Raw genomic sequence first — 56,201 nt, 5'->3', positions numbered from 1 at the left:
CGATCAGTGCGGCCAGGGCCTGGGGGCCCAGCGCGACAGCGCCGAGGAGCTTCAGGAACAGCTCGTCGCGGAAGCCGCCGACGCGCACCCAGGGGGTGGTCGCCCACGAGCGCAGCTCGGCCTCGCCCGCTTCGGTGAGCGTGTAGAGGTTCTTGTCGGGCCGGTCGGTCTGCGTGACCTGCGAGCGCGAGACATAGCCGTCACGGACCAGCCGTTCGAGGATCTGGTAGAGGTGACCGATGTTCAGGCCGCCCCACTGCGGGCCGACGGCCTCCTCGAACCGGGCCTTGAGTTCGTATCCGTGATTCGGTCGCCGGGTCAGCAGCGCGAGCACGGCGTGATGGAGCGGCATACACGTCCCTTCTACATTGTGACAACATACCCCTGCATTGTCGCAATGCAGGGGCGGGGATGTACGGCGTGATGAGGGCGAGGCTGCATACATGGCTGTGAGCGTGGCGTTGCGCGGGGTGAGCCGCCGGTATCCCGGCCTGACCGCCCTGGACGGGATCGACCTGGAGGTCGCCGCCGGCGAGGTGGTGATGCTGACCGGGCCGTCCGGCGCCGGCAAGTCCACCGTCCTGCATGTGACGGGCGGCATGGACCAGCCCGACGAGGGACACGTCGAGATCGACGGCACCCGACTGAAACCCCGGGACCTGGACCGTCACCGGCGGCGTGTCGGCTTCGTCTTCCAGCGCTTCCACCTGCTGCCCGCGCTGACCGCGCTGGACAATGTGCTCGCCCCCGTCCTGCCGCGCAGAGTGGACTTCGACCGGCGTGCGCGCGGCATGGAGCTGCTGGAGGCTGTGGGCCTGAACCGGCGGGCCGACGCCCTCCCCTCGCAGTTGTCGGGCGGCCAGCAGCAACGCGTCGCCGTGGCACGGGCGTTGATCAACCGGCCGGGACTGTTACTGGCCGACGAGCCCACGGGCAACCTGGACAGCGTGATCGGGCGGGAGATCATCGACCTGCTGATGTCGCTGCGCGAGCGCTACGGGATGACGATGCTGATCGCCACCCACGACGCCGAGGTCGCCGCGGGCGGCGACCGGGTCGTGCGGTTGCAGGACGGCAGGATCACCTCGGACCAGCGGATCACGCCGTCCGGCGACGTGCTGCACCGGCTGGGGGGCCTGCGCCCGTGATGACGATGATCCTCGACCAGCTGCGGCGGCGGCGCGGGCGCGCACTGGCCCTGGCCGCCGGAATCCTGGTGGCGGCGACCAGTTTCACCCTGCTGACCGCGACGGTGAGCACGAGCCAGGCGACCACCGTGGGCACGGTACGGAAGAACTCACGCTCCGCGTACGACGTCCTGGTACGCCCGCCCGACTCGCAGACGGACGTGGAGCGGCGGAGCGGTCTGGTCACGCCGAACTTCCTGTCCGGCACGTTCGGCGGCATCACCGTCGACCAGTACCGGCGCATCCGCGGCATGGCCGGGATCGACGTGGCCGCCCCGGTCGCCAACATCGGCTATCTCATGGTGGCGAGCACCGTCACGGTGGACGTGTCCCGCTTCCTGGACGGGAAGGCGTCCCGGCAGATCCTGCGCATCCGCCCCACGCTCACCTCCGGACTGGGCAGCTACCGCACCTCGGACGAGTACGTCTACCTCACCCGCTCCCCCCTGACGTCGGCGTCGGAGTCGGACGGCCTCTTCGAGTCCGACACCCTGGAGACGGGTGCGGCCGAAAAGAGCACCCAGCGGTACCGGATCAAGGGGAAGTACGACGTCTGCTACTACTTCAACTGGGACAAGACCGAGCAGACCGAGTTCAACCTCGATCTGCCGTTGAAGCCGAACATCATCGCCGAGGACCTCAGGGACAAGTCACCCTTCGACCCGGACCTGAGTTCGCGGATGAACTGCCAGTCCGGCCGGGACAAGGCCACGATCGACGTTCCGGTCAGTTACCCCGTACTGCTGTCCGCCATCGACCCGGCGGCCGAGGACCGGCTGGTGGGCCTCGGCGGCACCATCGCCTCGGGCCGGATGCTCACCGAGCAGGACAAGCCGTGGACGGTGTCGGGCGCCAAGAGCGTCCACGGCCGGCACGACACCTACATCCCCGCGCTGCTCAGCGACGCCCCGCTGACCACCGGCACGCTCGACGCCACGGTCGAGCGGCTCGACGTCGGCGACCCGGCCGAGCTGCCCTCGAAACTGGGCAACCCGGCAGCCGGCCGCTTCGTCCGGAACCTGCACGGCACCCCGGTGGGCACGACCCGCGTCGATCTGAGCAAGGGCTACCGGAAGGCACTGACCGAGGACTCGTTCGACACCGGCAGCTACTGGACGGTCGGCCCGGTCACCTACCGCCGGACCCCCGACGGCGACCTCGCCGCGCAGCCGCAGCCCCCGCAGAAGCCCAGCCTGTGGATCACCAACTCGAACCAGCAGCCGTTCCCCAACGTCCCCGAGGAGAACCACCAGGGCACCCAGTACCGGAAGGTGACCAGTCACGCCGCCACGGACTGCATCGGCCTGGGAAGGTGCGACGGCGTAGACTCCGGACGCCTGCCCAATCCCTTCGTCCGCCTGGTCGGCCGCTACGACACCGGCAGACTGCCCGGCTTCTCACCCCTGTCCGACACCCCGCTGGAGACCTACCAGATCCCGCAGGTCACCGGTGCGGACAGCGCGACCCGGGCGAAGCTGCACGGCAAGCCGTTGCAGCCCGACCGCAACCTGGGCGGCTACGTCAGCCCGCCGCCCACCATGCTGACGACGATGGACTCCATCACCGCGCTCACCAGGAGCCGTCGGGTCCCGAGCCTCCAGGACAAGGCGCCGGTCAGCGCGATCAGGATCCGGGTGGCCGGAGTGACCGGCGTCGACACCGCCTCCCGGGCGCGGGTGAACGCGGTGGCCGGAAAGATACGGGCCACCTACCCCCGGCTCCAGGTCGACGTCACCGTCGGCAGCTCGCCCGCACCGCAGACGGTGGCACTGGCCGACTCGGCACAGGTGACGGAGCGTTGGGTCGCCAAGGGCGTGGCACTGCGCATCCTCCGGGCGGTGGACACCAAGAGCGCGGTGCTCTTCGTGCTGGTCCTCGTCGTGTGCGCGCTCTTCCTCGGCCAGGCCGCGCTGGCCTCGGTGCGCTCGCGTCGCACCGAGATCGGCACGCTGCGCTGCCTCGGCTGGAGTCGTGGCGAAGTGCTCCGCCTGGTCCTCGCCGAACTGGCGCTGATCGGCCTCGCCGCCGGGGCCGTGGGCACGGTGCTCGCGTACGTGCTGGGCCGGGTGCTCGGCCAGCCCGAAGCCGGCGCCAAGTCGCTCCTCGTGCTCCCGGTGGCGCTTCTCCTGGCCACGGCGGCGGGGCTGATCCCCGCCTGGCTCGCCACCCGGCTGGGACCGATGGAAGCCGTCCGGCCCCCGGTGACGGCGGCCCGCCGCCCGCACCCGGTGCGTTCGGTGGCCGGACTGGCCATGCTCAACCTGCTGCGGGTGCGGGGCCGCACACTGCTGGGCGCGGCGGGGCTGGCGCTGGGAGTGGCCGCCTTCACGGTGCTGCTCGCCCTGACGCTGGCCTTCCGGGGCGAGGTGGCCGGGTCGCTGCTCGGCAGTGCCGTGGTGGCGCAGGCGCGCGAGGCCGACTACCTCAGCGTCGCCCTCTCCCTGCTGCTGGGCGCCGCCGGCGCCATCGACGTCCTGGTCATCTCGCAGCGCGAACGGGCCGCCGATCTCGCGGTGCTGCGGGCGACCGGCTGGACCAACCGCGAGCTGGCGAAGCTGACCCTCTACGAGGGAATCGGGCTGGCTCTGCTGGGCGGCCTGTCAGGTGCCGTGATCGGTCTGGCCGGGGTCCTGACCCTCGGCCGGGGCGTGCTGCACGGACACCTGTTCCCGGTCGCCGGCGCCGCGCTGCTGGCCACGCTCGCGGCGACCGCCCTGGTGGTGGCGGCTCTGACGGTGCCGATCCGGGGGCTGTCCCGGATCGCCCCCGCCCACCTGCTCGCCGCCGACTGAGCCGAGCCGGCGGCTTCGCACAGCGGAAGACCCCGGCCGTCTCATGAGCCGGGGTCTTCCGCGATCCGTTGCCGATGGGTCAGATCCCCTTCGCGGCGGGCTCCAGGATCGCCACGCACTCCATGTGATGCGTCATCGGGAAGAGGTCGAACACCCGAAGCGTCCGCACCCGGTACCCCCCGTCCCGGAAGTACCCCAGGTCCCGCGCCAGCGCCGCCGGGTCGCAGGCGACGTACGCGATGCGCCGGGCGCCCAGGGACGACAGGTGCTGCACGGTCTTGCGGCCCGCCCCCGCGCGCGGCGGGTCGAGCACGATGAGGTCGACCTCGGTGATGCCGGTGCGCGGCAGAACGCTCTCGACCTTGCCCTGCTCGATGCGGACCCGGTCGAAGGCGGCGAGGTTGTGCCGGGCGTCCTCGACCGCGCGCTTGCCGGACTCGATGCCGAGGACGGCGCCCTTGTCGCCGAGACGGTCGGCCAGCGCCCCCGCGAACAGTCCGACACCGCAGTACAAGTCGAGCGCCATCTCGCCCTTGCGCGGCAGCAGACCCTGCATGACCGCCTTGACCAGGGTGTCGGCGGCCTGCGGGTGGACCTGCCAGAAGCCGCCGCTGCCCACCCGGTGGGTGCGGCCGTCGGCGCGCTCGCGCACGAACGCACGGCCGTGGACGCGGTGGATGCCGCCGTCCTTCTCCTCGACCCGCATCACGGAGACGGGCTTGTCGAGTTCGACCAGGGGAAGGCGGGCGCCGGGGCGGGGCTCCAGGATGACCATGCGGTCCTGGGAGCCGGTGGCCGCGATCGCCTCCACGGACGCCATCCCGGACCAGTCGCGCTCCTCGATGCCGAGTTCGCTGACGCCCGGCGCGGCGATCATGCAGTGCTCGATCGGCTCGACCTCGTGCGAACGGTGGCGGCGCAGACCGGCGTTGCCGTCGGCGTCCACCGCGTACTGCACGCGGGTGCGCCAGGCGGGCACCTCGCCGGCCGGCAGCTTGTCGCCCTCGGCCGGCATCACCGTGCCGTCCCAGCCGGCCTCCTCGGGCGTGAGACCGGCGAGCCGCTTGAGCTGCTCGGCGACGACCTCGCCCTTGAGACGCCGCTGGGCCCCCGGCTTCGCGTGCTGCCAGTCGCAGCCGCCGCAGCGGCCGGGCCCGGCGTAGGGGCAGGGCGCCTCGATGCGGTCCTTGGACGCCTCCAGGACCGTCACCGCGTCCGCGCGCAGGAACCGCGCGCCCTCCTCGCCCTCGGTGACCCGGGCCACGACCCGCTCGCCGGGCAGCGTGTGCCGGACGAACAGCACCTGGCCGTCGTCCGTGCGGGCGATGCAGTGCCCGCCGTGGGCGACGGGGCCGACCTCGACCTCGAACTCCAGCCCCACCAGCGATTTCTTCGGTTCTGCCTGCATGGCGGGGTGACTCCACAACGTCAAGGGAAGAGGCGGGACGACGACCCGCCAGGACAACAGCCCACCAGTCTACTTCGGCGCCGACGGCTCCTTCGCCCGCTCGGCCGGACCACGGCGCACCGCACCCGGCGCGTTCCACTCCTGCCGCCGCTTGGCCCGGAGCTTCGCCGCCTCCGAGGACTGGAGCTGGTACGGCACCGAGGTCACCATGACCCCCGGCGTGAACAGCAGACGGCCCTTGAGCCGGAGCGCGCTCTGGTTGTGCAGCAGGTGCTCGTACCAGTGGCCGACCACGTACTCGGGGATGATCACGGCCACCGCGTCCCGCGGCGACTCCTTCCGCAGCCCCTTCACGTACTCGATGATCGGCCGGGTGATCTCGCGGTACGGCGAGTCCAGCACCTTCAGCGGTACGTCGATCCCGCGCCGCTCCCACTCGGCGCGCAGCGCCTTGGTCTCGGCCGGGTCCACGTTGACGCTCAGGGCCTCCAGGGAGTCCGAGCGCATCAGCTTGGCGTACGCCAGTGCCCGCAGCGCCGGGCGGTGGATCTTGGAGATCAGGACGACGGAGTGGACGCGGGACGGCCGCAGGCTGTCGTCGCTCGGGCCCTCGGGCGCCGCGATCTCCTCGGCCACCCGGTCGTAGTGCTTCCGGATCGCCGTCATCGTCGCGTAGAAGATGCACATGCCGAGCAGGGCCACCCAGGCGCCGTGGGTGAACTTGGTGACCAGCACGACGACCAGGACGAGTCCGGTGAAGAAGGCGCCGAAGGCGTTGATCGCGCGGGAGCGGATCATGTGGCTGCGCTTGGCGGCGTCCTTCTCGGTGGCCAGGTGGCGGTTCCAGTGCCGGACCATGCCGGTCTGGCTGAGCGTGAACGACACGAACACGCCGACGATGTAGAGCTGGATCAGCCGGGTCGAGTCGGCGCCGTAGATCCACACCAGGAGTCCGGCCGCGCCCGCCAGCAGCACGATGCCGTTGGAGAAGGCGAGGCGGTCGCCGCGGGTGTGGAGCTGGCGCGGGAGGTAGCGGTCCTGGGCGAGGATCGAGCCCAGCAGCGGGAAGCCGTTGTACGCGGTGTTCGCGGCGAGGAACAGCACCAGCGCGGTGGCCGCGGCGAGCACGATGAACAGGAAGCTGCCCTTGCCGAAGACGGCCTCGGCGACCTGGGAGATCACCGGGTTCTGGACGTAGTCGGAGCCGACGGCGACGCCGTTGTGGATCAGGTCGACGGCCGGGTTCTCGGCCATGCGGACCTTGGTGGCCATGGCCAGCGCGATGATCCCGCAGAACATGGTGACCGCCAGCAGGCCCATCGCCGCGAGCGTGGTCGCCGCGTTCTTCGACTTGGGCTTGCGGAAGGCGGGCACGCCGTTGGAGATCGCCTCGACGCCGGTGAGCGCGGCACAGCCGGAGGAGAACGCCCGCAGCATCAGGAAGACCAGGGCGAAACCGGCCAGACCCTGGTGTTCGGCCTTGATGTGGTAGTCCGCCGTCGGCGCCCGCATGGTGTCGTCGAGCACCAGGCCGCGGAACGAACCCCACGCGATCATGACGAAGACGCCCGCGACGAAGACGTAGGTCGGGATCGCGAAGAGCGAGCCGGACTCCTTGACCCCGCGCAGGTTCATCAGGGTCAGCAGGACGATCACGCCGATCGCGCAGAACACCTTGTGCTCGACCACGAAGGGGATCGCCGAGCCGAGGTTCTCGATGCCGGAGGCGATGGAGACGGCGACCGTGAGGACGTAGTCCACGAGCAGGGCGCTGGCGACCGTGAGCCCGGCCTTGGGACCGAGGTTGGTGTTGGCCACCTCGTAGTCGCCGCCGCCGCTCGGGTACGCGTGCACGTTCTGCCGGTAGGAGGCGACCACCGTGAACATCAGCACGACGACCGCGACGGCGATCCAGGGGCTGAAGTGGTACGCCGACACGCCCGCGATGGACAGGACCAGCAGCACCTCACCGGGCGCGTACGCCACGGAGGACAGCGGGTCGGAGGCGAACACGGGAAGGGCGATGCGCTTCGGCAGGAGCGTTTCCCCGAGCCGATCACTGCGCAGTGCGCGCCCGATCAGGATCCGTTTGGGCACGTCGGTCAGTTTGGACACAACAGAGAAGCGTAAGCGTTCGAACGGGCGGGCAACCACCCGGCACCCCGCATCTGCTCTCCGGGTGAAATCGGCGGCCGCCCGGCTACGGATTCCGTGGGGCACCGGATGCGCATGCCTATATGACAAGACCCCGCCCCCTTACCGCCTCCGGAGGTTCCGTGCACACGACCGCAGAGCTGATCGGCGCCGCAGCCACCCTCGTCGGCCTCGGATTCCTGACTCTCGCGAGCGTCCGCAGCATCAGCCGCCGGTGATCGGAACGAAGTCACGGGCAACCGTGCACAGGGGTGCCGTCGTCCTACCGCGCGTGTGTAGCTTGGGCGTCGGTCTGAGACCCTGATGTGGCTGAGCAGTAACTATTGACACCGGAAGGACGGTCGTGCACATCGTCATCATGGGCTGCGGGAGAGTGGGTTCCGCTCTCGCCCAGACCCTGGAGCAACAGGGGCACACGGTCGCCGTGATCGACCAGGACCCCACCGCCTTCCGACGACTGGGCTCCGGTTTCGGCGGTCGTCGTGTCACCGGAGTCGGCTTCGACCAGGACACCCTGCGTGAGGCGGGCATCGAGGAGGCCGGCGCCTTCGCCGCGGTCTCCAGCGGCGACAACTCCAACATCATCGCCGCGCGTGTGGCCCGCGAGATGTTCGGCATCGAGAACGTCGCGGCCCGCATCTACGACCCCCGGCGTGCCGAGGTCTACCAGCGCCTCGGCATCCCGACGGTGGCCACGGTCCGCTGGACGGCGGACCAGATGCTGCGCCGGCTGCTGCCCTCGGGGGCGGAGCCGTTGTGGCGCGATCCCACCGGTGGCGTCCAGTTGGCCGAGGTGCACGCCTCGTCCGCCTGGGTCGGCCACAAGATCAGCAGGATGCAGGAGGAGACGGGCGTCCGGGTGGCGTTCCTGACCCGCCTCGGCGAGGCGATCCTGCCCACCTCGCAGACGGTGCTGCAGGAGGGTGACCTGGTGCACGTGATGATGCGCACCGACGAGGTCGACAAGGTCGAGGCGTCCTTCGCCAAGGGTCCCGAAGAGGAGGGCGGTCACTGATGAGGGTCGCCATTGCCGGTGCCGGTGCGGTCGGCCGCTCGATCGCGGGCGAACTGCTGGAGAACGGCCACGAGGTCCTTCTCGTCGACAAGGCGCCGACCGCCATCTCGGTCGAGCGCGTCCCGCAGGCGGAGTGGCTGCTCGCCGACGCCTGCGAGATCACCTCCCTGGACGAGGCCGCGCTCCAGCGCTGCAACGTCGTGATCGCCGCGACCGGCGACGACAAGGTCAACCTGGTCGTCTCCCTGCTGGCGAAGACGGAGTACGGCGTCCCGCGGGTCGTCGCCCGGGTGAACAACCCGAAGAACGAGTGGCTGTTCAACGAGTCCTGGGGCGTGGACGTCGCCGTCTCCACCCCGCGCCTGATGTCCGCCCTGGTCGAGGAGGCGGTCAGCGTCGGCGACCTGGTCCGCCTGCTCCGCTTCAGCCACGGCGACGCGAACCTCGTGGAGCTGACCCTGCCCGAGGAGTCGGCGCTGGCCGGCACCACGGTGGGCGACGTGGAGTGGCCCGAGGACACCTCCCTGGTCACCATCATCCGCGGCACCCGGGTCCTCACCCCGTCCCAGGAGGACTCCCTGGAGGCGGGCGACGAGCTCCTCTTCGTGGCCGCCCAGGCCCGCGAGGAACAGCTCGAGGACCTGCTGTCGGTACGCCGGGAGGAAGCCTCCTAGCCGGTCGTCGTGGAGCGGTCTAGGCCTCGCGCCGGTGCCGTCCGCCCGCGGCCTCGGTGTCCCCGTGCTCCGCGGCCTGCGCCGCCCTGCGCTCCTCTTCGGCCTTCTCCTCGGCCTCCATCTCCGCGAACACGTCGATCGGAGCGGGCGCCTTGGCGAGGAAGACCCAGGTCAGCCATACGGCCAGCAGGAACGGCGGGATCTTCAGGGCGACCAGGACCCAGCCGAGCTGCGCGGTGTCGGCCCACCAGTACAGCGGGAAGAGGATCGCGCACTTGGCGAGCAGGATGCCGCCCCAGGCGTAACTGGCCTTGGCGTACGCCTTCTTGCGGCCGGGGTTGCGGGTCCGCCAGGAGAGGTTCTCCTTGAAGACCGGGCCGAGGATGAGCCCCATCAGCGGCACGCCCGCGAGCGTGGTGACGACGTACGCAAGGCCCAGGCCCAGGGTGTAGAGCATGCCGGGCAGGTAGAAGTTCTTGGCGTTGCCCGTCATCATCGCGAAGACGACACCGAAGGCGACGCCGAAGACCCCGCTGAAGGCGTGCTTGACGGTGTCCCGCATGACCAGGCGGACCACGACCAGCAGCAGCGACACCGCGAGCGCGGCGATCGCCGACAGGTGCAGGTCCTTGTTGATCGTGAAGATCGTGACGAAGAGCAGGCCCGGCAGTACCGTCTCGACCATGCCCCGGACGCCGCCGAACGCCTCGAACAGGGCGGCCTCGGTCACCGCCCGTGCGTCGTCGGCCTGAGTGTCTTCGGTCGGCTTGTCGAGAGACGTCACCGGCTACTCCCGTCCGAGGGGTCGGAGTTCGTATTTGGGATTGAACAGCACCCGGCGGCCCCGGCTCATCGAGATCCGCCCGGAGGCGATCAGCTTGCGCCCCGGTTCTATCCCGACGATGGAGCGCCGGCCGAGCCACACCACGTCGAGGGCGGCGGAGCCGTCGAACAGCTCGGCCTCCAGGGCCGGGACGCCCGCACGCGGACGCAGGGTGACCGTGCGCAAGGTACCAGTAACGGTCACGATCTGACGGTCGTGGCAGTCACCGATCCGGGTGCAGCCTGCGGTCGCGGTGTCCTCCCGCAGCTCCTCGGACTCCAGGTCCTCCTGCGACGAGGACAGCCGGTCGAGCATGCGCCGGAACCGGCCCACCGGCTTCTCGGAACGGGGAACAGCACTCATATCCGAAAGCGTACCGGGGTGCGCCGACAGCGTTGTACCCGCAGCACTAGCGTTCGAACCGGTATCCCCGGCCCGGTTCCGTGACGAAGTGCTTGGGATGCGAGGGGTCCGCCTCCAGCTTCCGCCGGAGCTGGGCCATGTAGACCCGCAGGTAGTTCGTCTCCGTCCCGTACGACGGCCCCCAGACCTCCTGGAGGAGCTGCCGCTGGCCGACGAGCCGGCCGCTGTTGCGGACCAGCACCTCCAGCAGGTGCCACTCGGTGGGGGTGAGACGAACGTCCCTGTCGTGCCTGCGGACCTTCTTCGCGGCCAGGTCGACGGTGAACTCGCCGGTCTCCACCAGGACGTCCTCCTCGTCGCCTCCCGCGGGCTCGGCGCGCCGCACGGCGGCCCGCAGCCGGGCGAGCAGCTCGTCGATGCCGAAGGGCTTGGTGACGTAGTCGTCGGCGCCCGCGTCCAGCGCCTCGACCTTCTCGTCGGAGGAGTGACGGGCGGACAGCACGAGGATCGGCACCCTGGTCCAGCCGCGCAGCTCCCTGATCACCTCGACGCCGTCCATGTCGGGCAGGCCGAGGTCGAGGACGACCACGTCGGGGTGGCGGGAGGCGGCGAGCTCGAGTGCGGTGGCGCCGTCGTGCGCCGCGTCGACCTCGTACTCGCGCGCCTTGAGGTTGATCACGAGGGCGCGCACGATCTGCGGCTCGTCGTCGACGACCAACACCCTGGTCATGTGGCCTGCCTCTCGGGTTCTGCCGCTGCGGCGGGGTCGGCGGGGAGCTCCGCACGCGTGTGTGCCGCTCGGAGCGTCAGCACCATGGTGAGGCCGCCCCCGGGCGTGTCCTCCGCGTTGAGGGTGCCGTTCATGGCCTCCGCGAAACCCCGGGCCACGGCGAGCCCGAGTCCGACACCGGCGCCGCGCGGGGCGTCGCCGTAGCGCTGGAAGGGCGCGAAGATGCGCTCCTTGGCCTCGTCGGGGACGCCGGGGCCGCGGTCGACGACCCGTACCTCGACGCGGTCGGCGATGGCACTGGCGGAGACCCGGACGGGGGCGCCGGGCGGGCTGTACTTGACGGCGTTCTCGACCAGGTTGGCCACCGACCGCTCCAGCAGTCCCGGGTCGACGGCGACCATCGGCAGGGTCTCCGGGACGTCCAGGTCCACGCTGCCGTCGGGCACCCCGCCGAGCGCCATCGGCACCACCTCGTCGAGGTCGATCTCCCGGATGATCGCGGTGACCGTGCCGGTCTGGAGGCGGGACATGTCGAGCAGGTTGCCCACCAGGTGGTCCAGCCGGTCGGCGCCCTCCTCGATGCCCTCCAGGAGCTCCGCCCGGTCCTCTTCCGACCACGCCACGTCGTCGGACCTGAGCGAGGAGACGGCCGCCTTGATCCCGGCGAGCGGGGTCCGCAGGTCGTGCGAGACGGCCGCCAGGAGCGCCGTACGGATGCGGTTGCCCTCGGCCAGGGTGCGGGCCCGGTCGGCCTCCTCCTGGAGCCTGCTGCGGTCCAGGACGACGGCGGCCTGGGCGGCGAAGGCGGCGAGCACCCGGCGGTCCTCGGCGGGCAGCACCCGGCCAGTGAGCGCAAGCGCCATGTGGTCCCCCACCGGCATGTCGACGTCGGCGTCCTCCGGCCGCTCCACGGGCGGCCCGAGTCCCGCACGGCCGGCGCAGGTCCACGGCTCGGCTCCGCCCGCCCGTTCCAGCAGGGCCGCCGACTCCATGCCGAAGGTCTCGCGCACCCGCTCCAGGAGCTCCTCCAGGCCGGTCTCGCCGCGCAGCACGTTGCCGGCGAGGAAGGACAGGATCTCCGCCTCGGCGCGCAGCCGGGCGGCCTGATGGGTCCGCCTGGCGGCCAGGTCGACGACGGAGGCGACCGAGATGCCGACGCCCACGAAGATCACGATGGCGACGATGTTCTTCGGGTCGGCGATGGTCCAGCGGTGCAGGGGCGGTGCGTAGAAGTAGTTCAGCAGCAGCGAGCCGGCCGCCGCCGAGGCGAGCGCGGGGAAGAGGCCGCCGAGCAAGGCCGCGGCGACCACGACCGCCAGGAACAGCAGCATGTCGTTGGCGAGGCCGAGGTCGACGGTGGTGAGGAGTGCCGTCAGGAGCACCGGGCCGGCCAGTCCCACCAGCCAGCCCCACAGGATCCGGGTCCGCCCCAGCCGCGCGCCGCGGGCGACGGGCAGTCCGCGCCCCTTGGCGACCTCCTCGTGGGTGACGATGTGCACATCCAGGTCGGGTCCGGACTCGCGGGCCACGGTCGCGCCCACGCCGGGTCCGAAGACGTACTGCCAGGTCTTGCGGCGGGAGGAGCCGAGGACGATCTGGGTGGCGTTGACACCGCGCGCGAAGTCGAGCAACGCGGCCGGTATGTCGTCGCCGACCACATGGTGAAAGGTTCCGCCAAGATCCTCGACGAGGGTCCTCTGCACGGTGAGTTCCTTGGGCGAGGCGGAGGTCAGGCCGTCGCTGCGGGCTATGTAGACGGCGAGCACCTCGCCGCCGGCCCCCTTCTCGGCGAGGCGCGCGGCCCGCCTGATCAGCGTCCGGCCCTCCGGGCCGCCGGTCAGCCCGACGACGATCCGCTCCCTGGACCCCCAGATCGTCGAGACCTGGTGCTCACTGCGGTACTGCTTGAGGTACTCGTCGACCCGGTCGGCCACCCACAGCAGCGCGAGCTCCCGCAGGGCGGTGAGGTTGCCGGGCCGGAAGTAGTTGGAGAGGGCCGCGTCGACCTTGTCGGGCTGGTGGATGTTGCCGTGCGCCATCCGCCTTCTGAGCGCCTGGGGCGACATGTCGACAAGCTCGATCTGGTCGGCCCGCCGTACGACCTCGTCGGGCACGGTCTCGCGCTGCCGCACCCCGGTGATCGACTCGACCACGTCACCGAGCGACTCCAGGTCCTGGATGTTCACCGTCGAGACCACGTCGATCCCGGCCGCGAGCAGTTCCTCCACGTCCTGCCAGCGCTTGGCGTTGCGCGAGCCGGGGGTGTTGGTGTGGGCGAGTTCGTCCACCAGGGCCACGGCGGGGGCGCGGCGCAGGACGGCGTCCACGTCCATCTCGGTGACGACACCGGCCTCCCGGCGCGTCACCTGCTCCAGCCCGTGCAGCATCGCCTCGGTCCGCGGCCGCCCGTGATGCTCCACGAAGCCCACGACACAGTCGGTGCCCCGCTCGCTCCTGCGGTGCGCCTCGGCCAGCATCGCGTACGTCTTCCCGACGCCCGGCGCCGCACCGAGAAAGATCCGAAGCCTGCCGCGTCCCATGTCCCCATCGTCTTCCGGTCACCACCACCTGCCCAGCGACGACCTTACGACCGCCGACACCACGGGGGCCTCCGGAAGGGACTCCACGAGCGGTCTTTGACGTAACCCTGACGGGGGGGCGGCGGGGATCTCGGGGCACCGGACGCATCAAGCGCCAGTGAAGGCAGCAGCCTGTCCTTCCGCCGTGAGGGCACGACGGAGCCCACAAGGAGCCGCTGGACACGTCGGGCCCATGGCGACGCTGCCCCCCGGCGAAGGGCTCGACAGCCCTGCGCCCTCATGGAGGTACGACGGGGATCTCGGGGAGACGCCAGGCCCTCGCCGCCCATGGCGTCCCCAGCCCGGCAACGGGCTCGACTGTCCCGCCCATTGCCGTGCGGCCGCCGGGGCCTCGGCAAGGCGCCAGGCGCACCAGCCTGAGGTGACGTCGGCCGCCCAGCAACAGGCTGCACAGCCCGCCCGTTCTCGTGGGACACGACGGGGATCTCGTGACAGACCCTGGGCGGTTCGGGGCTCATGGCGACGCCGCCGCCTGGCAACGGGCTCGACAGCCCTCCCCGCTGGCGTGAGGGCACCGCGCAGCCTCGGCGGGGGCGCCCGGGGCCTTGAGTCCTGCGGCAGCACCCCTACAACGGACTCGAACAGCCCCACCCGCCCTCGTGAGGGCGCCGCGAGGTCTTAGCAAGATTCCGGCGTCTTGAGCCCCGCGGCGGCGTCCCTGCGACGGGCTCCACGGCCCCACTCGCATGACGGAACCCCGGGCCGCGACTCGCTTCCCCACCCTCGGGAAGCCCCCCGCCTCGCGCGTCGCGAGACGGCCCGTGACGGCTGCTGGCCAGCCTCGATGTCCCGTCCGGAAAAAGTCGCGCCCCCCGGCCCCACGGCCACGGTCGGCGAGCACCGCTGCCGCAGCCATGCGGCGGCCCGCCGCCCCGAACGCACCGGAGCACCTTCCGCAGTCCAGTCGGACCGTAGGACGCGAAGCGAGGACCGACAGCCCCCGGTTCCCTACACGTCCCGCCGGGCGCCCCGTCCCCGGCGCCACGGCCACGACCGGCGCCCACAGCCAGGCGGCAACCCGTACCCGGTAAGCGGCCCCCCACGCACCGGAACCGCTCCGCAGCCCTCCCGGCCCGCAACCGCCACCCTCGCGCCCACAGAAGCCGGCCCCTCGGGCAAGGCGTCTCACGCCCCCACGATCTCCCCGTCCCCCAACTCCAGGACCCGGTCCGCCAGGTCCAGCAGGGTCGCGTCGTGCGTGGCGACCAGCGCCGTGACGTTCTCGCTGTGTACGACGGCCCTCAGCAGCTCCATGACCGCGTGGCCCGTCTCCGCGTCCAGTTGGCCGGTCGGCTCGTCGGCGACGAGGAGGGCGGGGTTGTTGGCCAGCGCTCGGGCGATGGCGACCCGCTGCTGCTGGCCCCCGGAGAGCTCGCCGGGCCGCTGCTCGGCGTGGTCCGCGAGTCCGACCAGGGCCAGCAGCAGCTCGACGCGCTCCTCACGCGCGCGTGCGTCCATCCGGCGCAGCCGCATCGGCACGCCCACGTTCTCGGCCGCGGTGAGGATCGGGATGAGCCCGAAGGACTGGAACACGAAGCCGATACGGTCCCGGCGCAGGGCCAGCAGCCCGTCCTCGTCCAGCCCCGCGATGTCGACCCCGTCGAGCTCGACCCGTCCCCGGTCGGGCCGGTCGAGCCCGCCGACGATGTTGAGGAGCGTGGTCTTCCCGGAGCCCGAACGCCCCTTGAGGGCGACGAGTTCACCGCGCGGCACCTCGAAGGAGACCCCGCGCAGCGCGTGCACCGCCGCGGCCCCTTCACCGAACGACCTGTGGATGTCCTCGACCCGCACCATGGTCTCGGTGACCACCTGAGTCATGCGTCCTCCCCCATGAAACCGCGAGACCCGCGGACCCGCGAAACCGGGCGCCAGTATCACCGTCCGGCGCCCGGCCTTCAACAGCTTCAGCTCGGGTTGTCCCCGTGCGTGAGGGTCTCCCAGGCCACGAAGAGGTTGTTGCTGCCCGCCGGCCGGTTCCGCTCGGTCAGCGTCTGGGTGTTGGTCATGGCCACGCCGAGCCTGTTGTGCAGCGCGTTGTACCCGACCTCGGTGACCGGCCCGAGCCCCAGCTTCAGCGACCCGCCGCACAGCCAGCTCGGCACGGCCGTCCCCAGTTCGTACTTGGACTGGAACCCCAGCGCCTGCCGCAGCCGCTCGCCCACGTCGGTGCCGTACAGGTCCTCCCCCTGGATCCGGCTCGTCTCGGCGACGTGCGAGATCGCGGAGATGCCGTACCCGGTGTGCGTGAAGTCCCGGCAGGTCTCCTGGGTGAGCCCGGTGACGAAGGTGGACTGCCCCTGCCAGTAACCCACGATCTTGTCCCGGGTGTTGAGGTTCTGGCTCGGCACGGTCTTCGGCAGCTCGCCGTCGGAGGCGAGGTACACGTAGGCCGCGGTACGGGTGCGGAACTTCGCCATGGCCTTGTCGTACGACGTCCTGTCCTCCAGGAAGACGGAGATGCCGACGGCCGCCTCCATCATCGACAGCTCCCAGTTGCCGTTGGAGTTCGAGCCGTTGATGACCTCGGGCAGGTAGACGTTCCGGAGCATGGTCGCGAAGCGTCCGGAGTTGGCCCAGCCCCCGCTGTACGTGTACTTGATGATCTCGGCGGCCCTGGGCCAGGAGGAGCCCGCCCAGCCGGTCTGGAGGGGCGCGTTGCTGTTGGTGTGGTCCGTGATCACGGCTGACCAGGCGTCCATGAGCTGGATGGACTTCTTGGCGTACCGCTCGTCGCGGGTGATGTACCAGGCGAGCGCGTCGGTGTAGGCGGCGATCGCGTCCTCGCGCTCGTCGGTGCAGCCGTAGTTGGGGTTCGAGTACGAGCCGCACTCGACGACCGCGCGCGGCTTGGGCGTGCGGTTCAGGTCGGCGTACTTGCTCGCCAGCATGGCGTCGAAGGCGCCCTTCCAGGGCTGGGCACCCGCGTTGACCTTGCTGCGGGCGAAGTCCAACTGCCCCTGGGAGACGGTGACTCCGGGGTGGGCGAAGGTGGCGGGCGCCGCGTCGGCGGGCACGGCGAGAGCACCGGCGGCGAGGGCCGCGACGGCGGCCAGGAGAGCGGTTCTGCGCATACGTGGGGGGCCTTCCGTTCTCGTATATGAACGCGAAGCGCCTTTATGAACAGACGCGTTGAGCCGAGAAGGTAGGTACAGACCAATCCCGCGTCAAGGCCCCGCGCACGAAAACGCCCCCGTGCATGCGGAAGGGCCGCACCCCGTGACGGGGTACGGCCCTCGATGTCGTACGCCTAGCGGACCTCGGTGATCTCAGGGCCACGCTGGAGCTGGCCCATGCCGCCGGAGAAGCGGGAGCCCTCTTCCTGCTGCTGGACGCCCTCGGGGACCATCTGGGCGTCGTTCGGCAGCTTGAGGACGATCGGGTCGCGGGGCGCCATCGGGCCCTCGCCTCGGACCACGACCGTGTCCCGGAAGATCTGCTCCAGGAGCCCGGCCGCCTGCGGCTGCACCGCGCCCTGACCCGAGATCACACCGCGCAGGAACCAGCGCGGGCCGTCCACACCCACGAACCGCACGACCTGGAAGCCGCCTGTGCCGTCCGGCAGCTGCACCGGCACCTGGGCACGCAGCTCCCAGCCCAGCGGACCCTCGACCTCGTCGACGATGCCGCCCTGCTGGGTGATGCCGGAGCCGATCTCCTCGCGCACCTCGCCCCAGATGCCCTCGCGCTTGGGCGCGGCGAAAGCCTGGAGCTGGATGGCGCTGTCGCGCAGCACGACGGTGGCCGCGACGATAGCGTCGCCCGCGACCTCGACCCGCAGCTCCATGCCGTCCACGCCGGGCACGAAGAGACCGCCCAGGTCCACCCGGCCCTCGGCGGGGTCGCGCACCTCGCTGCTGTCCCAGGGCCCGTCGGGCCGCGGCTCCGGCTCCAGCCGCACGCGCTCGCGCTCCACGTCGTCCGCCTCAGTGTCGACGCTGTCGACGACCTGCTCGGCCTCGCCGGCCGCGTCCTCGGCGGCACCCTTCTTCTTGCGACGTCCGAACACGTCACTGTCCTTCCCGGTCGGATACGACCGAAGCGTATCGATTCCCACCCGTATGACCGCCCGCGGCGGCCGCATCGCCTGTATCGCCCCCGTCGCCCACGGCGGCGTGACCGCCGGTGGACCCGAAGCCCCCCTCGGCCCGCGCCGACTCGGGAAGCTCCGCCACCTCCTGGAAGCGGACCCTCTCGACCTGCTGGACGACGAGTTGGGCGATCCGGTCGAAACGCTCGAACCGCACCGACTCGTGCGGGTCGAGATTCACCACGATCACCTTGATCTCCCCACGGTACCCGGCATCAACCGTCCCCGGGGCATTCACGAGAGCGACACCGCAGCGGGCGGCGAGACCGGATCGTGGGTGCACGAAGGCCGCGTACCCCTCCGGCAGCGCCACAGACACCCCCGTGGGCAGCACGGCCCGCTCGCCGGGCTTGAGTTCACGGCTCTCGGTGGTCCGCAGATCGGCCCCCGCGTCACCGGGGTGCGCGTACGACGGAAGCGGTACGTCGGGGTCGACGCGCCGGATCAGCACGTTCAGGGGATCACGGCTCACGGGTTCACCTCGAAGGCACGGGCACGCCGGACCTGGTCCGGGTCGTCCATGGCGGCCCGGATCTCCTCCGGGCGGCCGTTGTCGATGAAGTGGTCGACCTTGACCTCGACGAACAGGGCGTCGGCACGGACCGCCACGGGCCCCTCGGGACCGCCGATCCGGCCGGTCGCGGTCGAGTAGATCTTCCGCCCGGCCACCGCGGTCACCTCGGCCTCCAGGTACAGCACCGTGCCGACCGGCACCGGCCGTACGAAGTCGGTCTCCAGGCGTCCGGTCACGGCGATCGTGCGCAGCAGCCAGTTGAGCGAGCCCAAGGTCTCGTCGAGGGCGGTGGCGAGCACACCGCCGTGCGCGAGGCCGGGAGCACCCTGATGGGCGGGGCGCACGGTGAACTCGGCGGTGACCGAGACCCCCTCGCCGGCCCGCGCCTCCAGGTGCAGCCCGTGCGACTGCTCGCCGCCACAGCCGAAACACTGGCCGTAGTGCGCACCGAGCAGCTCACCGGGCGCGGGGGCTTCCGGGTGTCGCACAGGTCGCGACGCGTCGGCGGGAGGCTGGAGAGCCGGGGAAGTACCACTCACAGGCGCAGACCTTACCCGCGCGTCGGAGGTATCAGGACACCGTGCCAAGCTTGGTTCCATGCAGCCCTCCGCCGTCCCGTACGACGAACGCCTCACCGCCCCCCGCTCCTGGTGGCTGATCTCCTTCCTGGTCGGGGTCTCCTTCGCGTTGATCCTGCTCCCCTTCGGGACGCTTCCGCTGCTCGGCGGCCTGGTCGGCGGCACCGCCGCGGCGGCGGTCGTCGCCAGTTCCTACGGCTCGCTGCGCATCCGCGTCGTGGGTGACTCGCTGATCGCGGGCGAGGCGAAGATCCCGGTGTCGGCGCTGGGCGAGGCGGAGATCCTCGACCCGGAGGAGGCGCGCGCCTGGCGGACCTACAAGGCCGACACCCGCGCCTTCCTGCTGCTGCGGGCCTACATCCCGAGGGCGCTGAAGGTGGAGGTCACCGACCCGGACGACCCGACGCCCTACCTGTACCTGTCGACGCGCGAGCCGGAGCGGCTGGCCGAGGCGCTGAGGACGGCTCGCACGGCCGCCGCCTAGAACGTTCGTGCACGGCTTCACCCGACCTCGGGGACGGTGGGGCCCCGAGTTCTCACGGAAGTCTTACTTCTCCAGCTCCAGCGGGTTCTTCGGGACCTCCAGGGCCGGCAGCGGCGGCAGGTCGCTCCAGGGCACCTGGACCTTGCGCAGGTCCTTGCGGATCCGCCCGGCGAGCTTTCTGGTGTCCCGGCGGTTCATGACCGCCCCCACGGCCGCGCCGACCAGGAACGGCATGAGGTTGGGCAGGTCGCGGATCATCCGCTTCATGATCTGCTGCCGCAACTGCTGCTTCATCTGGCTGTTGAGGGCGCCGCTCACCGTCGCCGGCTTCTTCACGTCGATCCCGCGCTCGCCCGACCAGGAGTTCAGGTACGCGGTGCTGCGCTCCTTGAGGTTGCCGGGCGGCCGTACGCCGTAGACCTCGTGGAGTTCGGCGATCAGCTTCAGCTCGATGGCGGCCACGCCGGTGATCTCGGCGGCCAGTTCCGTCGGCATCGCGGGCGGCACGGGGAGCATCGCCGCGGCGCCGACCCCCGCTCCGACCGTCGCCGTGGCGCTCGCGGCGCCCGTGACGAGCTTGTCCGCGAGCTCCTCGGGCCCCAGACCGGGGAACTGACGCCGGAGGGTCGCGAGGTCGCGTACGGGGATACGCGGGGCGTTCTCGATGATCCGGTCGGCGAGGTACGCCAGGCCCGCCCTGGCCCGGCTGCCGCCCTTGCGGGCCCCTTCCCGGGCCCTGTCCCGGATCGCCGCCACCCGTCGCCTGGCGACGGGCGCGGGCGACCTGGTCGATCCGGTCGTCGCCGGGAGGTCAGCCCGGTCGGCGACCGGTTCGAGCGAGGCTCCCGGATCGGCGGAGCCCCGCTCGTCGTCACGCGCGCGGTGGGGGCCGCCGGACGGCCCCTGGTCCGCTCCCCTGCGGAGAGAGCGGCGCTTCCAGGGAGGGGTCGAGCCAGTCATGCCCGACCCGCCCTCAGTCGCAGTCGCGGCAGATCGGCTGGCCGTTCTTCTCGCGGGCCAGCTGGCTGCGGTGGTGCACCAGGAAGCAGCTCATGCAGGTGAACTCGTCCTGCTGCTTGGGCAGCACCCGGACGGCCAGCTCTTCGTTCGAGAGGTCCGCTCCGGGCAGTTCCAGGCCTTCGGCGGCCTCGAACTCGTCGACGTCCACTGCGGAGGTCGACTTGTCGTTCCTACGCGCCTTGAGCTCTTCAAGGCTGTCCGAGTCGACGTCGTCGTCGGTCTTGCGTGGGGTGTCGTAATCCGTTGCCATGTCGCTCTCCCCCTCTGGGTGTCTGCGGTGTCTCCAGCGCACGTAACGCGTGAGAGGCCGGACTTGTGCCCGACCCGAGGCGGAGATTTTGCCTCACATCAAGGTCTGTTACTCAATCGACACCCAACCGGACTCCTCTTGAGTGATCGGGTTGGATGGCGATCGGGACCGTACACGGTCCGAATCCCGCACTTCAAAGGCGTCTCACCGTGTACTTCCCGTGATCAGGACCCCTGAAAACCCGGATTTTCCCGGCTTTCCGACAGGGTGCATGATCACGGAGAGTGGATGGCTGGAAATTCTCCCTTGTGATCGATCACACAGGGGGCAGTCCTCCAAGTGCCCAGAAAATTCCGCGCAAAGCGAACATCCCTGTATGTCGGTCGCGGTGCGGGGGCCATGATCTCAGACCGGAAGGGTGACTCGCATCACGAGCCCACCCCCTTCGCGCGGCTGGGCGGTGATGTGCCCGCCGTGCGCCCGCGCCACGGACCGCACGATGGACAGTCCGAGGCCGACGCCCTTGTCGCTGCCGGTGCGGTCGGCGCCGCGCAGCCGCTTGAAGGGCTCGAAGAGGTTGTCGACCTCGTACGCCGGCACGACGGGGCCGGTGTTGGTCACCGTGAGCACGGCCTGGCCGTGCTGGACCTCCGTGGTCACCTCGACCCAGCCGTCCTCGGGGACGTTGTAGCGCACGGCGTTCTGCACCAGGTTCAGGGCGATGCGCTCCAGCAGGACGCCGTTGCCCTGGACGACCGCCGTCTTCTGCTCGCCGCGGATCGCCACGCCCTTGGCCGCCGCCTCGCCGTGCACCTGGTCGACCGCCTGCCCGGCCACCTCGGCGAGGTCCACGGGCTTGCGCTCGACGATCTGGTTGTCGCTGCGCGCGAGCAGCAGCAGGCCCTCCACGAGCTGCTCACTGCGCTCGTTGGTGGCCAGCAGGGTCTTGCCGAGCTGCTGGAGCTCCACCGGGGCGCCCGGATCGGACAGGTGCACCTCCAGGAGCGTGCGGTTGATCGCGAGCGGTGTCCGCAGCTCGTGCGAGGCGTTGCCGACGAAGCGCTGCTGGGCCGTGAAGGCCCGCTCCAGGCGCTCCAGCATGTCGTCGAAGGTGTCGGCCAGCTCCTTGAGCTCGTCGTCCGGGCCGTCCAGCTCGATACGGCGGGAGAGGTCCGAGCCGGCCACCGCGCGCGCGGTGCGCAGGATCCGCCCGAGCGGGGACAGGACACGTCCCGCCATGGCGTAGCCGAACGCGAAGGCGATGATCGCGAGGCCGAGCAGGGCCAGCAGCGAGCGGCTGAGGAGGTCGTCGAGGGCGTGCTGGCGCTGGTCGTTGACGCAGGCGTTGATGGCCCTGTTCATGACCTCGGAGGTACCGCTCGAGGGCAGGTTGCTGCAGATGTCACTGGTGACACTGCCCGTGGTGATCTCGAAGGGCAGCTTGCTGCCGACATTCAGCGCCTGCGCGGCCACCAGGTAGATGATCGACAGCAGCAGGATGCCCGCGATCAGGAACATGCCGCCGTACAGCAGCGTGAGCCTTATGCGGATGGTCGGGCGCAACCAGGGCAGCGGCGGGGCCGGCCTCCTGGGGTCCCAGGTGGGCTTCGGGGGCGCCTGGGGAGGCGCGGGAGTGGAGGCCACGGGTATCAGATCCGGTAGCCCGAGCCGGGGACGGTGACGATCACCGCGGGTTCGCCCAGCTTGCGGCGCAGCGTCATGACGGTCACCCGCACGACGTTGGTGAAGGGGTCGGTGTTCTCGTCCCAGGCCTTCTCCAGGAGCTGCTCGGCGGAGACGACGGCGCCCTCGGAGCGCATCAGCACCTCCAGGACGGCGAACTCCTTGGGCGCCAGCTGGACCTCCTTGCCGTCGCGGAACACCTCGCGGCGGTTGGGGTCGAGCTTGATCCCGGCGCGCTCCAGGACCGGCGGCAGCGGCACGCTGGTGCGCCGGCCGAGGGCACGCACGCGTGCCGTCAGCTCGCTGAACGCGAACGGCTTGGGCAGATAGTCGTCGGCACCGATCTCGAGCCCTTCGACGCGGTCGCTGACGTCACCGGAGGCCGTGAGCATCAGCACGCGTGTGGGCATGCCGAGTTCGACGATCTTGCGGCAGACGTCGTCGCCGTGGACCAGGGGGAGGTCGCGGTCGAGGACGACCACGTCGTAGTCGTTGACGCCGATGCGTTCCAGGGCGGCCGCACCGTCGTACACGACGTCGACGGCCATGGCCTCCCGGCGCAGTCCGGTGGCCACCGCATCGGCGAGCAGTTGCTCGTCCTCGACGACGAGTACGCGCACGTCGCTTGTCCTTCCTGTGTCCACCCGCGTAGCGCGCTCCGGGCACGCGCGGGCAGGGATCCGGGTGAGTGTTGCCTCCATCCTGCCCTTTTCGGCCATAAGTCGGCTGTAAGACGGGTGAGGGGCGACTGAAAGACAGGTGCGGGAACGGGAATGCGGGATTTTCTCGCGCGGTTGAGGTTTCCGTCGAAACGAGCGGGGGGAGGACGGCTTTACACCCCGCGATCACGCTATGCATGTGCCGTACCACCATGCGGCATTGTGCGATCCGCTTCCGCAGAGCGGGCGTGGTGTCCGGCACCGTCGCCGCCCGGCCTGGGCAGCGCTGGGCACCTGCAAAGAGACGTGATCGCCCCTCCCGACGGCACACCCCCGTGCCACCGACCCACGACCCAGGACGAGGGGGCGCAGGATGGACGCATTCACCGCAGGACTTCTGCAGCGCATAAGGGCGACCGAGACCGACCTGACGCGGGCTCGTGACGAGGGCGACGACTTCCTCGTCGAGGTGGAACAGGGCGAGCTCGACGACCTGCGCCGCCTCGCCGCCGAGCACGGTGTGGAGGTCGGCGCCTAGCGTCTGATCGGCTTCACGGCACGACAGCTTCACGCACGACAGCGGGCCCCCGGCGAATCCAGCGCCGGGGGCCCGCCGCGTGGGCGCACGGGTCCGTTCACCTCGTGTTCGCCCGGAGTCGGCCCGTCAGTCGTGCCAGGCGCCGAAGTCCTCCAGGAGCTGCTGGAGGGGCTCGAAGACTCCCGGGGTACCGGCGACGGTCAGGGCCGGGTTGGGGCGCTCTCCGGGGCGGCCACCGGTCAGCACGCCCGCTTCCCGGGCGATGAGGTCGCCCGCCCCGTAGTCCCAGGCGTTCAGGCCCCGCTCGTAGTAGCCGTCCAGGCGGCCCGCGGCCAGGTCGCAGAGGTCGATGGCCGCCGAGCCGCCGCGGCGGATGTCGCGCAGCAGGGGGATCAGCTTCCTGGCCACCTCGGCCTGGTGGGCGCGGACCTCGGTGACGTAGTTGAAGCCCGTCGACACCAGGGCCTGCTCCAGGGGCGGCGCCGGGCGGCAGGCCAGCCGGCGCTCGCCCTCCCACGCGCCCGTGGCCCAGGCGCCCTCGCCGCGGACCGCGTGGTAGGTCTCGCCGCGCATCGGCGCCGCGACGACCCCGACGACCGTCTCACCGTCCTGCTCGGCGGCGATGGAGACGGACCAAGTCGGCAGTCCGTACAGGTAGTTGACCGTGCCGTCGAGGGGGTCGATGACCCAGCGGACGCCGCTGGTGCCCTCGGTGGAGGCGCCCTCCTCGCCGAGGAAGCCGTCGTCCGGGCGGTGCTCGGAGATCAGGTTCGTGATCAGCTTCTCGGCCGCGATGTCCATCTCGGTCACCACGTCGATGGGACTGGACTTGGTCCTGGCGACCTCGAGGTCGGCCGGGCGGCCGTCGCGCAGCAGGGCGCCGGCGCGACCGGCGGCCTCCCGGGCGAGTCGCAGCAGTTCCGCGTGCAGGGGGTCGGTCACGGGGCTCCTCACGCGTACGGGCTGTCGGCGCCCGCGGCGGCGGGCTTGGCGGCGCGGGCCGGGCAGCAGCCGGCCGGGCAGACGTTGTGGGAGGCCCCGAGCGCGCCGAGGGCGCAGGGCGTGACCTGCTGTCCCCGCTCGACCGCGGCCCGCTCCAGGACCAGGTCGCGGACGGCGGCGGCGAAGCGCGGGTCGTCCCCGACGGTCGCCGAGCGGCGCATCGGCAGGCCGAGCTCCTCGGCCTTGGCCTTGGCCTCGGTGTCGAGGTCGTAGAGGACCTCCATGTGGTCGGACACGAAGCCGATGGGCGCGATCACCACGGCCGGGACGCCGGACGCGTGGCGCTCCTCCAGGTGGTCGCAGATGTCGGGCTCCAGCCACGGGATGTGCGGGGCACCGGACCGTGACTGGTAGACGAGCTGCCAGGGGTGGTCGACGCCGGTGCGCTCACGGACGGCGTCCGCGATCAGCCGGGCGACCTCCAGGTGCTCCGCGACGTACGCGCCGCCCTCGCCGTGGCCCTCGACCGGCCCCGAGGTGTCCGCGGACGCGTTCGGGATCGAGTGGGTCGAGAAGGCGATGTGGGCACCGTCACGCACCTCCTCGGGGAGCTCGGCGAGGGACTGGACGACCCCGTCGATCATGGGCTCCACGAAGCCGGGGTGGTTGAAGTAGTGCCGCAGCTTGTCGATCCTCGGCAGCTCCAGGCCCTCGGCCTCCAGGGCGGCCAGTGAGTCGGCGAGGTTCTCGCGGTACTGGCGGCAGCCCGAGTAGGAGGCGTACGCGCTGGTGGCCAGGACCAGGATGCGGCGGCGGCCGTCGGCGACCATCTCGCGCAGGGTGGCGGTGAGGTAGGGCGCCCAGTTGCGGTTGCCCCAGTAGACCGGCAGGTCCAGGCCGTGGTCCGCGAAGTCCTTGCGCAGGGCATCCAGCAGGGCGCGGTTCTGGTCGTTGATGGGGCTGACCCCGCCGAACAGGAAGTAGTGCTGCCCGACCTCCTTCAGGCGTTCCTTGGGGATGCCGCGCCCGCGCGTCACGTTCTCCAGGAACGGGACCACGTCGTCCGGGCCCTCGGGGCCTCCGAACGAGAGCAGGAGCAGGGCGTCGTAGGGGGTGGCGTCGAGCGCGTCTCGCATGGGTCGATCCTGTCATCCGGTACTGACAGCCACGAAACGGCGGGGTGGCCGGCCGGGTTCCGGGCGCCCGGGCGGGTGCGTCGGCGCCCCTCACCCGTAAGCTGTATGAGGCGCATTCGCGCCTTACCTGCACGAGCCGCTGCTCGTCGGCCGACCGGAGACCCCTGTGCCCAGCCCCTACCGCGCTCTGTTCGCCGCCCCCGGCTCCAAGGGCTTCGCCGCCGCGGGCTTCGTCGGCCGGATGCCGCTGTCGATGATGGGCATCGGCGTGGTCACGATGATCTCCCAGCTCACCGGCCGGTACGGGCTCGCGGGCTCGCTGTCGGCGACCATCGCGCTGGCCGCCGCGGCGATCGGCCCGCAGGTCTCCCGGCTGGTGGACCTGCACGGCCAGCGGCGGGTACTGCGTCCGGCGACGCTCGTGGCGCTGGTGGCGTCCGCCGGGATGCTGCTGGCCGCGCACTTCGGCTGGCCGGACTGGGTGCTGTTCGTGTGCGCCGTGGGCATCGGCTCGGTGCCGAGCCTCGGCGCGATGATCCGCGCGCGGTGGGCGGCCCTGTACCGGGGCACCCCGCAGCTGCACACCGCGTACTCCTTCGAGTCGGTGGTCGACGAGGTCTGCTTCATCTTCGGGCCGATCATCTCCATCGGGCTGTCCACGGCCTGGTTCCCGGAGGCGGGTCCGCTGCTCGCCGCCTGCTTCCTCGCGGTGGGCGTGTTCTGGCTGACCGCGCAGCGGGCCACCGAGCCGGCCCCGCACCCGCGCGAGCACGACGGCGGCCGTACGGCCCTGCGCTCGCCGGGCCTCCAGGTCCTCGTGGCCACCTTCGTGGCGACCGGGGCCATCTTCGGGGCGGTGGACGTGGTCACCGTGGCCTTCGCCGACGAGCAGGGCCACAAGGCGGCCGCGAGCGTCGTGCTCGCCCTCTACGCCGCGGGGTCGTGCGTGGCGGGCCTCGTGTTCGGGCTGCTGCACTTCGCGGGACGTCCCGAACCTCGCTGGCTGCTGGGCATATGCGCGATGGCCGTGAGTATGATCCCCCTCCTACTGGTCGGGAACTTGCCGTTTCTGGCCGTGGCGCTGTTCGTTGCGGGCCTGTCCATCGCTCCCACGATGATCACGACGATGTCCCTGATCGAGCAGCACGTACCACGCGCGCAACTGACCGAGGGCATGACCTGGATCAGTACCGGGCTCGCGGTCGGGGTCGCGCTCGGCTCCTCCGTGGCCGGCTGGGTGATCGACGCGGCCGGGGCACGTGCCGGGTACGGGGTTCCGGCGGTGTCCGGGGCCGTCGCGGTCGCGGTCGGTTTCCTGGGGTACCGCCGGCTCAAGAGGCCGGCTCCACGTCGGGGAGGCAGCGTTGAGCACGGCAGCGAGCGCGAAGAACGGCACGTGGCGTAACTGGGGCGGCAATGTCACCGCGCGTCCCGCGCGGGAGGTCACGCCCGCCTCGGTCGACGAGCTGGCCGCTGCCGTGCGGAAGGCCGCCGAGGACGGCCTCCGGGTGAAGGCGGTCGGCACCGGGCACTCCTTCACGTCGATCGCCGCGACCGACGGCGTGTTGATCCGCCCTCAACTGTTGACCGGCATCCGCAACATCGACCGGGACGCCATGACGGTCACGGTGGAGGCCGGTACCCCGCTCAAGAGGCTCAACGTGGCTCTCGCGCGCGAGGGCCTGTCGCTCACCAACATGGGCGACATCATGGAGCAGACGGTCTCGGGAGCCACCAGCACCGGGACCCACGGCACGGGCCGCGACTCGGGTTCGATAGCCGCCCAGATCAGGGGCCTGGAGCTGGTCACCGCCGACGGCTCGGTGCTCTCCTGCTCCGAGAAGGAGAACCCCGAGGTCTTCGCGGCCGCCCGGATCGGCCTGGGCGCCCTCGGCATCGTCACCGCGATCACGTTCGCCGTCGAGCCGCTCTTCCTGCTCACGGCGCGTGAGGAGCCCATGAGCTTCGACAAGGTCACCAGCACGTTCGACGAACTCTGGGCCGAGAACGAACACTTCGAGTTCTACTGGTTCCCGCACACCGGTTCCACCAACACCAAGCGCAACAACCGCAGCGCGGGCCCGGAGAAGCCGGTGCCGCAGCTCCAGGGCTGGTTCGAGGACGAGTTCCTCTCCAACGGCGTCTTCCAGGTGGCCCAGTGGGTCGGCCGCGCGGCACCGGGCACGATCCCCTCGATCGCGCGGATCTCCAGCAAGGCGCTGTCGGCGCGGACGTACACCGACATCCCGTACAAGGTCTTCACATCGCCGCGCCGGGTGCGTTTCGTGGAGATGGAGTACGCCGTGCCGCGCGAGGCCGTGGTCGAGACACTGCGCGAACTGAAGACGGTGGTCGACCGCTCCGGGCTGCGGGTCAGCTTCCCGGTCGAGGTGCGCACCGCGCCCGCCGACGACATCACGCTGTCCACCGCGTCGGGCCGCGACAGCGCGTACATCGCCGTCCACATGGTCAAGGGGACGCCGTACCAGGCGTACTTCACGGCCGCTGAGCGGATCTTCACGGCGCACGAGGGGCGCCCGCACTGGGGCAAGGTGCACACGCGCGACGCCGAGTACTTCGCCGGTGTCTACCCTCGCTTCGGCGAGTTCACCGCGCTCCGGGACCGGCTCGATCCCGACCGGCGGTTCCAGAACGACTATGTGCGCAGGGTGTTGGGGGCATAAGCGGACGGTGGCCGGACATAAGTCCTAAGCCAATAGTTCCGTTTCTGGTGATTCCGTGAACTACACCACGTTCAAGATCGCGGAATCCGCTCAACGAAGGGCCGGGCAGCGTTTCTTGAACGAAGTTGAGTGGCGCGCCAATCCACGCACGTGGCCCAAATGGAGTACTGTTGCGAGCCCTGGGTCCGGTCTCCCGCCAGGGCGTCCGTGGCCTTCAAGGGCGGCCGGGAGGGGGCTAGTTGCACAGGGTGACGGAGTTGGTCACTTAGCGTTGCGAATAGGTAACCGTGCCATAACGGCGATCCAGGGCCCGTGCCCGACACGCCGGGCAACTCGGCAAGGTTGTGGCAGGCTGCACCCGGGCAGGCCACACTCGACTAGCGGAAGCAGCGACGCACGTGACGTCGGCAGGCACCACCCGGGAGGTCCCCATGCCCGAACTGCGTGTCGTGGCCGTCTCCAATGACGGCACACGGCTGGTGCTGAAGGCTGCCGACTCAACGGAGTACACGCTTCCGATCGACGAGCGGCTGCGCGCAGCGGTGCGCGGCGACCGTCCGCGCCTCGGTCAGATCGAGATCGAGGTCGAAAGCCATCTCCGTCCCCGCGACATCCAGGCGCGTATACGCGCCGGTGCCACCGCGGAAGAGGTAGCCCAGCTCGCAGGCATCCCCGTCGACCGTGTACGGCGTTTCGAGGGCCCCGTGCTCGCCGAGCGCGCCTTCATGGCCGAACGGGCCCGCAAGACCCCGGTCCGCCGGCCCGGCGAGAACGCCGGACCGCAGCTCGGCGAGGCCGTGCAGGAGCGGCTGTTGCTGCGCGGCGCCGAGAAGGACACCGTCCAGTGGGACTCGTGGCGTCGTGACGACGGCACCTGGGAGGTCCTGCTGGTCTACTGCGTCGCGGGTGAACCGCACTCGGCGAGCTGGACCTACGACCCGCCCCGGCGGCTCGTCCAGGCCGTCGACGAGGAGGCCCGCTCGCTGATCGGTGAGTCCGAGGACCTCGGCGCGCCGGAGCCCAGCTTCCCGTTCGTGCCGCGTATCGCGCGGCTGCCGCGCGACCGTCCGCTGGACCGCGCCCTCGACCGGCCGAGCCTGCCCCCGGCCGAGCCGGCCGAGGAGGTCGTCGGTGAACGGGACTCGCTGACCAGCCTGTTGGAGGCGGTGCCGAGCTTCCGGGGCGACATGGTCGTACCGGAGCGGCCCGCCGAGACGGCGAGCATCGAGGAACCGCCCGCCCTGGAGGAGGAGCCCGAGGTGGAGGAGCCGCCGGCTCCCGCGGCCTCGGCCGGTTCCGCCTACGCGGACGTCCTCATGCCGCGTTCGGTGGCCAGCCACCGCGACCGCCTCATCGGCGCGACCGACCGTCAGGCCGAGGCCGACGGTGTCCGCCCGGGCCGCAGAGCGGCGGTCCCGAGCTGGGACGAGATCGTGTTCGGCACCCGCCGCAAGAAGCAGGAGTAGCCGGTCCTACGGCTGTGAGGGCCCGCCTCTTACCGAGGCGGGCCCTTCCGCTGTCCGCCTACTGGGGATCGGGGCCCACCGCGACCGGCCGATCCGGGTCCGAGGACCACTCCGACCACGAACCGACGTACAGCGCAGCCGGGATGCCCGCGACCGCCAGGGCCAGGACCTCGTGGGCGCCGGAGACCCCGGAACCGCAGTAGACGCCGACCTCGGTGCCGTCGGTGGCGCCGAGCGCCTTGAAGCGGGCGTTCAGTTCCTCCGCGGGCAGGAAGCGGCCGTCCGGGCCGACGTTGTCCGTGGTGGGAGCGGACCGGGCGCCCGGGATGTGGCCGCCGACGCGGTCGATCGGCTCCACCTCGCCGCGGTACCGCTCCCCCGCGCGCGCGTCCAGCAGCACTCCCGAGCGGGCCAGCGCCGCGGCCGCGTCGGCATCGAGCAGGCCGGCCGCCGCGGGCACCGGCACGAAGTCGCCCTCGGCGAGGGCGGGACCCGGCACCGAGGACTGGAGCGGCCCCTGCCAGGACGGCAACCCGCCGTCGAGGACTCGCACGTCCGGGTGACCCGTCCAGCGCAGCAGCCACCACGCGCGGGCGGCCGCCCAGCCCTGTCCGCCGTCGTACACGACCACCGGCTTGTTCGAGGAGACACCCGCCCTTCGCATCGCGGCGCCGAACTCCGCGAGGTCGGGCAGCGGATGCCGCCCACCGCCGCCGGCCGGCCCGGCCAACTCCCGGTCCAGGTCGACGTATGCGGCGCCCGGGATGTGCCCGGCCGCGTACTCGGCCCGGCCGTCGAAGGGCGGTTCGCCGGCCGCCTTGGCCACGCTCAACTGCCAGCGGACGTCGAGCAGGACGGGCGGGTGGGGGCCCGCGAGGTCGCTCGCGAGTTCGGATGCGGAGATGATGGCGTTCATGGCCACCATCCTCGCGCACGGGGTGGCCGCGTCGTCCAGGTCCGGCTACTCTGCTCCGCCGGACAGGCCCGGTCACCATGCGTACGGGAACGGGCACATGCTGTACCGCCGATCGACATCCGTCGGCCTCGCGCGGCAATGGTCAGACAGCCGTGCGACCGGCACCCCGACACGGGAGGCCGCCCGGCGCGCCCGGAGCGCGCGGGACCGCGGGTGGTGCGAGCATCGGCACGGAGGTCCGGACCACGGACACGACACGGCCACCGCGAGGGGCCGAGGAGAGAGTGACGATGACCGAGGCAAGGGGGTCGGCCGCCCCGCCCGCTCGGCACACGCCCGGTACGCCCTGCTGGGTGAGTCTGATGGTGCACGGCATGGCCGCGACCCAGGAGTTCTACGGATCGCTGTTCGGCTGGGAGTTTGTGCCGGGGCCGCAGCAGCTCGGGCCGTACGTCCGGGCCCTGCTGGGCGGCCAGGAGGTCGCCGGGATCGGCCAACTGCCGCCCGACCGCCAGCTCCCGATCGCCTGGACGCCCTACTTCGCCTCCGACGACATCGACCTGACGGCCGAGTCGGTGCGGCTGTGCGGTGGCACGGTGGGCGTGGGCCCGCTGGACGCCGGGGACGCCGGACGGCTCGTGATCGGCTCCGATCCGTCCGGTGCCGTCTTCGGGGTGTGGCAGGCGGCGGCCCACCTGGGCACGTCCGTCGCCGGGGTGCCGGGCACACCGGCGTGGCACGAGCTGCTCACCTTCGAGACGGTGAGCGTCATGAAGTTCTACGAGACGGTGTTCGGCTGCGAGGGGGAGCCGGTGGTGTCCGCCGACTTCGACTACGTCACCCTCCACAGCGGCGGTCGCCCCGTGGCCGGTCTGCACGGCGTCGGCCACGCCCTTCCCCGCGACCGGGGGCCGCACTGGATGACGTACTTCGAGGTGGCCGACGCGACCGCCGCCACGCGTCTCCTCGTCGAGCTGGGCGGTCATGTGCTGCGCCCGCCGCACGACAGCCCGCACGGCAGGGTGGCCACGGTGGCGGATCCGGAGGGGGCGCGTTTCTCGCTGATCGAGAACCCGCGCTGAGGCCCTGACGGCCTCGGGTCAGAAGCCCGTCCCGGCCGACGGGACCGGCAGCACGTCCGGGGAGAGCGCGGCCGCGCGTGCGGTGCCGGCGGTCATACGGCGGCGGTGGTGCCGGCGGCACAGGACCTCGTAGCCGATGTCGTCGGCCTGGTTGACGTCGCCGACGACCACCTGGGCACCCTCGACGACCATCTCACCGTTCACCGTACGGGCGTTGTGCGTGGCCCGGGCCCCGCACCAGCACAGCGCCTCGACCTGGAGGACCTCCACCCGGTCGGCCAGTTCCACCAGGCGCTGGGAGCCGGGGAACAGCTTGGAACGGAAGTCCGTGGTGATGCCGAAGGCGTAGACGTCGAGGTCCAGGTCGTCCACGATCCGGGCGAGCTGGTCGATCTGCTCCGGCACCAGGAACTGCGCCTCGTCCGCGATCACGTAGTCCGCGCGGCCGCCGCGGGAGAGGTGGTCGACGAGGTAGGCGTACAGGTCCTGGCCGTCCTCGACCTCGACCGCGTCGGTGACCAGGCCGAGCCGCGAGGACAGCTTGCCCTCGCCGGCCCGGTCGTCCCGGGTGAAGATCATGCCGGTCAGGCCGCGCGCCGAACGGTTGTGCTCGATCTGGAGAGCCAGCGTGGACTTCCCGCAGTCCATGGTTCCGGAGAAGAACACCAGCTCGGGCATGGGTGGTCGAGCACCTTTCGGTTCTGTGCGGGGCGGGGCGGCCGGGTCGGCCTCAGGAGCGTACTTCGAGCAGCGGTACCAGTTGCTCGGCGGGGGTCATCGAACCGTGGTTGCCGACCATCGCCGACTCCTTCGGTTCCCGCTCGGAGGCGATGAGGAGGACGTCGTCGCGGGCGGCGGCGACCACGTCGCCGATCCGGTCGTACACCCGCTCGTCGACGTGGTCCGGCGGCCCGAACCAGCCCGCCGCGATGGCCTCGTCCCGGGAGGCGACCCAGAACTGCTCGCCTAGGACCTCGCGCCAGCAGGTCAGCACGTCGCCCGCGGCACCGGGCACGGCGTAGACGTGGCGGGCCCGGCCCTCGCCGCCCAGCAGGGCGACCCCGGCGCGCAGTTCCCAGTCCTCGTCGAAGTCGATGCGGTGCTGCTCGTCGAAGGGGATGTCGACCATGCCGTGGTCGGCCGTGACGTACAGCGCGCTGCGGGGCGGCAGTTGCTCGGCGAGGCGCTGCACCAGGCGGTCGACGTACATGAGCTGGCCGCGCCAGGTGTCGGAGTCGACGCCGAAGCGGTGGCCGGCGCCGTCGACCTCCGAGTAGTACGTGTAGACCAACGAGCGGTCACCGCAGGCGAGTTCCGCGGCCGCCAGGTCCATGCGCTCCTCGCCGGACAGCCGTCCGTGGAACGTTCCTCCGCTGAGCGCGACCTTGGTCAGCGGGGTGTTCTGGAAGGTCGGCGAGGAGACCTGGGCGGCGTGCACCCCGGCCTGGTCGGCGAGTTGGAAGACGGTGGGGTACGGCTGCCAGGCCTGCGGCTTGGTCCACGGCTGCCAGCGGAGCTGGTTCATCAGCTCGCCGGTGTCCGGGTTGCGCACGGTGTAGCCCGGCAGGCCGTGGGCGCCGGGCGGCCGGCCGGTACCGACCGAGGCGAGGGAGGTCGCGGTGGTCGCCGGGTAGCCGGTGGTCAGCGGACGGCCGGTGCCGCCGCGCGAGCTGGCCAGCAGGGACGTCATGAAGGGCGCCTCGTCCGGGTGCGCCCTGAGCTGCTCCCAGCCGAGGCCGTCGATCAGGAATACGCAGTTCCGGTCGGCGGGGGTGAGCTCGCGGATCGCGGCGGTGGTGCCCGGTACGGCCATGCCGGCGGCGAGCGTGGGCAGCAGGTCGGCGAGGGAGCCGGTGCCGTACTCGGGGACGGGCGCGGTGTCGAGGGCGAGGGGTTCGGGGTGGTCCCAGGCGTGCTGCACCATCAGCGGGTGACGTCCGCGGTCGCCTCGGAGATGGCCTGGGCGAAGGCGAGCGCCTGGCGCACGGTGTCCGGGCCGTCCCCCGCCTCGCTGACCCGCAGGCTGAGGTCGTCGGCCGTGGAGCTTCCGGTGTAGCCGTGGTCCGCCTCGCAGTTGGGGTCGCCGCAGGCGGCGGGCTCCAGGTCGATGCGGGAGACCGCGCCCCAGCCGATGGTCAGCACGACCTCGCGGGGCAGGGTGCCGGGCTGGTACTGCTCCGGGTTGGCGACGACCCGGCTGACCACGACCGACGAGATCCGGCCGAGCTTCACGGACTCCGTGGAGGTGGTGGCGTACGGCGTCGGGGACGTGGTGTCCGCGTTCTGCTCGTCGGTGTGGCTCACGATGAAGCGGTTGCCGGTGAGGACGAGCACGGTCACGTGCCGCCGCACCTCGTTCTGGTCGAACGTCGTCTCCTGGTGGACCAGGTACGACCGGATGGGCTCGCCGCCCACGGCGGCCTCCACCGCCTCGGCCACGAGGGCCGGGTAGTAGCCGCTGCGTTCGATCGCCGCACGCAGCCCCTGGGTCGTCGTACTGGTCTTGGCCATGACGTCCATCCTACGGGGGCGCGCTGACTGCGAGGCACCGATCGCCCCCGCTCAGTACGCGGGGAGCGTCCGCGGGCCGAGGTCGTCGCGGGCGGGCGGCGGCGCGAGCCGTACGGACGCGCCGAGGACGCTCAGGCCGCGCGGGGCGACCACGACCGGCTCCAGGGTGACCGCGACGACCTCGGGGCGGTCGTCGACCAGCCGGGACACCCGCAGCAGGAGCTCCTCCAGCGCGGGTGTGTCGACCGGGGTGGAACCACGCCAGCCGAAGAGCAGCGGAGCCGTCCGGATGGAGCGGACCAGGCTCGTGGCCTCCCGGTCGGTGACCGGAATCAGCCGGTGCGCGGTGTCGTCGAGCAACTGCGAGGCGGCCCCGGCCAGCCCGAAGGAGAGCACGGCGCCGGCGGCGGGGTCGATGACGGCCCGGATCACGGTGTCCACCCCGCGCGGAGCCATCCCCTGCACCACGGGCCGCAGTTCGTCGGGCGTGCCGAAGAGCTCGGTCAGCTCGGCGTACGCCCGCCGCAGCTGCTCCTCGTCCGCGAGGTCGAGGCGGACGCCGCCGAGGTCGGCGCGGTGGCGCAGGTGCGGGGCGGTGGCCTTGAGGGCGACCGGGTAACCCAGGGCGGCCGCGGCGCCGACGGCGGCGTCGGGACTCGCGGCGGGCAGCGCGCGGTGGACCTGGATGCCGTATCTGGCGAGCAGCTCGCAGGTCTCCTCGGTGCCGAGGGTGAGTCCCTGGCCGCGGGTGAGCAGGCCGTCGATCAGGGCTGCTGCGCCCTTCTCGTCGATGTTCTCGTACTCGGGCACCTTGCCGGGCTCGGCGGCCTCCCGGCGCCACCGGGCGTACTGCACGACGTCGGCCAGTGCCCGCACCGCGCGCTCGGCGGCGGGGTAGGCGGGGATGAGGCGGTCGCTGTTCCCGGCGGCGGGCGGTTCCGCGGGGGCCTGGCCGGCGCGCAGCCGGTCCAGGGCGCGGAACGGGTGGTCGGCACGGATCTTCGGCGGTCCGGCGGCGGCCTGGGGCGCGGTGCTGGTCGCGGCCGACAGGGCCTCCGCGAGGCCGCCGAGCTCGACGTGGACCACGAGGACCGGCTTGCCGGGGACCTGTTCCGCGGCGGACCTGAGCGCCTCGGCGAGGGCGGCGTCGCCGGCGGATCCCCCGCCGACCGCGGGGATGGCCGTCACGATCACCGCGTCGTACGCGTCGTCGGCCAGGGCGCGCGCGAGGGCCGCGTGGAAGTCCTCCGGCGCGGCGGCGGTGGTCAGGTCCAGCGGGGGTGAGGGCGTCAGCCCCTCGGCCACGCAGGCGTCGTAGGTGAGCAGGCCGAGCGACTCGGAGTTGCCGAGGATGGCCACCCTGGGTCCGGTGGGCAGCGGCTGGCGGGCCAGCAGGAGGCCGGTGTCCACGAGTTCGGTGATGGTGTCCACGCGGATCACCCCGGCCTGGCGGAGCAGCGCGGACACGGTGGCGTGCGGCAGGCGCGTGGCGCGGACGGCGTGGCCCTGCGGGGCGGTGCCCGAGCCCTGCACGACGACCAGGGGCTTCGCCGCCGCCGTACGCCGGGCGAGGCGGGTGAACTTGCGGGGGTTGCCGATGGACTCCAGGTACATGAGGACGACGTCGGTGTCGGGGTCGTCGTACCAGTACTGGAGGACGTCGTTGCCGGAGACGTCCGCGCGGTTGCCGGCGGAGACGAAGGTGGAGACGCCGGTCACGCCGGTGACGCCGCCGCCGCGCCGGTGCAGCCGGGAGAGCAGGGCGATGCCGATGGCGCCGGACTGGGCGAACAGGCCGATCCGGCCGGGGCGGGGGGTCTCGGGGGCCAGTGAGGCGTTGAGCCGGACGCCGGGCGAGGTGTTGATGACGCCGAAGGCGTTCGGGCCGATGATCCGCATGCCGTACGCGCGTGCGTGCCGTACGAGTTCACGCTGGCGCTCGCGTCCTTCGGGGCCGCTCTCGGCGTACCCGGCCGAGAGCACGACGAGTCCCTGCACGCCGTGGGCCCCGCAGTCGGCGACGACCTCGGGGACCTGCTCGGCGGGGACGGCGACGACCGCGAGGTCGACGGGGCCGTCGACGTCCCGCACCGAGCGGTGCGCGGGGATGCCGTCGACCTCCTTCGTCTCCTCGGGGAAGGCCTTGTTCACGGCGTACAGGCGGCCGGTGAAGCCGTAGTCCCGGATGTTGCCGAGCACGCTGCGGCCCACGCCGCCGGGGGCGCGTCCGACGCCTATGACGGCGACGGAGCCGGGGGTGAGCAGGCGCTGCACGGACCGCGACTCGGCACGCTGTTCGCGCGCGTACTGCACGGCGAGCGAGCGGTCGGTGGGCTCCAGGTCGAACTCCAGGCGGACGACGCCGTCCTCGAAGCTGCGCTTCTGGGTGTACCCGGCGTCGGTGAACACCTTGATCATCTTGACGTTGGCGGGCAGCACCTCGGCGGCGAAGCGCCGGATGCCGCGCTCGCGGGCGACGGCCCCGATGTGTTCGAGGAGGGCGGAGGCCACCCCGCGCCCCTGGTGGGCGTCCTGCACGAGGAAGGCGACCTCGGCCTCGTCGGCGGGGGCGGACGCGGGCATGCCGTCGGCGCCGATGCGGTCGTAGCGTACGGTGGCGATGAACTCGCCGCCGATCGTGGCGGCGAGTCCCACCCGGTCCACAAAGTCGTGGTGCGTGAAGCGGTGGACGTCCTTGGCGGACAGGCGTGGGTAGGGCGCGAAGAAGCGGTAGTACTTCGACTCGTCCGAGACCTGCTCGTAGAAGCTGACCAGGCGATCGGCGTCGTCGACGGTGATGGGCCTGATGCGCGCGGTGCCGCCGTCGCGCAGCACCACGTCGGCCTCCCAGTGGGCGGGGTACTCGTGCCGGTCCGACGCGCTCTGCATGGGCCCCAGAGTACGGCTCGCGTACGACAACGGCGCGAGGCAGTCTGTGGAGAACGCGCGAGAACGCACAAGGACGGAAGTCGGGCCGAGGCCGCGGTCCGACGTCTCACCGCCGGGAGGACTCCAGGCCCTCCCGGGAGACGCTTCACGTGTGGGAAACTGGTCTAGACAACCCTGAACACCGAAGGGCAGCATCACATGGCTGAGCGCCGCGTCAACGTCGGCTGGGCCGAGGGCCTCCACGCCCGCCCCGCTTCCATCTTCGTCCGGGCCGCCACGGCCGCAGGTATCCCGGTGACGATCGCCAAGGCCGACGGCAACCCCGTCAACGCGGCCTCCATGCTGGCCGTGCTCGGCCTGGGCGCCCAGGGCGGCGAGGAGGTCGTCCTCGCCTCCGACGCCGAGGGCGCGGACGCGGCTCTCGACCGGCTCGCGAAGCTGGTCGCCGAGGGGCTCGAGGAACTTCCCGAGACCGTCTGAGCACGGGTGTCCTGAAAAGCAGGCAGGGGCTCGTCCGAATTATCGGGCGGGCCCTTCGCTTTATCCTTTTGCGGGCAGCGGAAATAGCCCCCGCGAATTACTCCCTCTTTGTATACGGCGTCCGTGTTAATGCCGCACACCCGTCACGTTTACGGGATGTTGCGAACTCCTCACACGGTCCGCGCGGTCCTGCCCGGAGGCGAACCGCAGCCGGTGCGCCGCGCCCGAGCGCTCGGTGTGCAGTGCCGTGATCGCACGCGCCCGTTCGCCGTCCCCGCGGGCCACCGCGTCCACGATCGCGCCGTGCTCCGCCCAGGACTCCACGGGGTCGGCCGGCGCGTCCACGACGTACATCCAGGCGATCTTGTGCCGCAACTGGGTCAGCAGCGAGGTCAGCGCCGGGCTGCCGGTGGCCTGCGCGAGCGTCTCGTGGAACCAGCCCCCCAAGGAGCGCAGATCGTCGCTGTTGCCCCGCCTGGCCCGCTCCTGGCCCAGCCTGACCAGGCCGCGCAGCACCTTCAGATGGGCCTCGGTGCGCCGCTGGGCGGCCCGGGAGGCGCCCAGCGGTTCGAGGAGCATGCGCATCTCCAGGAGGTCGGCGCCCTCCTGCTCGGTGGGTTCGGCGACGCACGCGCCCGCGTGCCGCCGTGTCACCACGAAGCCCTCGGCCTCCAGGGTGCGCAGGGCCTCACGGACGGGGACCCGTGAGACGCCGTAGCGGCGGGCGAGCAGTTCCTCGGTGAGCCGGCTCCCGCGCGCGTGGACACCGGCGACGATGTCGTCCCGGATCGCCGTGCATACCGAGTGCGCCGGAATACGCATGTCCGACCTCCGTCTTAATCCCCGCGAAACGTCGCCGATTGACGTGTGTTCAGTGACTCTATTGCAATGAGCGGGAATTTCCGACGGCGGACCGGAATCCAGGGATATTTTTTGGACAACGGGGTGCCGGAAACGACGAAACCCCGGCTCCGGGAGCCGGGGTTTCGCGGAGGTCGCGGGGCGATCGTCAGACGTTGACGCCGTGCGAGCGCAGGTAGGCGACGGGGTCGATGTCCGAGCCGTACTCGGGGCTGGTGCGCGCCTCGAAGTGCAGGTGCGGGCCGGTGACGTTGCCGGTCGCACCGGAGAGGCCGATCTGCTGGCCGGGGGTGACGGACTGGCCGACCGAGACGCCGATGGACGACAGGTGACCGTACTGGGTGTACGTGCCGTCGGCCATCCTGATCACGACGTTGTTTCCGTACGACCCGCCCCACCCGGCCTCGACGACGGTGCCGCGGCCGACCGCGTGCACGGAGGTGCCGCTGGCGGCGTGGAAGTCGACACCGGTGTGGCTGCCGGAGGACCAGATGGAGCCGCCGCTCTTGTAGCCGGTGGAGACGTAGGAGCCGGAGATCGGGGCGACGAAGGCGTTGAGGCGCTTGCGCTCGGCCTCGCGGGCGGCGCGCTCCTTGGCCTCGCGGATCTCCTTGGCGCGCGCCTCGGCCTTGCGCTTGGCCTCCGCCGCCGCCTTCTTCTGCGCGGCGGCCTGCGCCTGGGCCTCGGCCTGGGCGTCGAGCTGGGCGGCGAGGGAGTCGCCGACGGAGACGACGGGCATGAGGCCGGTCTGCTCGACGGAGTTCTCGGCGGCGAGCGCCGGGGCGGCGATGGTGCCGATGACGCCGGTGGTGGCGAGGGCGGCGACGCCCGCGGCGCGGGCGGTGGTGCGCTTCATGCGGCTGGGACGGCGGTGCTTCCCGGTGGCGCAGGTGAACGCCATGTGGTGGCTGGTCCTTTCCTTCCTTCTCGCCTACCGGGTTAGCTGACGGGTTCGGAGCAGGAAGGTCTCCTACGGACCCCCTCGCGGTTGCGCGGGCGTCCGATTCACCCCAGGGACGTGGTGTGGGTCCCCGGCTCCCCTGGCTCGCGCCGTACGGGGACTCGGCGATGACTGTCCGGTGCCGCGGGCGCGGCGCAGTGCCTGACGGACAGCCCGGAAGACGCTAAGCGGGGCGGCTTTCAAGACCCAAACGGATCAGGGTGTTTGTAGCGCATCCCACAGGGCAGACAGGCAACCTCCCACCCAATTCGGACATCAAAGGGCCCTGGTGACGCGGTCGTCACCAGGGCCCCTCCACGCGCGTGCCGTTGCCCGACTACTCGGCGCTGACGACCTTGACCTCGCCGATACCGAGGGCCTCGACGGGCTCCTTGATGGCCGCCGCGTCGCCGACCAGGACCGTCACCAGCCGGTCCACCGGGAAGGCGTTCACGACGGCCGCGGTGGCCTCCACGGTGCCGGTCGCGGCGAGCTGCTGGTACAGGGTCGCCTGGTAGTCGTCGGGCAGGTGCTGCTCGACCTGGTCGGCCAGCGTGCTCGCGACGGCCGCTGCCGTCTCGTACTTGAGCGGCGCCACACCGACGAGGTTCTGCACGGCGACGTCGCGCTCGGCGTCGGTGAGGCCGCCCTCGGCGAGCGTGCGCAGCACCTTCCACAGGTCGTCCAGCGCGGGACCGGTGTTCGGGGTGTCGACGGAGCCGCTGATGGCGAGCATCGCGGCGCCCGAGCCGTCCGGCGCGGACCTGAGGACCTGGCCGAACGACCGTACGCCGTAGGTGTAGCCCTTCTCCTCGCGCAGGACGCGGTCCAGGCGGGAGGTGAGGGTGCCGCCGAGGCAGTACGTGCCGAGCACCTGCGCGGGCCACACTCGTGCGTGCCGGTCGGCGCCGATACGGCCGATCAGGAGCTGGGTCTGGACGGCTCCGGGGCGGTCCACGATGACCACCCGGCCGGTGTCGTCGGCGGTCACCGGCGGCACCGGGCGCGGCTGGGCCGGGGAACCGGTCCAGGCACCGAGCGTGTCGGCGAGCAGCGCGTCCAGGTCGATGCCGGTGAGGTCGCCGACGACCACGGCGGTCGCGGTGGCGGGCCGCACGTGCTTCTCGTAGAAGGCGCGTACGGCCGCGGAGTCGATGTTCTCGACGGTCTCCTCGGTGCCCTGGCGCGGGCGCGACATGCGCGAGTCCGCCGGGAACAGCTCCTTGGAGAGCTCCTTGGCGGCGCGGCGGGACGGGTTGGCCAGCTCGTGCGGGATCTCGTCGAGGCGGTTGCGGACGAGCCGCTCGACCTCGCCGTCCGCGAACGCGGGCGCCCTGAGCGCGTCGGCCAGCAGACCGAGCGCCTTGGCGAGGCGGGAGGCCGGCACTTCGAGGCTGAGGCGGACGCCCGGGTGGTCGGCGTGCGCGTCGAGGGTGGCTCCGCAGCGCTCCAGCTCGGCGGCGAACTCTTCGGCCGAGTGCTTGTCGGTGCCCTCGGAGAAGGCGCGCGCCATGATTGTGGCGACGCCGTCCAGTCCTGCCGGTTCGGCGTCCAGGGGTGCGTCCAGGAGCACCTCCACGGCGACGACCTGCTGGCCGGGGCGGTGGCAGCGCAGCAGGGTCAGGCCGTTGTCGAGCGTCCCGCGCTCGGGGGCGGGGAAGGCCCACACCTTGGGCTCGCCCGCCTGCGGCTGCGGGTGGAACTCCATCGCGGCGAGCTCGCTCACTTGGCCGCCTCCTCGTTGTCGTCGCTGGCTTCTACGGTTGCCGCGGCCTCGGGGTCCTCGGCGGCGTCCTCGGCGCTGTCGGCGATCTCGGCCGGGGTGAGCGGCTCGTAGACCAGCACCGCGCGGTTGTCGGGGCGCAGCCTGGCCTTGGCGACCGCCTGGACCTCCTCGGCGCTCACGTCCAGGACGCGCTGCACGGCGGTCAGGGCGAGCTGCGGGTCGCCGAACAGGACGGCGTAGCGGCACAGTTCGTCGGCGCGGCCCGCGACGGTGCCGAGCCGGTCCAGCCACTCGCGCTCCAACTGGGCCTGGGCGCGCTCCATTTCCTCGGCCGTGGGCCCCTCCGCGGCGAACCGCGCGAGCTCCTCGTCGATGGCGGCCTCGATGACCGGCACCTCGACGTCGCCGGAGGTCTTCACGTCGAGCCAGCCCAGGGAGGGCGCACCGGCCAGGCGCAGCAGTCCGAAGCCGGCCGCGACGGCCGTGCGGTCACGCCGTACGAGCCGGTTGTAGAGGCGGGAGGACTCACCGCCGCCGAGGACGGTGAGGGCGAGGTCGGCCGCGTCCGCCTCGCGGGTGCCGTCGTGGGGCAGCCGGTAGGCGGCCATCAACGCGCGCGCGGGGACCTCCTCCTCGACGACCTCGCGCAACTGCTCGCCGATGATCTCGGGCAGCGAGCCGTCGCGGGGCGCGGGCTTGCCGTCGTGCGAGGGGATGGAGCCGAAGTACTTCTCGACCCACGCGAGCGTCTGCTCGGGGTCGATGTCGCCGACGACCGACAGGACGGCGTTGTTGGGCGCGTAGTAGGTGCGGAAGAACGCGCGCGCGTCCTCCAGGGTGGCCGCGTCCAGATCGGCCATGGAACCGATCGGGGTGTGGTGGTAGGGGTGGCCCTCCGGGTAGGCGAGCGCGGTCAGCTTCTCGAACGCGGTGCCGTAGGGGACGTTGTCGTAGCGCTGCCTGCGCTCGTTCTTGACGACGTCGCGCTGGTTCTCCATCGACTCCTCGTCGAGGGCGGCCAGCAGCGAGCCCATGCGGTCGGCCTCCAGCCACAGCGCGAGTTCGAGCTGGTGGGTCGGCATGGTCTCGAAGTAGTTGGTGCGCTCGAAGCTGGTGGTGCCGTTCAGCGAGCCGCCCGCGCCCTGGACGAGTTCGAAGTGACCGTTGCCGTGCACCTGCTTCGAGCCCTGGAACATCAAGTGCTCGAAAAGGTGAGCCAGGCCGGTACGCCCCTTGACCTCGTGGCGCGAGCCGACGTCGTACCAGAGGCACACCGCCGCGACCGGGGTCAGGTGGTCCTCGGAGAGCACCACGCGCAGCCCGTTGGCCAGGCGGTGCTCGGTCGCTGTCAGGCCCCCGGTGCCTGCCTGGTCTGTGGCCGTGTGACCCATGGGCATGTACGTCCCTTCGATCGCCGTCGCGGTCGTGGAAACCGCGGTTTGTGGAGCTGTTTTCCTGCCGGTCCTGCCACTGTATGCAAGCGTGCCGACCCTCGGTGAAGTTCCCGGGGCGCGTACGCCCACAGCGGATCGCGTAGCCTGCGGGCAACCGTGAGGGAGGCGCTGCGCGGCCCCCGGGCCCGGGCGGCACCGCCGGGCCCTGCCCGGACTGTCAGTGCCGCGGTCCACAATGGTCCGCGTCAGATCCCGTTCACGCTTCAGCAAGAGTGAGCCAAAGGGCCGACGTGAGCGACCCGTAGGCGAGCGACCAGAAAAGAGGAGCCGGCAGCGATGGCCCGCCGCAGCACGAAGACCCCGCCGCCCGACGACTCGTACGAGGAGCGGATCCTCGACATCGACGTCGTGGACGAGATGAAGGGCTCGTACCTCGAGTACGCGTACTCGGTCATCTACTCCCGCGCGCTCCCCGACGCCCGCGACGGCCTCAAGCCGGTGCACCGGCGCATCGTCTACCAGATGAACGAGATGGGCCTGCGCCCCGACCGCGGCTATGTGAAGTGCGCCCGTGTGGTCGGCGAGGTCATGGGCAAGCTGCACCCGCACGGCGACGCGTCGATCTACGACGCCCTCGTGCGCATGGCCCAGCCCTTCTCGATGAGCGTGCCGCTGATCGACGGCCACGGGAACTTCGGCTCGCTGGGCAACGACGACCCGCCGGCCGCCATGCGGTACACCGAGTGCCGCGCGGCCGAGGCCGCGAGCCTGATGACGGAGTCCATCGACGAGGACACGGTCGACTTCGCCCCCAACTACGACGGCCAGGAGCAGGAGCCGGGCGCCCTGCCGGCCGCCTTCCCCAACCTCCTGGTGAACGGCGCCTCGGGCATCGCGGTCGGCATGGCCACCAACATGCCGCCGCACAACCTCACCGAGGTCATCGCGGCCGCCCGCCACCTGATCCGCTACCCGAACGCGGATCTGGACGCCCTGATGAAGCACATCCCGGGCCCCGACCTGCCCACCGGCGGCCGGATCGTCGGTCTCACGGGCATCCGGGACGCCTACGAGACGGGCCGCGGCACCTTCAAGATCCGTGCCACGGTCTCGGTGGAGACGGTGACCGCCCGCCGCAAGGGCCTGGTCGTCACCGAGCTGCCCTTCACGGTCGGCCCGGAGAAGGTGATCGCCAAGATCAAGGACCTGGTCGGTGCGAAGAAGCTCCAGGGCATCGCCGACGTCAAGGACCTCACCGACCGCGCCCACGGCCTGCGCCTGGTCATCGAGATCAAGAACGGCTTCGTGCCGGAGGCGGTCCTGGAGCAGCTCTACAAGCTGACGCCGATGGAGGAGTCCTTCGGCGTCAACAACGTGGCGCTGGTCGACGGGCAGCCCCTCACGCTCGGCCTCAAGGAGCTCCTGGAGGTCTACCTCGACCACCGCTTCGAAGTGGTGCGCCGGCGCAGCGAGTTCCGGCGCACCAAGCGGCGCGACCGGCTGCACCTGGTCGAGGGCCTGCTCACCGCCCTGGTCGACATCGACGAGGTCATCCGCATCATCCGCTCCAGCGACAACTCGGCGCAGGCGAAGGAGCGCCTGATCGAGCGCTTCTCGCTGAGCGAGATCCAGACGCAGTACATCCTGGACACGCCCCTGCGGCGCCTGACCCGGTTCGACCGCATCGAGCTGGAGTCCGAGAAGGACCGGCTCAACGCGGAGATCGCGGAGCTGACCCGGATCCTGGAGTCGGACGCGGAGCTGCGCAAGCTGGTCTCCGCCGAACTGGCCGCGGTCGCCAAGAAGTACGGCACCGAGCGGCGCACGGTGCTGCTGGAGGCCGGAGCGACGGCCCCGGTGGCCGCCGTGCCGCTCCAGGTGGCGGACGACCCGTGCCGGGTGCTGCTGTCCTCGACGGGGCTGCTGGCCCGTACGGCGAACGGCGATCCGTTCCCGGAGGAGGCCGGCGGCAAGCGCGCCAAGCACGACGTGATCGTCTCGGCGGTGCCGGCCACCGCGCGGGGCGAGGTCGGCGCGGTGACGTCGTCGGGCCGCCTGCTGCGGATCAACGTCATCGACCTGCCGCAGCTCCCGGAGTCGGCCGCGAACCTCTCGGGCGGTGCCCCGCTGGCGGAGTTCGTCTCCCTGGAGGACGGCGAGACGCTGGTCTGCCTCACCACGCTGGACGAGTCCTCGCCCGGCCTGGCGCTCGGCACCGAGCAGGGCGTCGTCAAGCGCGTGGTCCCCGACTACCCGTCCAACAAGGACGAGTTGGAGGTCATCACGCTCAAGGAGGGCGACCGGATCGTCGGCGCGGTGGAACTGCGCACCGGCGAGGAAGACCTGGTCTTCATCACCGACGACGCCCAGCTCCTGCGCTACCAGGCGTCCCAGGTCCGTCCGCAGGGCCGTCCGGCGGGCGGTATGACAGGTATCAAGCTCGCCGAGGGCGCGAAGGTCATCTCGTTCACCGCGGTGGACCCGGCGGCGGACGCGGTCGTCTTCACGGTCGCGGGCTCGCGCGGCACGCTCGACGACTCGGTGCAGACGACGGCCAAGCTGACCCCGTTCGACCAGTACCCGCGCAAGGGCCGCGCCACGGGCGGTGTGCGCTGCCAGCGGTTCCTGAAGGGCGAGGACTGCCTGTCCCTGGCCTGGGCGGGCGCCGTCCCGGCCCGCGCCGCGCAGAAGAACGGCACCCCGGCCGACCTCCCGGAGATCGACCCGCGCCGCGACGGCTCGGGCGTGTCGCTGGCGAAGACGGTCTCGGTGGTGGCGGGCCCGGTCTAGGCCGGTTCCCCCGCTGCCCCCTCTTCCCCGGGTTCCTCCTCGGTGCCCTGCACGTAACGCAGAACGCCCCACATGCCGGCCTCGTCGGTGTGCGGGGCGTCCTGCTGTGTCCCCTTGCACGCCTCCAGCTCCTTGCCGAGGGCGGACGTGTCGATGCCGGAGCCGATGAGGACGAGCTGGGTGAGACGGGTGTCGCCGGGCGGCCAGGGTTCCGGGTAGAACCGCAGAAACCGCCCTACGGCGTGTACGGCGTAGCGGTTGCGGACGTCGTACGGCCCGAAGTCGACGTACCCCTTGATCCGGTAGAGCCCTTCGGGCCGGCTGTCGAGGAAGCCCATGAGCCGACGCGGGTCGAGGGGCGTTTCCGCGGTGAAGGACAGGCTGTCGTAGGCGGAGTGCAGGTGCCCCGCGTGGGCGTGACCGTCGTGGTCGCGGTCCTCGTGGTCGTGCAGGTCGTCGAAGGAGAGCTGTCCGACGCGTTCCTCGCTGGGCCGGCAGTCGAAGAGGAACTCGGGGTCGACACGGCCGTAGGTGGCCGGGACGACGGCGGCGCGGTCGACGAGGGACCGGACGACCGCGAGAACGCGCTCGGCGTTCTCGGGAGCCGTCCGGTCGAGCTTGTTGACCACGACGAGGTCGGCGAGACCGAGGTGGCGGTCGAGCTCGGGGTGCCTGGCGCGGGTGTCGTCGAACTCGGCGGCGTCGACGACCTCGACGAGACCGCCGTAGACGATGTCGGGCTCCTCGCTGGCGAGCACCATGCGGACGAGTTCCTGCGGCTCGGCGAGCCCGCTGGCCTCGATGACGATGACGTCGATGCCGGTGTCGGGGTGGGCGAGCCTGGCGAGGTATCCGTCGAGTTCGCTGACGTCGACGGCGCAGCACAGGCAGCCGTTGCCGAGGGAGACGGTGGAGTCGCCGAGCGCGCCGGCGACGGCCATGGCGTCGATCTCGATGGCACCGAAGTCGTTGACGACGGCTCCGATCCGGCTGCCGCCGCTGCGGTGGAGGAGATGATTGAGGAGCGTGGTCTTGCCGGAACCCAGGAATCCGGCGAGCACGACGACCGGGATCTGCCGGGGGCTCCCGCTCGGCTGACTCAACGTACGACCTCTTTCGCGCTGCTGCGTGCACCGGATCGCGGTCCCGGCGCACGTCCGTGGGGGGAATGCCGGACCAGGATACGAGCCGGAACAATCCCCTCGAAGTGAACGATTGTTAGCAGCACTTGCGGGGCAGACGTTGGGGAAGGCGCCGGTTCGTGCGACCCTCACTTCCCTCCGTGCGCCTCCTCTCCGCCTCCCCCGCCGATCAGAGCCGCTCGGCACCCTGGGAGACGGCAAGCGCCGCCCACCGCTCGCCGGTCCCCATCAGTCGACCCGCACCCCGACGACCGGCGGACGGCCGTTTGGATCGGGGATGACATGGCCACACAGAAGCGTGGAGTACGAGGGTTCGTCGCTCCTCTGGCAGCCGGTCTCGGCCTGGTGACAGGAGCGCTCGTCGCTCTGACCGCACAACAGCGCGCGCTCCACACACTGCACCTGCGCCTCGACCACCTGGAAGAGCGGGTCGCGGATGGTCAGCGCCACGCCAACCTGGCCAGCCAACAGCGCCTGCACTGGGAACTGCTGAGCAAGGCCATCGACAGCCCTGAGCTGGCCGAGGTCCTGGACATCTTCGAAGTGCCGGCGGCACCGCAGAAACGCCGCCAATACCTCTTCGCCAACGCGCTGTACACGAACCTGCTGCTCTCCTACCGCCTGGGCAACATCAGCCGTGACGAATTCTTCGGGTTCATCCGCGGTCTCATACAGAATCCCGTCGTCAGGGAGTACTGGCACGCTACTCGTGGGCAGCGGGCAACCCTGCCCGAGGGGTCGGACGAGGCCGAGCTCGGCCGGATGGTTGACGAGTTGCTTCGGCAACTGGATGAAGCCGACGGGGACGAATGGTGGGTTGTTGGAGACTCACCAGGCGGCTGAGGGATCGACTCTCGGGAATCACACCCTCGGGCCATAACGAACGGATGAAGTCCCCAGTTGTCCCAGACGTCGCTGGGGTTGACTCACGCTCGATCGCGTAGAGCGACTCCACAAGTCGTCGCTCACGCCGCCGGTTGGCGAACGCACCCCACAGGGCCGCCTCCACCCCGCAGTCGTTGTGCGCAAGCTCTTCAGACGTGAGACCAGAGGAATCAACAGTGAGTCAGATCATCCGTCGGATCGGTGTACCCCCCAGCGCTCGGGGGAGCCAGGGCGGGGGCAACTGCCCTGACATCTTCGAATTGGCCGACGGAAGCTTCGCCGTGATCGGCAAGGACGTCACGGAACAACTCGACGGCGAACTCCCCGCCGACGCGTCGCGAGCGGACTACGAGCGAATCGTCGTCATCACCCGGGACACGCTCATCAGGGCCAAGGGCGACATCCCGGAGGCATGAGGAGCCGGGGCTCCCTTCGTCACCGACGCCGCGTTTCACGGACGGTCCGTCCCAGACCGGCCACCCGACGCCCCGAACCGGATTCCCCCTCACCGTGTCAAACCCCGAAGGATCAGGATGACCATCCATCTGGGCCGGAAAGCCGCCTGCCGGCTGTCCGCCTCACGCCTCCACATAAAGCGACGCATCGGTCTCCCCCCTCAGTCGAGGGGCAGCACCTGCGGCGCCACCTGTCCAGACGTCTTCGAACTCCGTGACGGTCGATTCGTGGTGATCGGCTCAGAGCGGACTGCGGAGATCCGGAAGGACTACCCGGGGATGCGGACGCTGGCCACTTCCGAGATTGTCGTGGTCGTGGACCGCGAGACACTCGCCTGCGCCAAGGCATTCATTCCCGACATCTGACCGGGAGTAGCCCGCACCGGAAAGTCCGGTGCGGGTATCCGCCCCACATAGGCCCCGGCGACGCCGTTTCTCCGTTCTGAGTCGCGGGAAGGATGTCGCAGGCTCTCGGGGGAGGCACGGATGGCGGCGCACCGCATATGGCGTTCGGCTCTTGTCGCATCCGCGTGGGGTTCCGTAGCAGTCGCTGTCACTGGTGCCGTCGGTGCCGCCTCAGTGGTGGTCAGCGGCTGGCTCGTCCGAGGTGTCGAGGAAGCCAACGGAGACAGGCACACGGCACTGGAGCGCAGCTCACTCGGGGAATACTTCGGCGGGGCCAGCGCAGTCTTCTCTGGTCTGGCACTGCTCCTGCTCGTGGCCACGCTTCTGCTCCAACAGCGAGAGCTGCGGATGCAGCGTCACGAACTCGCCATGCAGCGCGAGGAACTCGTCTCTTCCCGCAACGAGTTGCACCGGAGCGCCGAAGCCGACTTACGGGCCCTCCATGTCCAGCTCACTCAGATGGCGATGGACGATCCCGCGCTGGCCGAGGTCTGGAACGACTTTCCGGGTGCGTCCCCACAGGTCCTCCGGCAGAACCTCTTCGCCAACCTGACCTTCAGTCATTACCTGTTGGTCTACAAGTGGGGCGGCATCACCGAAGCCGAGTTGGTCGCACGAGCGGGAACCCTGGTGCAGAGCCCTGCCTTCAATCGGTATTGGGCGGCTTCCCATGGCGCGAAGGAGGTCCTGCCGCCCGACACTGACGAAGGGCGGTTGTTCAGGATCTTCGAGAGCGCGATTCGGGCCGCGCAACAGCCCGACCCGCCGCCTCGGCCCCCCGCCTGACAAGGTCTCGTCACCTCACCGGCACCGCCACCGGCGCCTCCGCCCCCACATACCGCGCCATCGGACGGATGATCTTCGAGTCCGCCGCCTGTTCGAGGATGTTGGCGCTCCAGCCCACCACCCGCGCCGCCGCGAACGTGGGCGTGAACATCTCCCGTGGCAGCCCGCACAGCTCCATGACCACGCCCGCGTAGAACTCGACGTTGGTGTGGAGTTCCCGCCCCGGCTTCAGCTCGGCCAGGATCGCCTCCACCTGGCGTTCCACCTCGACGGCGAAGTCCACCCGGGGCCCGCCGAACCGCTGGGCGACCTCCCGGAGCATCCGGGAACGCGGATCCTCCGTGCGGTAGATCGCGTGACCGAAGCCCATGATCCGTTCACCGGCGAGCACCCGCTCACGGATCCAGGGGTCTATCCGGTCGGGCGTGCCGATCGCGTCCAGGGTGTCCAGAGCCCGACTCGGCGCACCCCCGTGCAGCGGCCCGGACAAGGCCCCTACGGCCCCCACGAGGCACGCCACCACATCCGCGCCCGTCGACGCGATGACCCGTGCCGTAAAGGTTGATGCATTGAAGCCGTGATCAATGGTTGAGATCAAGTACTGCTCGACCGCCCGGGCCCGCAGGGGATCCGGCTCCGAACCCGTCAACATGTAGAGGTAGTTCGACGCGTACGAGAGATCCGCCCGCGGCTCCACCGGCTCGAGTCCCTTGCCCAGCCGGTGGAGCGCGGTGAGCAGCGTCGGCACCGCGGCGGCCGCCACGAGCGTGTCCCGGCGCCGCTCCTCGGGGTCGATGTCGTACACCGGCCGGAATCCCTTCGCCGACCCGAGGAGCGACAACGCGGTGCGCATGCCGGCCAGCGGCCCCGACCTCCGGCTCGCCGCCGCGATGGCCGGCAGAGCGGCGCGGACCTCCTCCGGGAGCCGCCGCAGCCGCGCGGTCGCGGCCCGGAACGCCGCGGCCTGTCCGGCGTCCGGCAGTTCACCGTGGACCAGGAGATGCCAGACGTCCTCGAAGCCACGGGTCTGCGCGAGCTCGACGGCCGAGTACTGGCGGTAGTGATAGAACCCCTCGCGCCCCCGCACGTCCCCGACCTCGGTGTCGGTGACGAGGACGCCGGCGAGTCCCCGCGGTACCTCGACGAGTGTGGTTGCGGACCTGTTGACCGACATGATTCCTCCCTGGACTTGATTCGACTGTCCATGGTTGACTCATTTCCTGTCAATATTGATTAAATCAATGTGCACTCAATATCGCCCATCAACCCCTCCGGCTGCGGATACGGTGACCTCTTATGCGCGATCAAGACCCGCTCCCGGGCCCCGCCGACCACCGGCTCAGCACCAAGGAAGCCGCCGAACTGCTCGGGGTGAAACCCGAGACCGTCTACGCCTATGTGAGCCGCGGCCAGCTCAGCAGCCGGCGCGTCCCTGGCGGCCGGGGCAGCACCTTCGACGCCAAGGAGGTGGAGACCCTCGCCCGGCGCAACCGCCGGGAGGGCAGCGGGAGTCCGGGCTCCGGCGGCGATCTCTCCGTACGGACCCGCATCACGTTCATCGACCGGGACCGCTACTACTTCAGGGGCGTCGACGCGACCGAACTCGCCGCACGCCACTCCTACGAAGAGATCGCCGAGTGGCTGTGGACCGGCCGCATGCAGCCCGGGGTCACCTTCACCGCACCTGAGGCCACGGTCGACACGGCACGTCGCGCGGTGGACGCGCTGCCCGAACACACCGGGCCCACCGACCGGTTGCGGGTCGCCGCCATCGCCGCCGCGGCGGCCGACCCGCTGCGTTTCGACCTGTCCGAGGAGGCCGTGCTCGGCACCGCGCGGACCCTCATCCCCACCCTTGTCGCCGCCCTGCCACCCGTACTGCACGACCACCGCCGCGACGACGGCCGGCTGGCCCCCCGATTGTGGTCGCGACTCAGCGGACGCAAGCCCGATGAGGCCTCCCTGCGGGTCCTGGACACCGCACTCGGACTTCTCGTCGACCACGACCTCGCCGCCTCGACGCTCGCGGTCCGCGTCGCCGCGTCGGCTCGCGCGCACGCGTACGCGGCCGTGTCCGCCGGACTCGGCGTCCTGGAGGGCCCCTTGCACGGCGCGGCCAGCGGGCTCGCCCACAAACTGCTGCTCGACGTGCTCGAGCTCGGCGACGCGGCCCCTGTGATCGCGGAGGAACTGCGGGCCGGCCGCCGCATCCCCGGCCTCGGTCACCGGCTCTATCCGGGCGAGGACCCACGCGCGCGTGCCCTGTTCGCTCTCCTGGAGGAGATCCCCCGGGCCGAGCCCGCCCTCCTCGCGGCCCGCGACATCGTGGCCACCGCAGCCCGCCACGCCCCCCTGCACGCCAACGTGGACCTGGCCCTCGCCGTGTTCACCGCCTCCTCCGGGATGCCCGCCACGGCCGGCGAGACGGTCTTCGCCGTCGCCCGGACGGCGGGCTGGATCGCCCACGCGCTGGAGGAGTACGGCGAACGTCCGCTGCGCATGCGTCCGAGCGGCACTTATGTGGGCCCGAAGCCACCGCAGCCACTGCCGGAGCACTGAAACGGCCCGGCCGGAAGTCGCCGCGCGCCAAGTCAGGTTAGGCTCACCTCTGTGAGTACCTGCTCAACGGTCTCGCACGACCTCGACGAGCCCGTTTCCGGAACCGCGGCCACCGCGCGGACCTGGCTGCTGCTCGAGCAGCCCGGCCCCTGGGGGGCCAAGGCGCTCACTTCGAGCCACCTGGACCCCGCACTGGGCCGCGCCCTGGAGGCCGCGGCGAAGGACACGGGCGTGCGTGTCGCGCTCATCCGCCGCCCCGGACGGCACGCCGACAGTGGGACGCCCACCACCCGGCAGGTGTACGCCGCGCACACCGCCCCCGGAAACGTGTGGCTGCGCAGTGCGACGACCCGCGATCCGGGAGACCTGCTCGACCTGGATCTCGCCGCGCTCGGCAGGGGCGACCACGGCAGCTTCGACGCGGCGCTCGGCGGACGTCCGCACACCGGCGATCCGCTCGCGCTCGTCTGCACCAACGGCAAGCGGGACCGCTGTTGCGCGCTCCTCGGTCGTCCGCTCGCCGCGGAACTGGCCGCCTCGGGCGTCGAGGGCGCTTGGGAGGTCACCCATCTGGGTGGTCACCGGTTCTCCCCGACGGTGCTGGTCCTGCCGTACGGCTACGCCTACGGCCGCGCCGAGGCCCATGCCGTCAAGCAAGTCCTCCACAGCGCCCAGGAGGGCCGGATCGTGGTCGAGGGGTGTCGCGGCAACTCCGCCTGGGAGCGCCCCGGCCAGGCGGCCGAGCTGGCCGTCCGCACGACGGTGGGCGAATACGCGGCCGAGGCCCTGACCGTCGTACGCACGGACGGCGCTGCCCCGCACTGGGAGGTGACCGTCGCCCACGTCGACGGCCGCCACTGGCGCGTCCTCGTGGCGCAGACCGCCTCTCTGCCGCCCCGTCCGGAAAGCTGTGGGGCGTCGGTGCTCGGCTCGCCCGCGCGGATGGACGTGGTGGCGGTGCGCGAGCTGAGCACCTCGACGGCCCTGGCGAGCTGACCGTCCCCTCGCGCGGGTGCGTCCACAGCACCTCTCCGGCACATCCGGCCCGTCAACGTGTTGATCAAGAGATCCATGCCACACCCCCTACGGCGGATACGGCGCCTCCCCGTACCGTCATGGGTATGAGCCGCACTCCCCCCGCCCGCCGCCTGCGCCTCGGACTGCCCCGCCGGGTGTTCTCGCAGGTGCTTCTGATGCAGCTGGCGATCGCCGCGGGAGTGGCGGTGCTCGCGACCGGTCTGTTCCTCGCACCGCTGAGCAACCAGCTCGACGACCAGGCGATGCGCCGCGCGCTGGCCATCGCCCAGACCACCGCCGCCGAGTCGCAGATCGCCGAGCAGGTCAAGGACACACCCCCGCTGCCCGAGGGCCCCGTCCAGCGGGAGGCCGAGAGGATCCGCAGGGCGACCGGGGCCGAGTACGTCGTGGTGATGGACTGGCGGGGCGTCCGCTGGTCGCACCCCACCCGCAGCGAGGTGGGCAGGATCGTCTCCACGGACCCCGGCCAGGCCCTGGCCGGCAAGGAGATCATGCAGATCGACAGCGGCACCCTGGGCCGTACCGCCCGCGGCAAGGTGCCCCTGTACGACAGCGGACACAAGATCGTCGGGGCGGTCTCCGTCGGCATCGCCTACGACAGCGTGCGCGCCCGGCTGATCCACGCGATCCCTGGGCTGTTCGCCTACGCGGGCGGGGCCCTCGCCGTCGGCGCGCTGGCCGCCTGGCTGATCTCCAGGAGAGTCCAGCGGCAGACTCGTGACCTGGCCTTCTCCGACATCTCGGCTCTGCTCGCCGAGCGCGAGGCCATGCTGCACGGCATCCGGGAGGGTGTCGTCGCGCTGGACCGGGCCGGACGCATCCGCCTGCTCAACGACGAGGCCGGACGTCTGCTGGGCATCGGCGACGAGGCCGTCGGGCGCTCCCCCGACGAGGCGCTCGGGGTCGGCCGTACGGCCGACGTCCTGGCCGGACGTGTGACGGGCACCGATCTGGTCACCGTGCGGGGCCAGCGGGTGCTCGTCGCCAACCGCATGCCCACCGACGACGGCGGAGCCGTGGCCACCCTGCGCGACCGCACCGAGCTGGAGCAGCTCGGCCGGGAGCTCGACTCGACCCACGGCCTCATCGACGCCCTGCGCGCCCAGGACCACGAGCACGCCAACCGGATGCACACGCTCCTGGGGCTGCTGGAGCTGGAGATGTACGACGACGCCGTGGAGTTCGTCGGGGAGGTCGTCGGTGACCACCGGGCCACCGCGGAGCAGGTCACCGAGAAGATCGAGGACCCGCTGCTCGCCGCGTTGCTGGTGGGCAAGGCGACCGTCGCCGCCGAGCGCGGGGTCGCCCTGTGGGTCTCGGACGGGACCCGGCTGCCGGACCGGCTGGTCGATCCGAGCGGCCTGGTCACGATCGTCGGCAACCTCGTGGACAACGCCCTGGACGCCGTCGCCGGCACACCGCACGCACGCGTGGAGGTCGAGTTGCGCACAGAGGGCCGTACCGCGGTCCTCAGGGTGCGGGACACCGGGCCCGGCATCCCGGTGGAACAGCGCGAACTGGTCTTCACCGAGGGCTGGTCGACCAAGGAACCGCCCGCGCACCGGGGGCGCGGGCTCGGGCTCTCCCTCGTGCGCAAGCTCGCCGAACGTCAGGGGGGCAGCGCGACCGTCGGTGAGGCCGGCGGCGGAGGCGCGGAGTTCACCGTCGTGCTGCCCGACGCGCTGGCCGAGCCGCAGCCGGCGCTCACCGCCCCGCCCACCGGGCGGGCCGCCACCGAGGAGGAGTCGTGATGATCGAGGTCCTGGTCGTGGACGACGACACCCGCGTGGCGCGCGTCAACGCCGCCTATGTCGAGAAGGTGCCCGGCTTCCACGTGGCGGGCGAGGCGCACAGCGCCGCGGAAGCGCTGCGCCAGATGGAGAGCCTCCCCCATGTCGACCTGGTCCTCATGGACCACTACCTGCCCGACGAGACGGGTCTGGAAGTCGTCCAGGAGATGCGCCGGCGGGGCCACCAGACCGACGTGATCATGGTGACGGCGGCGCGGGACGTGACGACCGTGCAGGCGGCGATGCGCCACGGGGCGCTGCAGTACCTGGTGAAACCGTTCGCCTTCGCCGGTCTGAGGGCCAGGCTGGAGGCGTACGCCGAGCTGCGGCGCACCCTGGACGGCGGCGGGGAGGCCGAACAGGCGGAGGTCGACCGCATCTTCGGTGCGCTCTCCTCGCCCGCGGAGCCGGATCTGCCCAAGGGGCACTCCCCGACCACGGTGGAACTCGTCCGCAGGTCTCTCATGAACGCCGAAGGGCCGCTGTCGGCGCAGGAGATCGCCGAGCGGACCGGGGTGAGCCGGCAGACCGCCCAGCGCTATCTGAAGCTCCTGGAGCGCACGGGGCGGGCCAGGCTCACCCTCAAGTACGGCGACGCGGGCCGCCCGGAACACCGTTACGTGTGGGCGACCCGCGCGTGAGGAGGCTCAGCCCGCGTTCTGCGCTGCCTTCTCGACGAACTCGGTGGTGTACGTCTTGTCGAGGTCGACGTCGGCGTTCTGGATGTTGGGGTTGAACGCCTTGAGGACCTTCTCGACGGTCTCGGGACCGTTCTCGGGCATCACGCCGTCCTTGGTGAACATCGGCAGCGTGTTCTTGATGGCCACCGCGTACAGCAGCTTGTTGCCCTGCGAGTAGTCGGCGGGCATCTTGTCGGCGATCTGGGTGGCGCTGTGGGTGGACATCCACTTGAGCGTCTTGACGAATGCATTGGCCAACTTCTGGACGGTGTCCTTGTGACCGTTGACCCAGTCCGTCTGCATGTACAGGCTTGACGAGGGATACGGTCCGCCGAGCGCCTCGTCCGAGCCCTGGGGCGTCCGCATGTCCAGGAGGATCTTGCCGGCCTTCTTGTCCAGGATCGTCGCGACGGTCGGGTCGGTCGTCATGCCGCCGTCGATGGAGCCCTGCTGGAGCGCCGAGATGAAGGTCGGTCCCGCGCCGACGGCGACCGGGGTGAAGTCGCTGACCTTCACGCCGTTCTTGACGGCGAGGTACTTGGTGAGGAAGTCGGTCGAGGAGCCGAGGCCCGTGACGCCGAGCTTCCTGCCCTTGAAGTCCTTCGGTGAGGTGATGTCGCCCGCGGCCTTGTTCGAGACGATCTCCACCTCGCCGGGCGCGTGCGAGAACTGCACGACCGACTCCACGTCCTTGCCCTTCACCTGCAGGTCGAGGGTGTGGTCGTAGAAGCCGACGGCTCCCTGGACCTGGCCGGAGACGAGCGCGGTCTCGGCCTGGACGCCGGCGGGCTCGCTCAGCAGCTCCACGTCGAGTCCTTCGGCGTCGAAGTAGCCGAGCCGCTGGGTCAGCATCGCGGGCAGGTAGATGACCTTGTCGAGGCCACCGACCATGATCTTGACCTTGGTGCCCTTGCCGTCACCCTTGCTACCGGAGCCGGTGGACGCCGTGCTGGCGGCGTCGTTGGCGCAGGCGGTGAGCGAGGAGAGGGCGAGCAGGCCGGCGGCGGCCAGGGAGGTGTACCGGGCGGTCTTGCGCATGGGTTTCACGTCCTTGTGAGGGGCGGTGCGAGGGGGCAGGAGCCGGG

At 71.2% G+C, this 56,201-nt stretch carries 50 protein-coding genes and 1 riboswitch (1 of these 51 running past the window's edge); of the genes, 20 read left to right on the top strand and 30 right to left on the bottom strand.

Features of this window, described 5'->3' with window-relative positions; all coding sequences use genetic code 11:
- Nucleotides 1–352, bottom strand: partial view of a PadR family transcriptional regulator gene (locus AOJ26_RS13575; protein ID WP_078959885.1) — the 5' portion only. 254 nt of this gene lie to the left of the window's left edge; the window shows 352 of its 606 coding nt (coding positions 1–352); its start codon is at nt 350–352; its stop codon lies beyond the left edge, outside the window.
- Nucleotides 353–443: 91 nt separating this feature from the next.
- Here AOJ26_RS13575 and AOJ26_RS13570 point away from each other — a divergent pair, with 91 nt between their 5' ends.
- Both AOJ26_RS13570 and AOJ26_RS13565 read left to right on the top strand, forming a co-directional pair.
- Nucleotides 444–1,148: an ABC transporter ATP-binding protein gene (locus tag AOJ26_RS13570; RefSeq protein WP_053848511.1), complete on the top strand. Its 705-nt coding sequence runs from the start codon at nt 444–446 to the stop codon at nt 1,146–1,148.
- A complete protein-coding gene (locus tag AOJ26_RS13565) occupies nt 1,148–3,979 on the top strand; it encodes an ABC transporter permease (protein ID WP_234358546.1) in 2,832 nt (943 codons plus the stop codon). The genes AOJ26_RS13570 and AOJ26_RS13565 overlap by 1 nt, the downstream gene beginning before the upstream one ends.
- Before the next feature lie 79 nt (nt 3,980–4,058).
- Here AOJ26_RS13565 and AOJ26_RS13560 read toward each other — a convergent pair whose 3' ends face one another.
- A complete protein-coding gene (locus tag AOJ26_RS13560) occupies nt 4,059–5,387 on the bottom strand; it encodes a class I SAM-dependent RNA methyltransferase (protein ID WP_053848510.1) in 1,329 nt (442 codons plus the stop codon).
- A gap of 69 nt (nt 5,388–5,456) precedes the next feature.
- Nucleotides 5,457–7,502, bottom strand: coding sequence for an APC family permease (locus tag AOJ26_RS13555; RefSeq protein WP_053848509.1), 2,046 nt, complete (start codon nt 7,500–7,502; stop codon nt 5,457–5,459).
- A gap of 382 nt (nt 7,503–7,884) precedes the next feature.
- On the opposite strand from AOJ26_RS13555, the gene AOJ26_RS13550 reads away from it, so the two are divergent.
- Together AOJ26_RS13550 and AOJ26_RS13545 are read left to right on the top strand one after the other, a co-directional pair.
- Nucleotides 7,885–8,556, top strand: coding sequence for a potassium channel family protein (locus AOJ26_RS13550; protein WP_053848508.1), 672 nt, complete (start codon nt 7,885–7,887; stop codon nt 8,554–8,556).
- The gene (locus tag AOJ26_RS13545) at nt 8,556–9,230 is read left to right on the top strand and encodes a potassium channel family protein (RefSeq protein WP_053848507.1); all 675 of its coding nucleotides are present in this window, start codon (nt 8,556–8,558) and stop codon (nt 9,228–9,230) included. Before AOJ26_RS13550 ends, AOJ26_RS13545 begins: the two co-directional genes overlap by 1 nt.
- Nucleotides 9,231–9,249: 19 nt before the next feature.
- Here AOJ26_RS13545 and AOJ26_RS13540 read toward each other — a convergent pair whose 3' ends face one another.
- The 9 genes from AOJ26_RS13540 to AOJ26_RS13500 form a co-directional block, all read right to left on the bottom strand.
- Nucleotides 9,250–10,014, bottom strand: coding sequence for a DUF3159 domain-containing protein (locus AOJ26_RS13540; RefSeq protein ID WP_053848506.1), 765 nt, complete (start codon nt 10,012–10,014; stop codon nt 9,250–9,252).
- Nucleotides 10,015–10,017: 3 nt separating this feature from the next.
- A complete protein-coding gene (locus tag AOJ26_RS13535; RefSeq protein WP_053848505.1) occupies nt 10,018–10,416 on the bottom strand; it encodes an OB-fold nucleic acid binding domain-containing protein in 399 nt (132 codons plus the stop codon).
- 46 nt (nt 10,417–10,462) lie between these two features.
- Nucleotides 10,463–11,146: a response regulator gene (locus tag AOJ26_RS13530; RefSeq protein ID WP_053848504.1), complete on the bottom strand. Its 684-nt coding sequence runs from the start codon at nt 11,144–11,146 to the stop codon at nt 10,463–10,465.
- Nucleotides 11,143–13,686, bottom strand: a complete 2,544-nt coding sequence (locus AOJ26_RS13525; protein WP_053848503.1) for an ATP-binding protein — start codon at nt 13,684–13,686, stop codon at nt 11,143–11,145. The genes AOJ26_RS13530 and AOJ26_RS13525 overlap by 4 nt, the downstream gene beginning before the upstream one ends.
- Before the next feature lie 1,185 nt (nt 13,687–14,871).
- Nucleotides 14,872–15,564, bottom strand: coding sequence for an ABC transporter ATP-binding protein (locus tag AOJ26_RS13520; protein ID WP_053848502.1), 693 nt, complete (start codon nt 15,562–15,564; stop codon nt 14,872–14,874).
- A gap of 86 nt (nt 15,565–15,650) precedes the next feature.
- Entirely contained in the window at nt 15,651–16,817 is a 1,167-nt protein-coding gene (locus AOJ26_RS13515; protein ID WP_053848501.1) for an alginate lyase family protein, read from the bottom strand.
- 176 nt (nt 16,818–16,993) lie between these two features.
- Complete coding sequence (locus tag AOJ26_RS13510; RefSeq protein ID WP_053848500.1) at nt 16,994–17,752, bottom strand: DUF3710 domain-containing protein; 759 nt, start codon at nt 17,750–17,752, stop codon at nt 16,994–16,996.
- Nucleotide 17,753: 1 nt separating this feature from the next.
- Nucleotides 17,754–18,305: a dUTP diphosphatase gene (gene dut / locus AOJ26_RS13505; RefSeq protein WP_053848499.1), complete on the bottom strand. Its 552-nt coding sequence runs from the start codon at nt 18,303–18,305 to the stop codon at nt 17,754–17,756.
- Nucleotides 18,302–18,886: a PaaI family thioesterase gene (locus AOJ26_RS13500; RefSeq protein WP_053848498.1), complete on the bottom strand. Its 585-nt coding sequence runs from the start codon at nt 18,884–18,886 to the stop codon at nt 18,302–18,304. Before AOJ26_RS13500 ends, dut begins: the two co-directional genes overlap by 4 nt.
- Before the next feature lie 58 nt (nt 18,887–18,944).
- Between AOJ26_RS13500 and AOJ26_RS13495 the strand changes: the two genes are divergently transcribed.
- Nucleotides 18,945–19,409, top strand: coding sequence for a DUF3093 domain-containing protein (locus AOJ26_RS13495; RefSeq protein WP_053848497.1), 465 nt, complete (start codon nt 18,945–18,947; stop codon nt 19,407–19,409).
- 63 nt (nt 19,410–19,472) lie between these two features.
- Here AOJ26_RS13495 and AOJ26_RS13490 read toward each other — a convergent pair whose 3' ends face one another.
- The 4 genes from AOJ26_RS13490 to AOJ26_RS13475 all read right to left on the bottom strand — a co-directional run bounded on the left by AOJ26_RS13490 (nt 19,473) and on the right by AOJ26_RS13475 (nt 22,982).
- Complete coding sequence (locus AOJ26_RS13490; RefSeq protein ID WP_078959883.1) at nt 19,473–20,369, bottom strand: hypothetical protein; 897 nt, start codon at nt 20,367–20,369, stop codon at nt 19,473–19,475.
- 13 nt (nt 20,370–20,382) lie between these two features.
- A complete protein-coding gene (locus tag AOJ26_RS13485; RefSeq protein ID WP_005481602.1) occupies nt 20,383–20,679 on the bottom strand; it encodes a DUF4193 domain-containing protein in 297 nt (98 codons plus the stop codon).
- A gap of 405 nt (nt 20,680–21,084) precedes the next feature.
- The gene (locus AOJ26_RS13480) at nt 21,085–22,323 is read right to left on the bottom strand and encodes a sensor histidine kinase (protein WP_053848495.1); all 1,239 of its coding nucleotides are present in this window, start codon (nt 22,321–22,323) and stop codon (nt 21,085–21,087) included.
- 5 nt (nt 22,324–22,328) lie between these two features.
- Nucleotides 22,329–22,982 carry a response regulator transcription factor gene (locus AOJ26_RS13475; protein WP_030605557.1) on the bottom strand — a complete coding sequence of 218 codons (654 nt, stop codon included), beginning with the start codon at nt 22,980–22,982 and terminating at the stop codon, nt 22,329–22,331.
- Nucleotides 22,983–23,394: 412 nt separating this feature from the next.
- On the opposite strand from AOJ26_RS13475, the gene AOJ26_RS43835 reads away from it, so the two are divergent.
- Nucleotides 23,395–23,559 carry a hypothetical protein gene (locus AOJ26_RS43835; RefSeq protein WP_176729907.1) on the top strand — a complete coding sequence of 55 codons (165 nt, stop codon included), beginning with the start codon at nt 23,395–23,397 and terminating at the stop codon, nt 23,557–23,559.
- Between the two features lie 126 nt (nt 23,560–23,685).
- Here AOJ26_RS43835 and AOJ26_RS13470 read toward each other — a convergent pair whose 3' ends face one another.
- Both AOJ26_RS13470 and AOJ26_RS13465 read right to left on the bottom strand, forming a co-directional pair.
- Complete coding sequence (locus tag AOJ26_RS13470) at nt 23,686–24,501, bottom strand: inositol monophosphatase family protein (protein WP_053848494.1); 816 nt, start codon at nt 24,499–24,501, stop codon at nt 23,686–23,688.
- An 8-nt stretch (nt 24,502–24,509) separates the two neighbouring features.
- A complete protein-coding gene (locus AOJ26_RS13465) occupies nt 24,510–25,637 on the bottom strand; it encodes a ferrochelatase (RefSeq protein ID WP_053848493.1) in 1,128 nt (375 codons plus the stop codon).
- Nucleotides 25,638–25,803: 166 nt separating this feature from the next.
- Here AOJ26_RS13465 and AOJ26_RS13460 point away from each other — a divergent pair, with 166 nt between their 5' ends.
- The 3 genes from AOJ26_RS13460 (at nt 25,804) to sepH (ending at nt 29,787) form a co-directional block, all read left to right on the top strand.
- Nucleotides 25,804–27,042 (top strand): MFS transporter, encoded by a 1,239-nt coding sequence (locus tag AOJ26_RS13460; RefSeq protein WP_053848492.1) that lies wholly within the window; start codon nt 25,804–25,806, stop codon nt 27,040–27,042.
- Nucleotides 27,002–28,321 (top strand): D-arabinono-1,4-lactone oxidase, encoded by a 1,320-nt coding sequence (locus tag AOJ26_RS13455; RefSeq protein WP_053848491.1) that lies wholly within the window; start codon nt 27,002–27,004, stop codon nt 28,319–28,321. Before AOJ26_RS13460 ends, AOJ26_RS13455 begins: the two co-directional genes overlap by 41 nt.
- Before the next feature lie 431 nt (nt 28,322–28,752).
- Nucleotides 28,753–29,787: a septation protein SepH gene (gene sepH, locus AOJ26_RS13450; RefSeq protein ID WP_053848490.1), complete on the top strand. Its 1,035-nt coding sequence runs from the start codon at nt 28,753–28,755 to the stop codon at nt 29,785–29,787.
- A 58-nt stretch (nt 29,788–29,845) separates the two neighbouring features.
- Here the strand turns inward: sepH and AOJ26_RS13445 are convergent, their stop codons facing one another.
- Nucleotides 29,846–30,703: a sulfurtransferase gene (locus AOJ26_RS13445; RefSeq protein WP_053848489.1), complete on the bottom strand. Its 858-nt coding sequence runs from the start codon at nt 30,701–30,703 to the stop codon at nt 29,846–29,848.
- 290 nt (nt 30,704–30,993) lie between these two features.
- Here AOJ26_RS13445 and AOJ26_RS13440 point away from each other — a divergent pair, with 290 nt between their 5' ends.
- Nucleotides 30,994–31,785, top strand: coding sequence for a VOC family protein (locus AOJ26_RS13440; protein ID WP_053848488.1), 792 nt, complete (start codon nt 30,994–30,996; stop codon nt 31,783–31,785).
- Nucleotides 31,786–31,803: 18 nt separating this feature from the next.
- Here AOJ26_RS13440 and AOJ26_RS13435 read toward each other — a convergent pair whose 3' ends face one another.
- The 4 genes from AOJ26_RS13435 to AOJ26_RS13420 are packed head-to-tail and all read right to left on the bottom strand — an operon-like array spanning nt 31,804 to nt 37,185.
- A complete protein-coding gene (locus AOJ26_RS13435) occupies nt 31,804–32,463 on the bottom strand; it encodes a thymidine kinase (protein ID WP_053848487.1) in 660 nt (219 codons plus the stop codon).
- Nucleotides 32,464–32,515: 52 nt separating this feature from the next.
- The gene (locus AOJ26_RS13430) at nt 32,516–33,709 is read right to left on the bottom strand and encodes an alkaline phosphatase family protein (protein ID WP_053848486.1); all 1,194 of its coding nucleotides are present in this window, start codon (nt 33,707–33,709) and stop codon (nt 32,516–32,518) included.
- A complete protein-coding gene (locus AOJ26_RS13425) occupies nt 33,709–34,305 on the bottom strand; it encodes a DUF5998 family protein (RefSeq protein WP_053848485.1) in 597 nt (198 codons plus the stop codon). Before AOJ26_RS13425 ends, AOJ26_RS13430 begins: the two co-directional genes overlap by 1 nt.
- A 42-nt stretch (nt 34,306–34,347) precedes the next feature.
- Nucleotides 34,348–37,185 carry a bifunctional GNAT family N-acetyltransferase/acetate--CoA ligase family protein gene (locus AOJ26_RS13420; protein ID WP_053848484.1) on the bottom strand — a complete coding sequence of 946 codons (2,838 nt, stop codon included), beginning with the start codon at nt 37,183–37,185 and terminating at the stop codon, nt 34,348–34,350.
- A gap of 198 nt (nt 37,186–37,383) precedes the next feature.
- On the opposite strand from AOJ26_RS13420, the gene AOJ26_RS13415 reads away from it, so the two are divergent.
- Entirely contained in the window at nt 37,384–37,665 is a 282-nt protein-coding gene (locus AOJ26_RS13415) for an HPr family phosphocarrier protein (RefSeq protein ID WP_020139189.1), read from the top strand.
- Between the two features lie 126 nt (nt 37,666–37,791).
- Here AOJ26_RS13415 and AOJ26_RS13410 read toward each other — a convergent pair whose 3' ends face one another.
- The 4 genes from AOJ26_RS13410 to AOJ26_RS13395 all read right to left on the bottom strand — a co-directional run bounded on the left by AOJ26_RS13410 (nt 37,792) and on the right by AOJ26_RS13395 (nt 42,589).
- A complete protein-coding gene (locus AOJ26_RS13410) occupies nt 37,792–38,487 on the bottom strand; it encodes a GntR family transcriptional regulator (RefSeq protein WP_053848483.1) in 696 nt (231 codons plus the stop codon).
- Between the two features lie 187 nt (nt 38,488–38,674).
- Nucleotides 38,675–39,427, bottom strand: coding sequence for a M23 family metallopeptidase (locus tag AOJ26_RS13405; protein WP_053848482.1), 753 nt, complete (start codon nt 39,425–39,427; stop codon nt 38,675–38,677).
- 13 nt (nt 39,428–39,440) lie between these two features.
- A riboswitch (cyclic di-AMP (ydaO/yuaA leader) is annotated at nt 39,441–39,604 on the bottom strand.
- A 199-nt stretch (nt 39,605–39,803) separates the two neighbouring features.
- On the bottom strand, nt 39,804–41,192 hold the full coding sequence (locus AOJ26_RS13400) for a M16 family metallopeptidase (RefSeq protein WP_053848481.1): 1,389 nt from the start codon (nt 41,190–41,192) through the stop codon (nt 39,804–39,806).
- Nucleotides 41,189–42,589, bottom strand: a complete 1,401-nt coding sequence (locus AOJ26_RS13395; protein WP_053848480.1) for a M16 family metallopeptidase — start codon at nt 42,587–42,589, stop codon at nt 41,189–41,191. Before AOJ26_RS13395 ends, AOJ26_RS13400 begins: the two co-directional genes overlap by 4 nt.
- 333 nt (nt 42,590–42,922) lie before the next feature.
- On the opposite strand from AOJ26_RS13395, the gene AOJ26_RS13390 reads away from it, so the two are divergent.
- Complete coding sequence (locus tag AOJ26_RS13390) at nt 42,923–45,376, top strand: DNA gyrase/topoisomerase IV subunit A (protein ID WP_053848479.1); 2,454 nt, start codon at nt 42,923–42,925, stop codon at nt 45,374–45,376.
- Here the strand turns inward: AOJ26_RS13390 and AOJ26_RS13385 are convergent.
- The gene (locus tag AOJ26_RS13385) at nt 45,373–46,479 is read right to left on the bottom strand and encodes a CobW family GTP-binding protein (RefSeq protein ID WP_078959881.1); all 1,107 of its coding nucleotides are present in this window, start codon (nt 46,477–46,479) and stop codon (nt 45,373–45,375) included. The genes AOJ26_RS13390 and AOJ26_RS13385 overlap by 4 nt on opposite strands.
- Before the next feature lie 321 nt (nt 46,480–46,800).
- On the opposite strand from AOJ26_RS13385, the gene AOJ26_RS13380 reads away from it, so the two are divergent.
- From AOJ26_RS13380 to AOJ26_RS13365, 4 genes are all read left to right on the top strand, one after another.
- The gene (locus tag AOJ26_RS13380; RefSeq protein ID WP_053848478.1) at nt 46,801–47,361 is read left to right on the top strand and encodes a DUF6082 family protein; all 561 of its coding nucleotides are present in this window, start codon (nt 46,801–46,803) and stop codon (nt 47,359–47,361) included.
- Between the two features lie 218 nt (nt 47,362–47,579).
- Entirely contained in the window at nt 47,580–47,819 is a 240-nt protein-coding gene (locus AOJ26_RS13375; protein WP_179200215.1) for a hypothetical protein, read from the top strand.
- A gap of 117 nt (nt 47,820–47,936) precedes the next feature.
- On the top strand, nt 47,937–48,224 hold the full coding sequence (locus AOJ26_RS13370; protein ID WP_086723833.1) for a hypothetical protein: 288 nt from the start codon (nt 47,937–47,939) through the stop codon (nt 48,222–48,224).
- Between the two features lie 213 nt (nt 48,225–48,437).
- Nucleotides 48,438–49,049: a DUF6082 family protein gene (locus tag AOJ26_RS13365; protein ID WP_234358545.1), complete on the top strand. Its 612-nt coding sequence runs from the start codon at nt 48,438–48,440 to the stop codon at nt 49,047–49,049.
- 10 nt (nt 49,050–49,059) lie between these two features.
- Here AOJ26_RS13365 and AOJ26_RS13360 read toward each other — a convergent pair whose 3' ends face one another.
- The gene (locus tag AOJ26_RS13360; RefSeq protein WP_053848477.1) at nt 49,060–50,223 is read right to left on the bottom strand and encodes a citrate synthase/methylcitrate synthase; all 1,164 of its coding nucleotides are present in this window, start codon (nt 50,221–50,223) and stop codon (nt 49,060–49,062) included.
- A gap of 122 nt (nt 50,224–50,345) precedes the next feature.
- Here AOJ26_RS13360 and AOJ26_RS13355 point away from each other — a divergent pair, with 122 nt between their 5' ends.
- The 4 genes from AOJ26_RS13355 (at nt 50,346) to AOJ26_RS13340 (ending at nt 55,077) form a co-directional block, all read left to right on the top strand.
- The gene (locus tag AOJ26_RS13355; RefSeq protein WP_053848476.1) at nt 50,346–51,608 is read left to right on the top strand and encodes a citrate synthase; all 1,263 of its coding nucleotides are present in this window, start codon (nt 50,346–50,348) and stop codon (nt 51,606–51,608) included.
- Nucleotides 51,609–51,659: 51 nt separating this feature from the next.
- Entirely contained in the window at nt 51,660–52,604 is a 945-nt protein-coding gene (locus AOJ26_RS13350) for a sucrase ferredoxin (protein ID WP_053848475.1), read from the top strand.
- A 125-nt stretch (nt 52,605–52,729) separates the two neighbouring features.
- Nucleotides 52,730–54,397 carry an ATP-binding protein gene (locus tag AOJ26_RS13345; protein WP_053848474.1) on the top strand — a complete coding sequence of 556 codons (1,668 nt, stop codon included), beginning with the start codon at nt 52,730–52,732 and terminating at the stop codon, nt 54,395–54,397.
- Nucleotides 54,397–55,077 carry a response regulator gene (locus AOJ26_RS13340; RefSeq protein ID WP_053848473.1) on the top strand — a complete coding sequence of 227 codons (681 nt, stop codon included), beginning with the start codon at nt 54,397–54,399 and terminating at the stop codon, nt 55,075–55,077. The genes AOJ26_RS13345 and AOJ26_RS13340 overlap by 1 nt, the downstream gene beginning before the upstream one ends.
- A gap of 6 nt (nt 55,078–55,083) precedes the next feature.
- Here the strand turns inward: AOJ26_RS13340 and AOJ26_RS13335 are convergent, their stop codons facing one another.
- Complete coding sequence (locus AOJ26_RS13335; protein ID WP_053848472.1) at nt 55,084–56,154, bottom strand: ABC transporter substrate-binding protein; 1,071 nt, start codon at nt 56,152–56,154, stop codon at nt 55,084–55,086.
- Nucleotides 56,155–56,201 lie beyond the last annotated feature (47 nt).

Source organism: Streptomyces sp. NRRL B-24085 (assembly GCF_001282115.1).
GTDB lineage: Bacteria > Actinomycetota > Actinomycetes > Streptomycetales > Streptomycetaceae > Streptomyces.
Note: the sequence above shows the minus strand (reverse complement) of the source record. Positions and strands in the feature narration are given on the sequence as shown.

What these genes read in the sequence shown, in the direction of transcription:
- AOJ26_RS13380 (WP_053848478.1), top strand. Translation starts at nt 46,801, where the DNA reads ATGGCCACACAGAAGCGTGGAGTACGAGGGTTCGTCGCTCCTCTGGCA.
- AOJ26_RS13535 (WP_053848505.1), bottom strand. Translation starts at nt 10,416, where the DNA reads ATGAGTGCTGTTCCCCGTTCCGAGAAGCCGGTGGGCCGGTTCCGGCGC.
- AOJ26_RS13430 (WP_053848486.1), bottom strand. Translation starts at nt 33,709, where the DNA reads ATGGTGCAGCACGCCTGGGACCACCCCGAACCCCTCGCCCTCGACACC.
- AOJ26_RS13495 (WP_053848497.1), top strand. Translation starts at nt 18,945, where the DNA reads ATGCAGCCCTCCGCCGTCCCGTACGACGAACGCCTCACCGCCCCCCGC.
- AOJ26_RS13520 (WP_053848502.1), bottom strand. Translation starts at nt 15,564, where the DNA reads ATGACTCAGGTGGTCACCGAGACCATGGTGCGGGTCGAGGACATCCAC.
- AOJ26_RS13425 (WP_053848485.1), bottom strand. Translation starts at nt 34,305, where the DNA reads ATGGACGTCATGGCCAAGACCAGTACGACGACCCAGGGGCTGCGTGCG.
- AOJ26_RS13545 (WP_053848507.1), top strand. Translation starts at nt 8,556, where the DNA reads ATGAGGGTCGCCATTGCCGGTGCCGGTGCGGTCGGCCGCTCGATCGCG.
- AOJ26_RS13415 (WP_020139189.1), top strand. Translation starts at nt 37,384, where the DNA reads ATGGCTGAGCGCCGCGTCAACGTCGGCTGGGCCGAGGGCCTCCACGCC.
- AOJ26_RS13410 (WP_053848483.1), bottom strand. Translation starts at nt 38,487, where the DNA reads ATGCGTATTCCGGCGCACTCGGTATGCACGGCGATCCGGGACGACATC.
- AOJ26_RS13395 (WP_053848480.1), bottom strand. Translation starts at nt 42,589, where the DNA reads ATGCCCATGGGTCACACGGCCACAGACCAGGCAGGCACCGGGGGCCTG.
- AOJ26_RS13445 (WP_053848489.1), bottom strand. Translation starts at nt 30,703, where the DNA reads ATGAACGCCATCATCTCCGCATCCGAACTCGCGAGCGACCTCGCGGGC.
- AOJ26_RS13435 (WP_053848487.1), bottom strand. Translation starts at nt 32,463, where the DNA reads ATGCCCGAGCTGGTGTTCTTCTCCGGAACCATGGACTGCGGGAAGTCC.
- AOJ26_RS13340 (WP_053848473.1), top strand. Translation starts at nt 54,397, where the DNA reads ATGATCGAGGTCCTGGTCGTGGACGACGACACCCGCGTGGCGCGCGTC.
- AOJ26_RS13370 (WP_086723833.1), top strand. Translation starts at nt 47,937, where the DNA reads ATGACCATCCATCTGGGCCGGAAAGCCGCCTGCCGGCTGTCCGCCTCA.
- AOJ26_RS13485 (WP_005481602.1), bottom strand. Translation starts at nt 20,679, where the DNA reads ATGGCAACGGATTACGACACCCCACGCAAGACCGACGACGACGTCGAC.
- AOJ26_RS43835 (WP_176729907.1), top strand. Translation starts at nt 23,395, where the DNA reads ATGGACGCATTCACCGCAGGACTTCTGCAGCGCATAAGGGCGACCGAG.
- AOJ26_RS13355 (WP_053848476.1), top strand. Translation starts at nt 50,346, where the DNA reads ATGCGCGATCAAGACCCGCTCCCGGGCCCCGCCGACCACCGGCTCAGC.
- AOJ26_RS13390 (WP_053848479.1), top strand. Translation starts at nt 42,923, where the DNA reads ATGGCCCGCCGCAGCACGAAGACCCCGCCGCCCGACGACTCGTACGAG.
- AOJ26_RS13565 (WP_234358546.1), top strand. Translation starts at nt 1,148, where the DNA reads ATGACGATGATCCTCGACCAGCTGCGGCGGCGGCGCGGGCGCGCACTG.
- AOJ26_RS13490 (WP_078959883.1), bottom strand. Translation starts at nt 20,369, where the DNA reads ATGACTGGCTCGACCCCTCCCTGGAAGCGCCGCTCTCTCCGCAGGGGA.
- AOJ26_RS13440 (WP_053848488.1), top strand. Translation starts at nt 30,994, where the DNA reads ATGACCGAGGCAAGGGGGTCGGCCGCCCCGCCCGCTCGGCACACGCCC.
- AOJ26_RS13345 (WP_053848474.1), top strand. Translation starts at nt 52,730, where the DNA reads ATGAGCCGCACTCCCCCCGCCCGCCGCCTGCGCCTCGGACTGCCCCGC.
- AOJ26_RS13560 (WP_053848510.1), bottom strand. Translation starts at nt 5,387, where the DNA reads ATGCAGGCAGAACCGAAGAAATCGCTGGTGGGGCTGGAGTTCGAGGTC.
- AOJ26_RS13360 (WP_053848477.1), bottom strand. Translation starts at nt 50,223, where the DNA reads ATGTCGGTCAACAGGTCCGCAACCACACTCGTCGAGGTACCGCGGGGA.
- AOJ26_RS13335 (WP_053848472.1), bottom strand. Translation starts at nt 56,154, where the DNA reads ATGCGCAAGACCGCCCGGTACACCTCCCTGGCCGCCGCCGGCCTGCTC.
- AOJ26_RS13525 (WP_053848503.1), bottom strand. Translation starts at nt 13,686, where the DNA reads ATGGGACGCGGCAGGCTTCGGATCTTTCTCGGTGCGGCGCCGGGCGTC.
- AOJ26_RS13420 (WP_053848484.1), bottom strand. Translation starts at nt 37,185, where the DNA reads ATGCAGAGCGCGTCGGACCGGCACGAGTACCCCGCCCACTGGGAGGCC.
- sepH (WP_053848490.1), top strand. Translation starts at nt 28,753, where the DNA reads ATGCCCGAACTGCGTGTCGTGGCCGTCTCCAATGACGGCACACGGCTG.
- AOJ26_RS13405 (WP_053848482.1), bottom strand. Translation starts at nt 39,427, where the DNA reads ATGGCGTTCACCTGCGCCACCGGGAAGCACCGCCGTCCCAGCCGCATG.
- AOJ26_RS13570 (WP_053848511.1), top strand. Translation starts at nt 444, where the DNA reads ATGGCTGTGAGCGTGGCGTTGCGCGGGGTGAGCCGCCGGTATCCCGGC.
- AOJ26_RS13530 (WP_053848504.1), bottom strand. Translation starts at nt 11,146, where the DNA reads ATGACCAGGGTGTTGGTCGTCGACGACGAGCCGCAGATCGTGCGCGCC.
- AOJ26_RS13465 (WP_053848493.1), bottom strand. Translation starts at nt 25,637, where the DNA reads ATGCGAGACGCGCTCGACGCCACCCCCTACGACGCCCTGCTCCTGCTC.
- AOJ26_RS13515 (WP_053848501.1), bottom strand. Translation starts at nt 16,817, where the DNA reads ATGCGCAGAACCGCTCTCCTGGCCGCCGTCGCGGCCCTCGCCGCCGGT.